This window comes from Paenalcaligenes hermetiae, from assembly GCF_039543645.1.
In the GTDB taxonomy this organism is placed as follows: domain Bacteria; phylum Pseudomonadota; class Gammaproteobacteria; order Burkholderiales; family Burkholderiaceae_B; genus Paenalcaligenes; species Paenalcaligenes hermetiae.
Map to the genome: position 1 here is coordinate 283,175 of NZ_BAABKD010000011.1, position 56,355 is coordinate 339,529.

The 56,355-nt window shown below is 47.7% G+C and carries 58 protein-coding genes, 3 tRNA genes and 1 pseudogene (2 of these 62 only partly in view); 24 read left to right on the forward strand and 38 right to left on the reverse strand.

Annotated elements, in window-relative coordinates; all coding sequences use genetic code 11:
- On the reverse strand, nt 1-864 hold the start of the coding sequence (locus ABD980_RS10540; protein WP_345371579.1) for a SurA N-terminal domain-containing protein. 1,083 nt of this gene lie to the left of the window's left edge; 864 of the gene's 1,947 nt are visible here — the first part of the coding sequence; the start codon lies at nt 862-864; the stop codon falls past the left edge of the window.
- Nucleotides 865-1,019: 155 nt separating this feature from the next.
- Between ABD980_RS10540 and ugpQ the strand changes: the two genes are divergently transcribed.
- The gene (gene ugpQ, locus ABD980_RS10545) at nt 1,020-1,778 is read left to right on the forward strand and encodes a glycerophosphodiester phosphodiesterase (protein WP_260648660.1); all 759 of its coding nucleotides are present in this window, start codon (nt 1,020-1,022) and stop codon (nt 1,776-1,778) included.
- Between the two features lie 62 nt (nt 1,779-1,840).
- On the opposite strand, the gene ABD980_RS10550 is transcribed toward ugpQ, so the two are convergent.
- On the reverse strand, nt 1,841-2,572 hold the full coding sequence (locus ABD980_RS10550; protein ID WP_260648659.1) for a pseudouridine synthase: 732 nt from the start codon (nt 2,570-2,572) through the stop codon (nt 1,841-1,843).
- A gap of 137 nt (nt 2,573-2,709) precedes the next feature.
- On the opposite strand from ABD980_RS10550, the gene ABD980_RS10555 reads away from it, so the two are divergent.
- Nucleotides 2,710-3,927 carry an MFS transporter gene (locus ABD980_RS10555; RefSeq protein ID WP_345371582.1) on the forward strand — a complete coding sequence of 406 codons (1,218 nt, stop codon included), beginning with the start codon at nt 2,710-2,712 and terminating at the stop codon, nt 3,925-3,927.
- A 16-nt stretch (nt 3,928-3,943) separates the two neighbouring features.
- Here the strand turns inward: ABD980_RS10555 and ABD980_RS10560 are convergent, their stop codons facing one another.
- Together ABD980_RS10560 and ABD980_RS10565 are read right to left on the reverse strand one after the other, a co-directional pair.
- Nucleotides 3,944-4,282 carry a P-II family nitrogen regulator gene (locus tag ABD980_RS10560; protein ID WP_260648657.1) on the reverse strand — a complete coding sequence of 113 codons (339 nt, stop codon included), beginning with the start codon at nt 4,280-4,282 and terminating at the stop codon, nt 3,944-3,946.
- A 40-nt stretch (nt 4,283-4,322) separates the two neighbouring features.
- Nucleotides 4,323-5,624 (reverse strand): mechanosensitive ion channel family protein, encoded by a 1,302-nt coding sequence (locus ABD980_RS10565; protein WP_345371584.1) that lies wholly within the window; start codon nt 5,622-5,624, stop codon nt 4,323-4,325.
- A 137-nt stretch (nt 5,625-5,761) separates the two neighbouring features.
- Here ABD980_RS10565 and argH point away from each other — a divergent pair, with 137 nt between their 5' ends.
- Nucleotides 5,762-7,171: an argininosuccinate lyase gene (argH, locus tag ABD980_RS10570; protein ID WP_345371586.1), complete on the forward strand. Its 1,410-nt coding sequence runs from the start codon at nt 5,762-5,764 to the stop codon at nt 7,169-7,171.
- A 66-nt stretch (nt 7,172-7,237) separates the two neighbouring features.
- Here the strand turns inward: argH and sucD are convergent, their stop codons facing one another.
- From sucD to metE, 4 genes are all read right to left on the reverse strand, one after another.
- Nucleotides 7,238-8,119 (reverse strand): succinate--CoA ligase subunit alpha, encoded by an 882-nt coding sequence (gene sucD, locus ABD980_RS10575; RefSeq protein ID WP_260649768.1) that lies wholly within the window; start codon nt 8,117-8,119, stop codon nt 7,238-7,240.
- Nucleotides 8,120-8,137: 18 nt separating this feature from the next.
- Nucleotides 8,138-9,298 carry an ADP-forming succinate--CoA ligase subunit beta gene (gene sucC, locus ABD980_RS10580; protein WP_260649767.1) on the reverse strand — a complete coding sequence of 387 codons (1,161 nt, stop codon included), beginning with the start codon at nt 9,296-9,298 and terminating at the stop codon, nt 8,138-8,140.
- Nucleotides 9,299-9,371: 73 nt separating this feature from the next.
- Nucleotides 9,372-9,932 carry a DUF2889 domain-containing protein gene (locus ABD980_RS10585; protein WP_345371589.1) on the reverse strand — a complete coding sequence of 187 codons (561 nt, stop codon included), beginning with the start codon at nt 9,930-9,932 and terminating at the stop codon, nt 9,372-9,374.
- A 192-nt stretch (nt 9,933-10,124) separates the two neighbouring features.
- Nucleotides 10,125-12,422: a 5-methyltetrahydropteroyltriglutamate--homocysteine S-methyltransferase gene (gene metE / locus ABD980_RS10590; protein ID WP_345371591.1), complete on the reverse strand. Its 2,298-nt coding sequence runs from the start codon at nt 12,420-12,422 to the stop codon at nt 10,125-10,127.
- 129 nt (nt 12,423-12,551) lie between these two features.
- On the opposite strand from metE, the gene ABD980_RS10595 reads away from it, so the two are divergent.
- Entirely contained in the window at nt 12,552-13,469 is a 918-nt protein-coding gene (locus ABD980_RS10595; RefSeq protein WP_260649763.1) for a LysR family transcriptional regulator, read from the forward strand.
- On the opposite strand, the gene recX is transcribed toward ABD980_RS10595, so the two are convergent.
- Nucleotides 13,443-13,976 (reverse strand): recombination regulator RecX, encoded by a 534-nt coding sequence (gene recX, locus ABD980_RS10600; RefSeq protein WP_345371593.1) that lies wholly within the window; start codon nt 13,974-13,976, stop codon nt 13,443-13,445. The two genes, ABD980_RS10595 and recX, sit on opposite strands and share 27 nt — an antisense overlap.
- 3 nt (nt 13,977-13,979) lie before the next feature.
- Entirely contained in the window at nt 13,980-15,062 is a 1,083-nt protein-coding gene (gene recA, locus ABD980_RS10605; RefSeq protein WP_260649761.1) for a recombinase RecA, read from the reverse strand.
- A 253-nt stretch (nt 15,063-15,315) separates the two neighbouring features.
- Here recA and ABD980_RS10610 point away from each other — a divergent pair, with 253 nt between their 5' ends.
- On the forward strand, nt 15,316-16,212 hold the full coding sequence (locus ABD980_RS10610; RefSeq protein ID WP_345371595.1) for a recombination-associated protein RdgC: 897 nt from the start codon (nt 15,316-15,318) through the stop codon (nt 16,210-16,212).
- Here ABD980_RS10610 and ABD980_RS10615 read toward each other — a convergent pair.
- Nucleotides 16,209-16,898 carry a Crp/Fnr family transcriptional regulator gene (locus ABD980_RS10615; protein ID WP_345371597.1) on the reverse strand — a complete coding sequence of 230 codons (690 nt, stop codon included), beginning with the start codon at nt 16,896-16,898 and terminating at the stop codon, nt 16,209-16,211. The genes ABD980_RS10610 and ABD980_RS10615 overlap by 4 nt on opposite strands.
- A gap of 12 nt (nt 16,899-16,910) precedes the next feature.
- Nucleotides 16,911-18,314 carry an oxygen-independent coproporphyrinogen III oxidase gene (gene hemN / locus ABD980_RS10620; RefSeq protein WP_345371599.1) on the reverse strand — a complete coding sequence of 468 codons (1,404 nt, stop codon included), beginning with the start codon at nt 18,312-18,314 and terminating at the stop codon, nt 16,911-16,913.
- Nucleotides 18,315-18,499: 185 nt separating this feature from the next.
- On the opposite strand from hemN, the gene ABD980_RS10625 reads away from it, so the two are divergent.
- The 7 genes from ABD980_RS10625 to ABD980_RS10655 all read left to right on the forward strand — a co-directional run bounded on the left by ABD980_RS10625 (nt 18,500) and on the right by ABD980_RS10655 (nt 25,039).
- Entirely contained in the window at nt 18,500-21,418 is a 2,919-nt protein-coding gene (locus ABD980_RS10625; RefSeq protein ID WP_345371601.1) for a monovalent cation/H+ antiporter subunit A, read from the forward strand.
- Entirely contained in the window at nt 21,418-21,762 is a 345-nt protein-coding gene (locus ABD980_RS10630; RefSeq protein WP_260649753.1) for a Na+/H+ antiporter subunit C, read from the forward strand. Before ABD980_RS10625 ends, ABD980_RS10630 begins: the two co-directional genes overlap by 1 nt.
- Nucleotides 21,762-23,381, forward strand: a complete 1,620-nt coding sequence (locus tag ABD980_RS10635; RefSeq protein ID WP_260649751.1) for a monovalent cation/H+ antiporter subunit D — start codon at nt 21,762-21,764, stop codon at nt 23,379-23,381. Before ABD980_RS10630 ends, ABD980_RS10635 begins: the two co-directional genes overlap by 1 nt.
- Entirely contained in the window at nt 23,378-23,860 is a 483-nt protein-coding gene (locus tag ABD980_RS10640) for a Na+/H+ antiporter subunit E (RefSeq protein WP_345371604.1), read from the forward strand. Before ABD980_RS10635 ends, ABD980_RS10640 begins: the two co-directional genes overlap by 4 nt.
- Nucleotides 23,857-24,138 (forward strand): K+/H+ antiporter subunit F, encoded by a 282-nt coding sequence (locus ABD980_RS10645; RefSeq protein WP_260649747.1) that lies wholly within the window; start codon nt 23,857-23,859, stop codon nt 24,136-24,138. The genes ABD980_RS10640 and ABD980_RS10645 overlap by 4 nt, the downstream gene beginning before the upstream one ends.
- Entirely contained in the window at nt 24,135-24,524 is a 390-nt protein-coding gene (mnhG, locus tag ABD980_RS10650; RefSeq protein WP_260649745.1) for a monovalent cation/H(+) antiporter subunit G, read from the forward strand. The genes ABD980_RS10645 and mnhG overlap by 4 nt, the downstream gene beginning before the upstream one ends.
- Nucleotides 24,525-24,598: 74 nt before the next feature.
- Complete coding sequence (locus tag ABD980_RS10655) at nt 24,599-25,039, forward strand: hypothetical protein (RefSeq protein WP_345371608.1); 441 nt, start codon at nt 24,599-24,601, stop codon at nt 25,037-25,039.
- Here ABD980_RS10655 and ABD980_RS10660 read toward each other — a convergent pair.
- The 14 genes from ABD980_RS10660 to rnr all read right to left on the reverse strand — a co-directional run bounded on the left by ABD980_RS10660 (nt 25,002) and on the right by rnr (nt 37,685).
- Nucleotides 25,002-26,126, reverse strand: a complete 1,125-nt coding sequence (locus ABD980_RS10660) for a sensor histidine kinase (protein WP_345371610.1) — start codon at nt 26,124-26,126, stop codon at nt 25,002-25,004. The two genes, ABD980_RS10655 and ABD980_RS10660, sit on opposite strands and share 38 nt — an antisense overlap.
- A gap of 5 nt (nt 26,127-26,131) precedes the next feature.
- On the reverse strand, nt 26,132-26,803 hold the full coding sequence (locus ABD980_RS10665; RefSeq protein WP_345371612.1) for a response regulator transcription factor: 672 nt from the start codon (nt 26,801-26,803) through the stop codon (nt 26,132-26,134).
- Nucleotides 26,804-26,831: 28 nt separating this feature from the next.
- Entirely contained in the window at nt 26,832-27,260 is a 429-nt protein-coding gene (locus tag ABD980_RS10670) for an ExbD/TolR family protein (protein WP_260649739.1), read from the reverse strand.
- An 8-nt stretch (nt 27,261-27,268) separates the two neighbouring features.
- A complete protein-coding gene (locus ABD980_RS10675; RefSeq protein ID WP_345371615.1) occupies nt 27,269-28,120 on the reverse strand; it encodes a MotA/TolQ/ExbB proton channel family protein in 852 nt (283 codons plus the stop codon).
- Between the two features lie 9 nt (nt 28,121-28,129).
- The gene (locus ABD980_RS10680; protein ID WP_345371617.1) at nt 28,130-28,996 is read right to left on the reverse strand and encodes an energy transducer TonB; all 867 of its coding nucleotides are present in this window, start codon (nt 28,994-28,996) and stop codon (nt 28,130-28,132) included.
- A 104-nt stretch (nt 28,997-29,100) separates the two neighbouring features.
- The gene (locus tag ABD980_RS10685; protein ID WP_345371619.1) at nt 29,101-30,102 is read right to left on the reverse strand and encodes an ArsA family ATPase; all 1,002 of its coding nucleotides are present in this window, start codon (nt 30,100-30,102) and stop codon (nt 29,101-29,103) included.
- Nucleotides 30,102-30,380, reverse strand: a complete 279-nt coding sequence (locus tag ABD980_RS10690) for a cory-CC-star protein (protein WP_300647021.1) — start codon at nt 30,378-30,380, stop codon at nt 30,102-30,104. Before ABD980_RS10690 ends, ABD980_RS10685 begins: the two co-directional genes overlap by 1 nt.
- 9 nt (nt 30,381-30,389) lie before the next feature.
- Nucleotides 30,390-32,063 carry a carbon starvation CstA family protein gene (locus ABD980_RS10695; protein ID WP_345371621.1) on the reverse strand — a complete coding sequence of 558 codons (1,674 nt, stop codon included), beginning with the start codon at nt 32,061-32,063 and terminating at the stop codon, nt 30,390-30,392.
- A 197-nt stretch (nt 32,064-32,260) separates the two neighbouring features.
- Nucleotides 32,261-32,336: transfer RNA gene (locus ABD980_RS10700), tRNA-Val, on the reverse strand.
- 67 nt (nt 32,337-32,403) lie between these two features.
- A tRNA-Val gene (locus ABD980_RS10705) sits at nt 32,404-32,479 on the reverse strand.
- A 107-nt stretch (nt 32,480-32,586) separates the two neighbouring features.
- Nucleotides 32,587-32,862: an HU family DNA-binding protein gene (locus ABD980_RS10710; RefSeq protein WP_260649732.1), complete on the reverse strand. Its 276-nt coding sequence runs from the start codon at nt 32,860-32,862 to the stop codon at nt 32,587-32,589.
- A gap of 248 nt (nt 32,863-33,110) precedes the next feature.
- The gene (locus ABD980_RS10715; RefSeq protein ID WP_300647023.1) at nt 33,111-34,352 is read right to left on the reverse strand and encodes a cystathionine gamma-synthase family protein; all 1,242 of its coding nucleotides are present in this window, start codon (nt 34,350-34,352) and stop codon (nt 33,111-33,113) included.
- A 129-nt stretch (nt 34,353-34,481) separates the two neighbouring features.
- On the reverse strand, nt 34,482-35,228 hold the full coding sequence (gene rlmB, locus ABD980_RS10720) for a 23S rRNA (guanosine(2251)-2'-O)-methyltransferase RlmB (RefSeq protein WP_260649730.1): 747 nt from the start codon (nt 35,226-35,228) through the stop codon (nt 34,482-34,484).
- 21 nt (nt 35,229-35,249) lie between these two features.
- Nucleotides 35,250-37,685, reverse strand: a complete 2,436-nt coding sequence (rnr, locus tag ABD980_RS10725) for a ribonuclease R (protein WP_345371624.1) — start codon at nt 37,683-37,685, stop codon at nt 35,250-35,252.
- A gap of 63 nt (nt 37,686-37,748) precedes the next feature.
- Between rnr and ABD980_RS10730 the strand changes: the two genes are divergently transcribed.
- Nucleotides 37,749-37,833 (forward strand) — tRNA-Leu (locus ABD980_RS10730).
- Here the strand turns inward: ABD980_RS10730 and ABD980_RS10735 are convergent.
- Nucleotides 37,812-37,961: a hypothetical protein gene (locus ABD980_RS10735; protein ID WP_260649728.1), complete on the reverse strand. Its 150-nt coding sequence runs from the start codon at nt 37,959-37,961 to the stop codon at nt 37,812-37,814. The two genes, ABD980_RS10730 and ABD980_RS10735, sit on opposite strands and share 22 nt — an antisense overlap.
- A gap of 706 nt (nt 37,962-38,667) precedes the next feature.
- The gene (locus ABD980_RS11200; RefSeq protein WP_377536249.1) at nt 38,668-39,012 is read right to left on the reverse strand and encodes an antA/AntB antirepressor family protein; all 345 of its coding nucleotides are present in this window, start codon (nt 39,010-39,012) and stop codon (nt 38,668-38,670) included.
- A gap of 137 nt (nt 39,013-39,149) precedes the next feature.
- Between ABD980_RS11200 and ABD980_RS10745 the strand changes: the two genes are divergently transcribed.
- The 3 genes from ABD980_RS10745 (at nt 39,150) to ABD980_RS10755 (ending at nt 40,189) form a co-directional block, all read left to right on the forward strand.
- The gene (locus ABD980_RS10745) at nt 39,150-39,482 is read left to right on the forward strand and encodes a hypothetical protein (protein WP_260649725.1); all 333 of its coding nucleotides are present in this window, start codon (nt 39,150-39,152) and stop codon (nt 39,480-39,482) included.
- Between the two features lie 115 nt (nt 39,483-39,597).
- On the forward strand, nt 39,598-39,894 hold the full coding sequence (locus tag ABD980_RS10750; RefSeq protein WP_260649724.1) for a type II toxin-antitoxin system RelE/ParE family toxin: 297 nt from the start codon (nt 39,598-39,600) through the stop codon (nt 39,892-39,894).
- Nucleotides 39,895-39,904: 10 nt separating this feature from the next.
- The gene (locus ABD980_RS10755) at nt 39,905-40,189 is read left to right on the forward strand and encodes a HigA family addiction module antitoxin (RefSeq protein WP_260649723.1); all 285 of its coding nucleotides are present in this window, start codon (nt 39,905-39,907) and stop codon (nt 40,187-40,189) included.
- Between the two features lie 34 nt (nt 40,190-40,223).
- On the opposite strand, the gene ABD980_RS10760 is transcribed toward ABD980_RS10755, so the two are convergent.
- The 6 genes from ABD980_RS10760 to ABD980_RS10780 form a co-directional block, all read right to left on the reverse strand.
- Entirely contained in the window at nt 40,224-41,021 is a 798-nt protein-coding gene (locus ABD980_RS10760; RefSeq protein ID WP_345371631.1) for a hypothetical protein, read from the reverse strand.
- Between the two features lie 91 nt (nt 41,022-41,112).
- Nucleotides 41,113-41,289: a hypothetical protein gene (locus ABD980_RS10765; protein ID WP_345371633.1), complete on the reverse strand. Its 177-nt coding sequence runs from the start codon at nt 41,287-41,289 to the stop codon at nt 41,113-41,115.
- Between the two features lie 453 nt (nt 41,290-41,742).
- Complete coding sequence (locus ABD980_RS10770) at nt 41,743-41,925, reverse strand: hypothetical protein (RefSeq protein ID WP_345371635.1); 183 nt, start codon at nt 41,923-41,925, stop codon at nt 41,743-41,745.
- Complete coding sequence (locus ABD980_RS10775) at nt 41,894-42,337, reverse strand: phage tail tube protein (RefSeq protein ID WP_345371637.1); 444 nt, start codon at nt 42,335-42,337, stop codon at nt 41,894-41,896. Before ABD980_RS10775 ends, ABD980_RS10770 begins: the two co-directional genes overlap by 32 nt.
- A 22-nt stretch (nt 42,338-42,359) precedes the next feature.
- Complete coding sequence (locus tag ABD980_RS11205; protein ID WP_377536262.1) at nt 42,360-42,818, reverse strand: SLATT domain-containing protein; 459 nt, start codon at nt 42,816-42,818, stop codon at nt 42,360-42,362.
- Nucleotides 42,819-42,926: 108 nt separating this feature from the next.
- On the reverse strand, nt 42,927-43,250 hold the full coding sequence (locus ABD980_RS10780; protein WP_345371639.1) for a hypothetical protein: 324 nt from the start codon (nt 43,248-43,250) through the stop codon (nt 42,927-42,929).
- Nucleotides 43,251-44,422: 1,172 nt separating this feature from the next.
- On the opposite strand from ABD980_RS10780, the gene ABD980_RS10785 reads away from it, so the two are divergent.
- The gene (locus ABD980_RS10785; protein WP_345371641.1) at nt 44,423-45,970 is read left to right on the forward strand and encodes a Re/Si-specific NAD(P)(+) transhydrogenase subunit alpha; all 1,548 of its coding nucleotides are present in this window, start codon (nt 44,423-44,425) and stop codon (nt 45,968-45,970) included.
- A gap of 19 nt (nt 45,971-45,989) precedes the next feature.
- On the forward strand, nt 45,990-47,366 hold the full coding sequence (gene pntB, locus ABD980_RS10790) for a Re/Si-specific NAD(P)(+) transhydrogenase subunit beta (RefSeq protein WP_345371643.1): 1,377 nt from the start codon (nt 45,990-45,992) through the stop codon (nt 47,364-47,366).
- Between the two features lie 47 nt (nt 47,367-47,413).
- Here the strand turns inward: pntB and ABD980_RS10795 are convergent, their stop codons facing one another.
- Entirely contained in the window at nt 47,414-47,884 is a 471-nt protein-coding gene (locus tag ABD980_RS10795) for a HugZ family pyridoxamine 5'-phosphate oxidase (protein ID WP_260649714.1), read from the reverse strand.
- Nucleotides 47,885-47,947: 63 nt separating this feature from the next.
- On the opposite strand from ABD980_RS10795, the pseudogene bioF reads away from it, so the two are divergent.
- The 5 genes and pseudogenes from bioF to ABD980_RS10820 all read left to right on the forward strand — a co-directional run bounded on the left by bioF (nt 47,948) and on the right by ABD980_RS10820 (nt 51,521).
- Nucleotides 47,948-49,108, forward strand: a pseudogene (bioF, locus tag ABD980_RS10800) (8-amino-7-oxononanoate synthase).
- Nucleotides 49,105-49,764 carry an alpha/beta fold hydrolase gene (locus tag ABD980_RS10805; RefSeq protein WP_345371646.1) on the forward strand — a complete coding sequence of 220 codons (660 nt, stop codon included), beginning with the start codon at nt 49,105-49,107 and terminating at the stop codon, nt 49,762-49,764. The pseudogene bioF and the gene ABD980_RS10805 overlap by 4 nt, the downstream one beginning before the upstream one ends.
- Entirely contained in the window at nt 49,761-50,453 is a 693-nt protein-coding gene (bioD, locus tag ABD980_RS10810; protein ID WP_345371648.1) for a dethiobiotin synthase, read from the forward strand. Before ABD980_RS10805 ends, bioD begins: the two co-directional genes overlap by 4 nt.
- Complete coding sequence (locus tag ABD980_RS10815; protein WP_345371650.1) at nt 50,450-51,094, forward strand: aminotransferase class III-fold pyridoxal phosphate-dependent enzyme; 645 nt, start codon at nt 50,450-50,452, stop codon at nt 51,092-51,094. Before bioD ends, ABD980_RS10815 begins: the two co-directional genes overlap by 4 nt.
- Complete coding sequence (locus ABD980_RS10820) at nt 51,009-51,521, forward strand: aminotransferase class III-fold pyridoxal phosphate-dependent enzyme (RefSeq protein WP_345371652.1); 513 nt, start codon at nt 51,009-51,011, stop codon at nt 51,519-51,521. The genes ABD980_RS10815 and ABD980_RS10820 overlap by 86 nt, the downstream gene beginning before the upstream one ends.
- A gap of 27 nt (nt 51,522-51,548) precedes the next feature.
- On the opposite strand, the gene dbpA is transcribed toward ABD980_RS10820, so the two are convergent.
- Nucleotides 51,549-52,934 (reverse strand): ATP-dependent RNA helicase DbpA, encoded by a 1,386-nt coding sequence (dbpA, locus tag ABD980_RS10825; protein ID WP_345371654.1) that lies wholly within the window; start codon nt 52,932-52,934, stop codon nt 51,549-51,551.
- Nucleotides 52,935-53,053: 119 nt separating this feature from the next.
- Between dbpA and ABD980_RS10830 the strand changes: the two genes are divergently transcribed.
- A complete protein-coding gene (locus tag ABD980_RS10830; protein ID WP_345371656.1) occupies nt 53,054-54,079 on the forward strand; it encodes a PTS sugar transporter subunit IIC in 1,026 nt (341 codons plus the stop codon).
- A gap of 24 nt (nt 54,080-54,103) precedes the next feature.
- On the opposite strand, the gene tssF is transcribed toward ABD980_RS10830, so the two are convergent.
- Complete coding sequence (gene tssF, locus ABD980_RS10835; protein ID WP_345371658.1) at nt 54,104-56,047, reverse strand: type VI secretion system baseplate subunit TssF; 1,944 nt, start codon at nt 56,045-56,047, stop codon at nt 54,104-54,106.
- A gap of 21 nt (nt 56,048-56,068) precedes the next feature.
- Nucleotides 56,069-56,355 carry the final stretch of a DUF3540 domain-containing protein gene (locus ABD980_RS10840; protein ID WP_300646670.1) on the reverse strand. The gene runs 301 nt beyond the window's last position, so the window shows 287 of its 588 coding nt (coding positions 302-588); its start codon lies beyond the right edge, outside the window; it ends in the stop codon at nt 56,069-56,071.

A 56,355-nucleotide genomic window follows, 5' to 3' on the forward strand; every position in this document is an offset into this window, starting at 1 on the left:
CGCCTCTTGATGTGCGTTGTCTGTAGCACCAGGCTGAATTAAGATATGACTCAAGTGAATACGCGCGGGTGTAACAAAGCGTGCTTTGTTCTGCTCGTAATACGACTGTAGATCTTCGTCTTTTAAGGCAGGTACGCTCTTTACGGCTGCTTGCTCATCCAGCAACACATAATCCACATTAACGTAATCAGGTAGACGTAGCTGCTCCTGATTGGCTTGGTACCATTCCTGTATTTCCTCATCGGTAATGCTCTGCTCCGCGACTTTATCAGCAGCCTGAAGCACATGCATCTGAATCGTACGGCTATCAAGCAGGACTTTTTGTAGCTCGTCCTGAATGACTTGAGGTAACACTGCGGTCTGAGTCACAGGGGTGATCACTCGCGCCAAAGCGAGTTCCGCACGCTGAGACTGCTCAAACTGTTTTGAAGTTAAGCCTGCACCAGCCAATAACTGGTTATATCGCTGTGGAGAAAAAACCCCGTCCTCTTGCATTTCGGGCATCGCGGCAATGGCTTGACGCAAAGCCGTATCCGATACACTAAAACGCTCTTTGGTTGCAATCTCAATTAACACACGACGGTCTACCAAAGAATCCAGTAGCTGTTGTTTAACCTCTGGTGTTTCCACCACCGCCGGATCAAATGCATTGCCCATAGAACGCTGTAGCTCATGCAGCTGATTACGGCGTGCTTGATCAAACTCTTGAGCAGTGACAGCACTATCCCCTACGCTCACTAGATCCTCATCTCCGGAAACGTAATTGGTATAGCCACTAACGCCAATCAATACAAATGACGGCAAAATCAAGATAAGCAACACCAACTGCATTAAGCGTTGATGTCTACGAATAAAATTGAACATGAATCACCTATTTGGGTTTGCGCACCCATATCGCCATAGATTAGTTACATAGCCAAAGAGTTTACCACTTTGCTTGCAAAGTGCCGCCCCAAAATGCAGGCTAAGGCGTAAAATGGAAGTATTTTACTGCAATCTTTTTTATTTTTTGCCTTTTTATGCCTAGTTCTCCTTTTATTTGGAATTATCCTACGCTCATTGCTCATCGTGGCGCAGGCAAACATGCTCCCGAAAATACCCTTAGTGCGGCTCGTCTTGGCGCCACACATGGGTTTAAAATGATGGAATATGATGTCAAGCTCAGTCGTGATGGCGTGGCTATTTTATTACATGACGACACCATTGATCGTACGTCAAATGCCAAGGGCCCAGCCAGTCAGTATAATCTAGACGAGCTTTTACACTTTGATTTTGGGGGCTGGCTCAACCCAAAATACACCGGTGAGCCCATTTTAACCTTGGCAACCATGGCGCAATTTACTATTGCTCAAGGTATTTGCAGTAATATTGAAATCAAACCGGAAACCGGCTTAGAGGCCGAAACAGGGGCTCGTGTCGCACGTATTGCACAAAAACTCTGGCAGCATGCCAGCATTCCACCTTTGCTTTCATCTTTTTCCGAAACGGCTCTGGAGGCAGCCAAGCTTGCTGCGCCTGAGCTTCCGCGTGCTTTATTAATTGAAAATCATGTACCTGATGACTACCTAACACGTTTACAGCGTTTAGGCTGCGTTGCCCTAAACTTAGATACAACGCTAACCACACAAGCACTGGTTGAACAAACACGCCAAGCAGGCTATGAAATGTGTATCTGGACAGTGAATGATAAACAACGCGCTCTGGAACTACTAAGCTGGGGCTGCAAAGGTATTGTCACAGATAACATCGACACGATGGCACCACATTGCTTTGATTAACACCCATACCAGCGCGGTGCAAATACTCACTGTTTTTGCACCGCCCCTTGAGAACACCATGCTCAAAAAAATCGCTCATTAGGGCGTACATAACGCCATTGCCCTTCTGGCAAATCCCCTAACACCACGTTACCCATGCGTACACGCTTTAGTCCGACGACTTTTAAGCCCACCATTTCACACATACGGCGGATCTGTCGCTTTTTTCCTTCACGTAAAATAAATCGTAACTGATCCTCGTTCAACCAGCTCACCTTAGCGGGGCGCAAAGCCTCACCATCTAAACTTAAGCCATGATTTAATAAGGCTAGACCTCTTTCATCCAAATGACCCGTGACGCGGACCAAGTATTCTTTTTCTATGGGAGAGTCCTCTCCAATCAATTGACGCGCTATCCTCCCATCCTGAGTTAATACCAATAACCCTTGGGAATCGATATCCAAGCGCCCAGCGGGCGCTAAACCACGTAAGTGAGATGCGTCAAAACGCGGCGCATTTTTATTACGACCCCGAAACTGATTCTGCGCCTGAATCAATGACACCGCATTTTTATACCCCTTTTCTGCCTGCCCAGAGACATAACCAACAGGTTTGTTTAGAATAATCGTAACCCGCTGCGTTTGTTTTTCTCTTGCTGTGCGATGCAGAGTGATTTTGGCAGTTGGCGAGGCTTTTTGACCCAAAACGGCTTTTTGCCCATTGACATAAACCCAGCCACGCTCAATAAACGCGTCTGCTTCACGCCGTGAACACATGCCTCGATCGGCCATTATTTTTGAAATTCGTATTTCCATAACGTTTTGTTAAAGGTTGCTTAATAGGTTGCTATCGCCTCATATCCCTATAGGATGGCGAGAAATGCTTGGCTAAATAACAAATAGCGATTAACTTATTGCTAATTGTTTTAATCTATTGATCCATATCGGTTCTTATGACGCAATCCACTTTTTCTGGCGCTGGTCGCCGCAATGCCGGACTTCTGTCTGGACTACAAGCCTTAGGCGGCGCTAACCCTGCGTTGGTTGTGGCGCTAGGGGGACTGGTTGGGCAGCAGCTGGCGAGCAATCCCGAGTACGCCACGCTGCCGGTTAGTCTATTTAATCTAGGGATGGCGATTGGTATTTTACCTGCTGCCTTTTTTATGCGTCGCCTAGGTCGACGCAATGCCTATTTTCTAGGCGCTCTATTAGGGATCTGTGGTGGGCTAACTGCCTATTTGGGCATCACGATCAGTTCTTTTGTCATTTTTAGCCTTGGCACCATTTTAGCCGGTTTTTACTCCTCGTATGTACAAAATTATCGTTTTGCTGCTGCCGATAGTGTCAGCCCGGAATGGCGCCCCAAAGCCATTTCTTGGGTCATGCTTGGGGGGTTAGCGGCTGCCATTGTTGGTACACAAATCATTTTATTTACCCGCGACCTATGGCCTGCTACGCCATTTGCAGCTACCTTTTTAGCCCAAGCTGGCTTGGCAGCCCTTGCTATCCCACTCATTAGCCTTTTGCGCAGTGATGCCATTCAATCTGCCTCTGTGCATACTTCTACTAGCACCGGCCGCTCCTTATGGGAAATCAGCAAAAATCCACGCTTTATCATAGCCGTGGTAACGGGCATGGTGTCTTATAGTCTTATGAGCTTTATGATGACGGCCTCGCCGTTAGCCATGATTGGTTGTGGTCATAGTGTGCGCGATTCTACATTAGGCGTGCAATGGCATATTTTATCTATGTTTGCGCCGAGTTTTGTCACCTCAATGCTGATTAACCGCTTTGGTAAAATTAGCATCACCCTATTGGGAATTGTATTAATTGGCGCAGCCAGTTTTGCTGCCTTAGCTGGGCTGTCTGTAACGCACTTTTGGACCAGTTTAATTCTATTAGGCGTAGGCTGGAACTTTAGTTTTATTGGTGCCACTACACTCGTGACCGATTGCTATCGCCCAGAAGAAACCAGCCGTGTACAAGCTTTTAATGATTTTTTAATTTTTGGCTCTGTGGCGCTGTCTTCTTTTTCCTCTGGAAAACTACTCGCCAAACAAGGCTGGAACGGCATTAATGTCTGGACCTTCCCTATTGTTGGGGTAGTGAGTCTTGCATTAATTTGGTTGGCCTGGCATGAGCGCCAGCACAAAAATACCCCAGCGGCCTAGGCTGGGGTTGGGGGAGTTATAGTGCTGCTAAGCCTGTTTCCCCAGTACGAATCCGAATAACTTGTTCAACGGGGGTGACAAAAATTTTGCCATCCCCGATTTTTCCTGTTTGTGCCGCACGCATAATGGCTTCGATGATTTCATCACAGCGTTCCGCTGGCACAACAATATCAATACGAATTTTAGGCAAAAAATCCACCACATATTCAGCACCACGATATAGCTCGGTATGCCCTTTTTGGCGACCAAAACCTTTTACTTCGGTGATGGTCAGCCCGGTAATATCTAATTCCCCTAATGCCTCTCGTACCTCTTCGAGCTTAAAAGGCTTAATCATAGCGGTAATTTGTTTCATTGTTCACGTCATATAAAACAAGCAATGGCATATAGTAGCATTAAGCCCGAGCATCTATTGGCGCCAGATCCGTTTTTGCTACGTTTTGTGGATGAAAAGCACCAGCTAAATCCGCTCCAGCCGGCGCTTGATACAAGCGTAAACCCATTTCTGGCAAAATCGCAATCAGATGATCGAAGATATCCCCTTGTAAAGCTTCGTAATTTACCCAAGCGGTATCACTACTAAAACAATAAACTTCCATAGGGATGCCCTCGGCAGTCGGCTCCATCATACGCACCATCATCGTCATATCTGGGTGAACCCCCTCTTTATTTTTGATGTACTCATTCGCATAGGCCCGAAACGTACCAAGATTAGTCAGACGACGACAGTTAACCGGATCTTTGGCACCCCCTGTCTCATCATAATTTGCCTGCTTTAACAGGGTTTCTTTTTGCTCCAAATAATCCTTGAGTAAGCTAAAGCGGCGTAATGCTTGAATTTCATCCTCACGTAAAAAACGAACGGTACGCGCATCAATACGTAAGCTACGTTTGATACGCCGCCCCCCTGATTCAAACATTTGACGCCAGTTACGATAGCTTTCAGAAAAGAGCTTATACGTAGGGATAGTGGTTACCGTTTTATCCCAATTCTGAACTTTAACGGTGTGTAAAGCAATGTCGATGACATACCCATCGGCCCCCGCTTGCGGCATCTCGATCCAATCGCCAATGCGCAACATATCATTGGTGCTCATTTGCGCACTGGCTACTAAAGACAATAGCGTATCTTTAAATACCAAAAGCAAAACAGCAGAAAGAGCCCCCAAACCAGAAATCATCAACAAGGGAGATTTATTGGTTAATACCGACACCAATATAATGAAGGCAATACACCAAAAAGCAATGCGAATAAGTTGCAAATAGCCTTTAATCGATCTTGTCTGATCCTGCTTTTTACTCTCGTAAACATCTTGTGCTGTTAACAATAACGCACTAATCCCACGAAACAAAAAAAACAAGGATACCGCCAAGACAAGGCGTGCAATGACCTCTAGTGTCTGCTGCCCGACGGGAATCATCCCCAACCCCGTAGCCGTAATAAAAAGTGGGATGGAAGCACTTAAATGTTCCCGCACACGACGTTGCTGCAAAGCAGTTAACCATTCACTTTTACCAATAGTGAGTAAAAACCGCCCTAAAACAATACGCATTGCTACCGAGGTACCCCAGTGCAACAACGCATAGACCGTCACTAAAATAATGACGGCAGCCGTAATTTGCATCCACGTTTCAGGTAAATGCTGATACAGCCATTCCTCTACATGCCAATCACTCACTTGTAGTGTGTTTTCCATCCTAACAGCCTAATAAATTCACAAACCATTAAAAACCCTGGCGCCTAGTGCTATGATTCTTATAAAAGTGGCGCTCTTTGTCACCAAAAAGGGTAACATATATTGTCTACCCTCTATCGCTTATTTTATCTGTAATTATGTCTACCCAACAAAACAACCAAAACCAATTCGATAACAAGGCCCATGCTTGGTCAGCCCGTTTTTCTGAGCCCGTTTCAGAGCTAGTAAAACGTTATACCGCTTCTGTCGATTTTGATAAGCGTTTAGCTTTATTCGATATTCAGGGTTCCCTGGCGCACGCTCAAATGCTCACTCAAGCTGGTGTGATCAGTCAGCAGGATCTCACTGATATCCAGCGCGGCATGGAACAAATCATTACTGAGATTCAAAACAACCAGTTTGAGTGGCTGCTTGACTTAGAAGATGTGCATCTTAACATTGAAAAACGCTTGGTTGAGCTAATTGGTGATGCGGGCAAACGCTTGCACACAGGGCGTTCGCGTAATGACCAAGTCGCCACCGATATCCGTTTGTGGCTACGTGCTGAAATCGATCAGAGCGTCGATCTACTTAAGCAGCTTCAAAAAGCACTTGCTCAACTGGCTCTTGAGCATGCCGATACCATTTTGCCCGGGTTTACGCATTTACAAGTGGCTCAGCCTGTTACCTTTGGGCATCATTTACTGGCATATGCCGAAATGTTTGGTCGCGACATCGAACGCCTACAAGACTGTAGAAAACGCGTTAATCGCTTGCCACTGGGGGCTGCGGCTTTAGCAGGGACCACTTTCCCTATTGATCGCGAATACACGGCAACCCTATTAGGTTTTGAGGGAGTGTGCCGCAATTCCTTAGATGCTGTCTCCGATCGTGACTTTGCCATCGAGTTTTGTGCCGCCGCCGCTTTGATTATGACGCATATCTCGCGCTTTTCCGAAGAACTCATCATTTGGATGAGCCCTCGCGTAGGTTTTATTGAGCTTGCAGACCGCTTTTGCACAGGCAGCTCTATTATGCCCCAAAAGAAAAACCCAGATGTTCCTGAGCTTGCACGTGGTAAAACTGGTCGTGTAACGGGGCACCTGATGGCGTTATTAACCCTTATGAAAGCGCAGCCTTTGGCCTACAACAAAGACAACCAAGAGGACAAAGAGGGTCTATTTGATGCCGCGGACACCATTCGCGATACGCTCACTATTTTTGTCGATATGATTGCAGGCATTCAAGTCAAAGCCGAAGCAATGCGGGCTGCAGCGCTACAAGGCTTTGCTACGGCCACCGATCTAGCAGATTATTTGGTCAAAAAAGGCCTGCCATTTCGTGATGCTCACGAAACCGTTGCCCTGGCTGTGCGCGAGTGCGAACAAAAAGGCTGCGATTTAGCCGATTTAAGCCTAGAAGCATTACAAGCTTTTCACCCTTCTATTGAAAATGATGTTTTTGATGTGCTTACCCTAGAGGGTTCAGTAGCAGCACGCAACCACATCGGGGGCACGGCGCCAGAACGGGTTCGTATCGAAGCACAACGCTTGTTAGAGCAAAACTAACTTTCTTGTCATCCAAACCAAAAAAGCCCAGCGTGTATACGCTGGGCTTTTTACTAGCTCGTCAAATTACAAAATAGATTTAAGTAATTTGCCCATTTCAGATGGATCACGTGTGGTTTTAATACCGCACTCTTCCATCACTGCTAATTTCGCATCGGCCGTATCTTCGCCACCAGAAATCAACGCACCCGCATGACCCATACGCTTTCCTGCTGGAGCGGTCACACCCGCAATAAAGCCCACAATCGGTTTAGTCATGTTGTCTTTGGCCCAACGAGCTGCATTTACCTCATCTGGACCACCGATTTCACCAATCATGATGACCGCATCCGTATCTGGATCGTCATTAAACATTTTCAGCACATCAATATGCTTCAAACCATTAATGGGGTCGCCACCAATACCAACCGCAGCGGACTGGCCCAAGCCAAGCTCTGTCAGTTGAGCAACAGCCTCATAAGTTAATGTACCAGAGCGGCTCACCACACCAATACGACCCTTACGATGGATATGACCCGGCATAATCCCGATTTTCAACTCATCAGGAACAATCAAACCAGGGCAGTTTGGTCCAAGCAGTAACGTTTTCTTGTTCTCTGCACGCATGCGATTGCGTACTTCGAGCATGTCGCGCACCGGAATCCCTTCAGTAATACAAATTACTAAATCCAAATCCGCGTCCACGGCTTCCCAGATAGCATCCGCAGCACCAGCAGGAGGAACATAAATGACCGAAACGGTCGCACCGGTTTCTGCTTTGGCTTCTTTAACGGTGGCGTAAATAGGTACCCCTTCAAAGTCTTCACCAGCACGACGAGGGTTTACGCCCGCTACAAAAGCTTCCATCCCGTTACCGTACTCACGGCACATACGTGTATGGAACTGACCGGTTTTACCTGTAATACCTTGTGTAATGACCTTGGTATCTTTATTAATTAGAATTGACATGAAATAAATCCTTTCCGGTTATTTGGCAGCCGCCACAACTTTGGTTGCTGCTTCGGCCATGGTGTCAGCACTAATGATAGGTAAACCAGACTCGGCCAACATTTTCTTACCTTGCTCTTCGTTGGTTCCTTTCATACGTACCACAAGAGGTACATCTAAGTTCACCGCCTTGCACGCTGCGATTACCCCTTCGGCAATCACATCACAGCGCATAATACCGCCAAAAATATTCACTAAAATGGCTTTTACATCATCGTTTTTCAACATGATTTTAAAAGCTTCAGTCACTTTTTCTGCGGTAGCACCACCACCAACGTCCAAGAAGTTTGCAGGCTCACCACCAAATAGCTTAATGGTATCCATGGTAGCCATCGCCAAACCAGCGCCGTTCACCAAACAACCGATATTGCCATCCAGTTGGATATAAGCTAAATCAAATTTGCTGGCCTCTACTTCTGCAGGATCTTCTTCGTCTAAGTCACGGTACTCAAGGATTTCAGGCTGACGGAACAGTGCGTTCGTATCAAAGTTGAATTTTGCATCCAACGCCATGATGTCGCCCGAGCCAGTCAAAATCAATGGGTTGATTTCAGCCAACGAAGCATCGGTATCCCAGTAAGCCTGATACAGTTTTTTGAACTGATCGGCTGCTTGTGCTTGCGAAGCCTCAGGAATACCAATTCCTGCTGCAAGCCCCATAGCTTCTTCGGTAGTTAGGCCCGTAGCTGGATCCACAAAAACCTTGAGAATTTTCTCAGGATGAGTGGCCGCTACCTCTTCGATTTCCATACCACCTTCGGCAGAGGCCATCACGCATACGCGCTGCGACTCACGATCCGTCACAATACCTACGTAGTATTCTTTTTTAATATCCGCGCCGTCTTCAATAAGCAAACGACGTACTTTTTGTCCCTCGGGACCGGTTTGGTGTGTGACCAGCTGCATCCCAAGAATTTCGTTAGCGAGTTGCTTAACCTCGTCCATTGAGCGAGCTAATTTCACCCCGCCACCCATACCACGACCGCCGGCATGAATTTGCGCTTTAACAACCCAAACTGGGCCCCCTAGCTTTTCGGCCGCAGCAACTGCTTCATCGACGGAAAATGCAGGAATGCCTTCTGGCACCGCTACACCGTACTTTCTTAACAGTGCTTTGCCCTGATATTCATGAATTTTCATTTAGTACCTGTCAGTCTAAGAACACATTAAAAAAATTGCTCATTTGCTGCGTTGCAACAAACAAGCAAAAACACTACGTATCGGGCTTCTCGTACCACTTAGGATAGTAAACCCGAACAATATCACCATCTGCACGTAAGGCATGACACCCATCAATATGAAAGGGGCGTTTATCCTGCTGCTGTGTTGTTGCCTTGATTCGATTCAAGCGAGTAGCAATCCCCTGCACCGCAGCAGTAGGCAAGACGTTCGTAAGTTCTGTCATATGCGTACAACCATATCGCCCCGCCAAGCGCGCACGCACATCGTGCCTAAATCCACGTAAGAGATTTAGACCGATCAATTGTCGATAGTCATCAGCGATAGTGGCACAGACTTTATAAGGCGCCGCTTCGTATTGAACCGCGGCATCTACAATGGTGTAACTGTCGTCGATAGTAATACGCAACAGCATATGGTGAACCGGCTGCCCTGCGGGATGTACCCCACCTTCGAATAGGGGAAAATCATACGATTTGGTGTCAACCAAGACAGCATCTAGATCCCACAGACCATCCTCTCGCTCAAATACCTCTACGGTCACAGCCCGTTTATGTAAAGGCGAGCGTTTCACTGATGTGGTTGGCAGAGACATACAGAAAACACCTAAGCAAAGACAAACAACAAAAACCAGTTAAGTATAACGCACCTACCCCCTAAGGCTGCAATTTTCCTCACTTTTGTCAGCAATATGTCAGCCTATAGGGTGAATTCCACAAAAAAGCCCCTTTTCCATGACCATATCATGGCTAAGGGGCATAATAAGCTTTAACCCTATAGCTTTAGGCTATAAGTGTTGGCGTAAATAACGTGCAGCGGCAACCATTTCTAGCAAAGCCGCCTGGGTTTCAGGCCAACCTCGCGTTTTTAAGCCGCAATCAGGATTCACCCATAATCGCTCTGCAGGGAGCTTTTGTGCAGCTTTTTGCATTAAGCTAACCATCCACTCTTGCTGTGGAATATTAGGCGAGTGAATATCATACACGCCAGGGCCAATGTCATTCGGGTAATGAAAGTCTTCAAACGCCTCTAACAACTCCATATTAGAGCGTGAGGTTTCAATCGTAATGACATCCGCATCCATGGCCGCAATGGCTTGCATGATGTCATTAAACTCGGAATAACACATATGAGTGTGAATCTGCGTACTATCTTTTACTCCACTAGTGCTAAGGCGGAAGCAATCCACTGCCCATTGCAAATAGGCCTCCCAGTCAGCACGGCGCAGCGGCAGCCCTTCTCGAATTGCAGGCTCATCAATTTGAATAACTTGTATCCCCGCTGCCTCTAAATCTAATACCTCATCACGCAAAGCCAACGCTAACTGCTGGCATGTCTCTTTGCGAGGCTGATCATCACGCACAAAAGACCATTGCAGCATTGTCACCGGACCAGTCAACATCCCTTTTACTGGCAGCGTTGTTAGAGATTGTGCATAAGCCGACCAAGCCACCGTCATAGGCGCGGGACGTAACACATCACCAAAAATAATCGGAGGTTTGACACAGCGCGAACCATAGCTTTGCACCCAACCATTTTGAGTAAAAGCAAAACCAGCAAGCAGTTCACCAAAATACTCAACCATGTCATTACGTTCTGCCTCGCCATGCACCAACACATCGATGCCTATTTCCTCTTGGAAGCGAATGACGCGCTCAATCTCTGCTTGGATGGCTTTTTCATACGCCGCATCGCTCACATTCCCCTCTCGCCAATCGCGTCGTAACTGACGTATTTCTTTGGTTTGTGGAAAAGACCCAATAGTTGTAGTGGGAAAAGCCGGCAAATTTAAATGTTTTCGTTGCACGTGAATACGCTCAGCAAAAGGCGTACGAGTACGTGAGATCTGATCTATTTTTTTCAGCTTCGCTCGCAGCTCAGGGTTATGCGTACGTGCTGAATGTGCGCGACTTTGCAAAGCAGATCTCTGTGCAAGCAGATATTTCTGATCTGCGTCCGAAACCGTCCCCTCTAAAAGCGCGATCAATAAGCGCAACTCTTCCAGTTTCTGCACAGCAAAAGACAGCCAGCTTTTTAATTCTTCATCTAGACCCGTTTCACTGCTTACATCCACCGGCACATGCAACAACGAACAAGAAGGAGCGATCCAAAGTCGCGATCCGAGCTGCGCACGCACCACTTGTAATTGGCGACTTAACGCATCCAGGTCTGAACGCCAAATATTACGCCCATCAATCGCCCCTACTGACAGCACCTGATCTGCCCCTAAGGCTTCTACTACAGCGTTTAGCTGTTGAGGTGCGCGCACAATATCAATATGCCAACCAGCGACAGGAAGCTGTTTTACCGTATCAATATGATGCGCAATACTTTCAAAATAAGTCGCCACCAGTAATTTAACAGGGCTTTGTGCTAGCTGCTCATAAGCAGTCGCATAGGCTTGTAACCAAGCAGGAGGTAAGTCCAGTACTAAAGCCGGCTCATCCACTTGCACCCACTCCACTCCCTGGGCTGCTAAGCGTTCGAGTATTTCTATATACACCGTAAGCAAAGCAGGTAATAGCTGTAATTTAGCCACATCCCCCGCCCCCTCACTAAAACTATCCCCTTTTGATAACCACAACCATGTTAATGGTCCTGGAATCACAGGTTTAACCTCAAACCCGGCTTGCTGAGCTTCAGCCACCTGATCAAATAAACTTTCGCGTGCAAGATAAAAAGACTGATTCGCCTCTAACTCTGGCACAATGTAGTGATAATTCGTATCAAACCACTTCGTCATCTCGCAAGCGGCTGCAGGCTGCCCTTGAGGGGCTCGACCACGCGCCATCCGAAATAACGTATCCAAATCCACACTGCTTCCGACTGGATGCTGAAACCGTGCCGGCACCACCCCTAAGGTTGTGGTCCACTCTAAAATGTGGTCATACCAGGCAAAATCACCCACTGGTACCCATTTAACCCCAGCCTCGTGTTGCAGCTGCCAATGTGCTTGGCGTAGTCGTGCGCCTTCTTGTTGCAAAGCTTCTTGCGACAGCTCTTGATTCCAATATGCCTCTACCGCTTTTTTTAGTTCGCGCTGTTTACCAATGCGCGGAAAACCCAGATTATGAAAAACAGTCATATACCTAAACCCCATAAGCAAATAAGGAAAATGCAATTAAGCAACCCATACTTACTATTGTCTAGGATATATGCCAAAATAAAAAATCAAATCCCACAAACATTATATGAATAAAACTCAACTAAAATCATGCTTGAAATTCGTCATCTTGAAACGCTGAGCGCTATTCGTGCCACCGGAAGCCTCCAAGAGGCGGCTGAAACCTTGCACGTCACCCAATCCGCTTTATCACATCAGCTACGCGACCTAGAGGTCCGACTCAAATTACAACTGTTAAACCGACGCACACGCCCAGCGCGCCTAACAACAGCAGCTTTGCGCATTTTGGCCCTTGCCGACGAGGTACTACCTAAAATTCGGGCAACAGAACGCGAACTACAACGCTTAGCGGCTGGTCGTACAGGTCGGCTTTATTTAGCCATAGATTGCCACTCTTGTTTCCAATGGCTCATGCCCACCTTGGATCAGTTTCGTGCCGATTGGCCTGACGTTAGCCTAGATCTTTCTGCCGCTTTTTCTTTTGCACCATTGCCCGCGCTATTACGCGGTGACTTAGACATGGTGATCACCTCTGACCCTCAACCTCTGGCTGGAATCGACTACACCCCTTTATTTCGCTACGAGCTCGTGTTGGTGATGGCTGCCAAACACCCTTTAGCCACGTATGCTTATATTGAACCGGAGCAGTTGGCAGATCAAACACTTATTACTTATCCCGTAGAAAAACAACGCTTAGATATTTTCACCCAGTTTTTAGATCCCGCCGACATCGAACCCGCGGAAATCCGCAAAGCAGAACTAACTCCCATCATTATGCAACTGGTCGCCAGTTTACGAGGTGTTGCCAGCCTTCCTAATTGGGCTTTAGCTGAATATCAACAAAACCCGTGGCTACGCACGGCCAAATTGGGAGAAAATGGGATTTGGCGCACACTCTATGCAGCCAAACGGAGTGAAGATAGCGATGCAGACTATATGGTGGCGTTTTTAGAACAAGCCCAACAGACATGTTTTCAGCACTTAAAAGGAATCGTTAAAGCGCTCTAAGATACGGCGTAACACCCCCGATCCAAATCCACGGTTTGCCATAAAACGGTATTGTTTTGCATAGGCTTTTTGATCGGTGGGCGCTTGGCCAAATTTCCGTTCCCAGATGTCATAAGCTCGCTCAAACTCCGTTTCTTTTAGGTCAGTCTGTGCCGCTTGAATATGGTTTTCATCTACACCATGTTGACGCAATTCTTGCAATAAGCGATACGTGCCAAATTTATTGGCGCGTCGATTAAGATGACTACGCACAAAGCGCTCATCGGATTGCCAATTTTGTTGCGCAAGCTCATCGAGCAAGCTATCTACCTGATCTGGATCCTCGGCGTGGCGTAATAGCTTGCGCCGTAACTCCACACGAGAATGCTCGCGCCTAGAAAGCAGGTCGATCGCACGGGCTTTCAGTGAGGGACCTGCTTTTTTCGGTGCAGGTGACGGAGTTTGAGCAGAGGTGATTTCCAGCTGCTCAAAGTTCTCGTCATCCTGAAAAAACTCCCAATTAGACATATATTATTTTTCGTCTTCCGCCGCCTTTGTTTCAGGGGTAGAAGCTACTGGAGCTTCTACGGGCTCCAGCAATGTAATGCCATGATGGGCTCGTACTTTGTTTTCAATATCACGCGCCATATGAGGATGCTCTTTAAGGTATTCGCGTGCATTGTCTTTGCCTTGGCCAATGCGTGTGCCCTCGTAGCTATACCAAGCACCTGCTTTGTCCACAATACCCGCCTGTACCCCTAGGTCAATGATCTCGCCTTCACGTGAGATGCCGCCCCCATACATAATATCGAATTCAGCCTGTTTAAAAGGTGGAGCCACTTTGTTTTTAACGACTTTAACCCGCGTTTCGTTACCAACCACCTCATCGCCACGCTTAATTGAACCAATACGGCGAATATCCAAGCGCACAGAAGAGTAAAATTTTAGCGCGTTTCCACCAGTAGTGGTTTCAGGGCTGCCAAACATCACCCCAATTTTCATGCGAATTTGGTTGATAAATATCACCATGCAATTAGCACGTTTAATTGTTGCAGTAAGCTTACGCAATGCTTGGCTCATGAGGCGAGCTTGCAAGCCCGGTAGCGAATCACCCATATCACCTTCGATTTCGGCTTTGGGGGTTAAAGCGGCTACCGAGTCTACGACAATTAAGTCCACCGAACCGGAACGCACCAGTGCATCTGTAATCTCTAGCGCTTGCTCGCCCGTATCGGGTTGGGAAATAAGCAAATCATTTAAATTTACACCAAGCTTGGCGGCATACTGAACATCTAACGCATGCTCAGCATCCACAAAAGCACATGTACCACCTAGCTTTTGCATCTCTGCGATGACTTCAAGCGTCAGGGTGGTTTTACCTGAGGATTCGGGGCCATAGATTTCAATGACCCGACCCCGAGGTAGACCTCCCACCCCTAAAGCGATGTCTAAACCTAAAGAGCCAGTGGAACAAACTTGAATATCATGCTCAACTTGATTGTCCCCGTAGCGCATGACGGAGCCTTTGCCAAACTGTTTTTCAATTTGAGACAGTGCAGCAGCTAAGGCTTTTTCGCGTTCGGCAGCAATGGCTTTATTGCGCTTATCATCCATGTAAATGTCCTTTAGAGTTAGGGGCATGCCCCATTCCAGTAAAAACCTATTATACTGTATAAATATACAGATATCTACTTTCTATGCCTACATGTTGGCATAGATACGATTCATTTTGCACCCTAAGCTTAGCGCATTTACATTATTTTATCTGTACGCATTATTCACCATAGGTAAAAAGTACCACCCCTTACCCGTCACTTAGCATTTATGCGTACAATGCTTTTTTATTCTTAAATTTTCTTGCAGCATTATGTGGTTTAAAAATTTACGCTTTTTTCGCCTCCATCCTGACTGGGATGCCGAGCACATTGACGACGCTATTGCTAGCCAAGCCTTTACTCCCGGTAGTAGCCAAGACCCTGTCAGCATAGGTTGGGCACCCGTACAAGAAAACGCAGATTTAGTACATCGCGTTAATGGGCAAATCCTTCTTTGTGTTAAAGCAGAAAAAAAACTGCTGCCAACCACTGTAGTTAATCAAATTGCTCGTGCCCGCGCCAAAGATAAAGAGGCAGAACAAGGCTATAAAGTAGGCCGCAAGCAAATGAAAGAACTCAAAGAGGATCTTATTACTGAGCTTCTGCCACGTGCTTTCAGCATAGAAAGGCTAACTCACATCTGGATCGATCCTGAAAACCGCTGGTTGGCTGTGGATGCTGCCGCTGCTGCGACTGCCGATGAGGTTATGGGCTTATTAGCCAAAACATTTACCCTTTTTCCTGCTTTACCCGTTTATACCGAACTAGCCCCTACCACAGCCATGACTGGCTGGCTCGCTCAAGCCGAGGCTCCCTATCCATTTAGCATTGATCAAGATGCAGAGCTGCGCGCCAGCGGAGACAGCAGAGCGGTGATTCGTTATGCCCGTCACAGTCTAGACAACGAGGAAATCCGACATCATATTTCTCAAGGTAAACAGTGCACCCGTCTTGCACTGACGTGGGCCGACAAAATCTCTTTTGTACTTAGCGATGGCTTAGAGATCAAACGCTTAGCAGCAACGGATTTATTAACTTCAACACAAGACCCCCATTACGAGGACGAAGCGCAAGCCTTTGATGCGGCCTTTTTCCTCATGTGCAGTGAGCTAAATCATTTATTACAAGAACTACTAAATGCCCTGGGTGGCGAAAAGGCTGAAGCCTAACGATGATATTCGCAGAGGCCATCGACATCTAAAAACATAATATGACGCCCGTCCACCGCTATAAAACCGCGGCTGGACAGGTCATGCAATATACGCGAAAAATGCTCAGGGGTTAAATTTAGTGCTGCCGCAATTTGCGCTTTAGAACAATGCAGCGTCGTTTTCACCCCATTTTTCAAAGGCAAATCCCCAAGCAAGTAACAAATAACGCGCTGAGTGCCTGAATGCAAATTCGCTGTTAACACATCCCCCAACAGCTGATGCAAACGCTCACTCAGTGTCGCCAATAAATGTCGCATTAAAGCCGGCTGTTGCGCTAAATAACCAAAAAATGCCTCAGCAGTAATCTTTAGCACTCGCACCGAATCCAGTGCTATGGCATCTACGCGATAAACACTGTTCATTAATAGGTAAGCGTCTCCGGCACTCTCACCTGCTTTAAGGCAATTGAACACCTTTACCTTGCCTGCTGGTGAGCGCATTTGTAACTGCACCTGACCACTATCTATAACATAAAAAGCGTCACAGTGACCCCCACGCTTAAACAAAAACTGCCCTGACTCAAATTGCAAAAATTCCGACTGAGCAAAAAGCTGTTTTAACGCATCTGGGCTCCAACCTTGAAATAAAGGATGTGCCGCCAACCGTTTAGGTGAAAGTAAAAGCGCTTCAGACATCAAGGACATGATGACCCCTAGTTAAATCAAACGTGAATAGGTAGCTGCTGTCGCCTGAGTCAGGTAGGCATCAAATACCATACTAATGGCGCGTACAAATAATCGCCCCTTAGCAGTGATCTGAATATGATGTGCGTCGGCCTGTATTAAACCCGCTTCCTGATAGGGAGCTAAAACGGCACGTTCTGCGGCAAAATGCTCAGCCACATCCAACTGATAGCGTTGGCTAAGCGAGGCAAAATCCACACGCATGCTACACATTAAAGTCATGATAATTTCGGCGCGAAGCTCATCCTCAGCACTCATCACCAACCCTCTAAATGTTGCCAACTGGCCAGCCTCAATGGCTGAGCGATAAGATTTGAGCGAGCGCTGATTCTGTACATGCGTACCACCGACCTTGCCAATTGCCGATACCCCTAGACCAATCAAATCACTTTGTGCTCGTGTCGTATAACCTTGGAAGTTACGATGTAAACTTCCATCTAAGCGAGCTTGGCTCAACTCGTCTTCAGGTAAAGCAAAATGATCTAAACCAATGTACTCATAGCCCGCGTCCAATAAACGCTGGGCCGCCATCAAAAAAATCGCCAATCGTTCATCAGCTGAAGGTAATAAGTCAGCATTAATCAAACGCTGTGCTTTAAAACGCTGTGGTAAATGGGCATAGTTATAAAGAGCAATACGGTCTGGTCGCAAAGATAATAGCGCTTCAACTGTTTGTGCAAACGTCTCTTGTGTTTGATTGGGTAACCCGTAAATCAAGTCCGTATTAATTGACTCAAACCCTGCAGCTCGACTTGCCGCCATGGCCATTTCTACCATTTCTAAGGGTTGAACGCGATTAATCGCTTGCTGAACCTGAGGATGAAAATCTTGCACCCCAAAGCTCGTACGATTAAACCCCAGCTCTGCTAGGTAAGAAAGAGTCTCAGCATTTACCGTACGCGGGTCAATCTCGATACCTAGCTCTGCGCTAGGTTCGAAATGAAACTGCTGCTGAATCCCCTGCATTAGCCGTTTAAGCTCTTCAGCGGGTAAAAAAGTCGGTGTGCCTCCACCCAAGTGCAGCTGCCCTGTTAAACGCTGCTCACCCAAATAAGGCGCTAGCAGCTGTAATTCCTGTAAAACCGTATCAACATAATGGCGCGAACGACTTTGATCCTGAGTAATTATTTTATTACAGGCACAAAAATAACAAAGTGAAGCACAAAAAGGCAGGTGAACATATACCGAATACGGGGGCGGGCTGACAAATTGCTGACGATGAGTTAAAGCCGTTATATAATGATCCGAGCTAAAGTCGTCTTGAAAGCGATCTGCGGTAGGGTACGAAGTATAACGTGGTCCCGAACGATCAAAACGTCGAATCAACTCCTCTGAAATCTGTACCGTATCAAGAGGTTCGGCTATTTCACCCATCATAAAACTCCAAATGCCTATAAAAAACGATTTTCTGTTTCCTATTATGACGTTTTTTAACTTTCCGCCTCTTGATATAGGTCAAGCCCACTTTTGCTGCCAGCCTCCGCTTTACGCTTTTTTTGTCATCACTCATGACAAACACCGTATGATTGACGTCTAAACTCCACTTTCTTACCGAGAGCCTGATGTACTTGCTCATAATTTTGGCCTTACCCTTTGTTGGCAGCCTAATTTCCTCACTACTTCCCGCCTCTCAACGAAAACTTCACGCCCTGTTGGCGGGTGGGGTCGCCTCTGTCTGCGCTGCCATTACCCTGGCTTACGCCCCTGCGATTTTTCAAGGGCAGATCATTCAATTTTCCTCAGCGTGGATCCCTGCTCATGGCATCGATTTCACCCTGCGTATGGATGGCTTTGCTTGGCTATTTAGCCTAATTGTGAGCGTAATGGGCGCATTGATTGCACTGTATGCCCATTATTATTTATCCCCGCAAGACCCTGCTCGACGCTTTTTTGCTTTTTTACAAGCCTTTATGGGCTCCATGTTAGGGGTGGTCATATCCGGCAACCTGATCCAACTTGTGGTATTTTGGGAGCTAACCAGCCTTTCCTCGTTTATGCTCATCGCCTATTGGTACCATCGCCGTGATGCGCGTCGTGGTGCCAGAATGTCTCTGGTAATCACCGGAGGCGGCGGGTTGTGTTTACTTGCTGGGGTGCTTATGCTGGGTCAAGTAGCAGGTAGCTATGATTTAAGCACTGTGCTGGCCACACGCGATGTGGTGCAAGCGCACCCATGGTATCCCATTTTGCTGGCGCTAATTGCGCTGGGTGCACTAACCAAAAGCGCACAATTCCCCTTTCATGTCTGGTTACCACGCGCCATGGCCGCCCCCACTCCGGTCTCAGCCTATTTACACTCTGCCACAATGGTAAAAATGGGGGTGTTTTTACTAGCACGGTTCTGGCCTATTATGGCTGGCACAGCCGCGTGGACGTGGGTAATTGGCGGTGCTGGTCTAATCTCTTTAACTTTAGGCGCTTACGTTGCCACCTTTCAGCGGGATATGAAAGGCGTTTTGGCCTACTCCACAATTAGCCATTTGGGCTTAATTACTCTGTTGCTGGGGCTAAGCACACCAATGGCCTTAGTCGCCGCCATTTTCCATATAATTAACCACGCTACTTTTAAAGCTTCTTTATTTATGGCGGCTGGTATTGTGGATCATGAAAGCGGTACACGTAACTTAAACCGCCTTTCTGGCTTACGCCACTATATGCCTATCACGGCTACCCTCGCTGCTGTAGCCGCAGCGTCAATGGCAGGCGTTCCGTTGCTTAACGGATTTATTTCTAAAGAAATGTTCTTTACCGAAACCATGTTTGCCGGCACTGGCAACTGGTTTAGTCAAGCACTTCCTATCGTAGCCGTGATAGCAAGTACCTTTAGTGTGGCTTACTCTTTGCGCTTTATCAGCCAAGTCTTTTTTGGCCCCCCAGCCAAAAACTTGCCTCGCACTCCTCATGAGCCCCCCCGTCTCATGCTCATTCCCAGCGCACTGCTGGTCTTTATCTGTTTAATTGTGGGGATTTTTCCAGCATATACCGTTGGTCCGCTGTTACATACGGCGGTGTACTCAATACTAGGAGTACAAACCCCAAACTACAGCCTACATGTTTGGCACGGCTTTAATCTACCCTTACTCATGAGTGTGATCGCCACCCTAGGCGGCATTGGGCTCATTTGGCTCTTAAATCGTTATCGCAAAGGTCGCTCAGACCGAGCCCCCTTTATTTACCAAATTAACGGGCGCCGTATTTTTGAATGGCTGATGGGTTGGATTGAAGCCGGAGCAGATGCGGTTATCCACTACACCTATTCCGATCGCTTGCAGCGACAAGTGCTTCTTATCATTCTAGCCACGGTGGGCGTAAGCATATGGGCATTACGTTCAGGCAATTGGTTTAATGTGCAGCAGCTCACTACACCCGACCCACTTTTTGCTTTGATGTGGGTAGCAGGAGCCGCCTGTGCAATCGGAGCAGCGTACTATGCCAAATTCCACCGCCCCGCAGCCCTCCTGTTATCTGGTGGCGCTGGCTTAGTCACCAGTCTTAGCTACGCCTGGCTATCCGCCCCTGACCTGGCCTTAACCCAGCTTGCTGTAGAGGTAGTAACCGTTGTCTTAATTTTATTGGGATTGCGCTGGTTACCTAAACGTGTACCACTACCAGATGGTCTAGGTATTTCTAAGGCGCGAGCTCGCTTTAGGCGCTCCAGAGACGCGGTGGTTGCCGTTCTTGGCGGCAGTGGGATTGCCGCACTGGTGTTTGCATTACTGAGCCGTCCGCATCCCGAGGGCGTGGCCCCCTTTTTGGTGGAAAAAGCCTTGCCTTTAGGAGGTGGAGCAAACGTCGTTAACGTAATCCTTGTGGATTTCAGGGGCTTTGATACCTTTGGGGAAATTACCGTTCTTGGTGTGGTCGCCCTAAGCGTGTATGCCCTCTTACGACGCTTCCGCCCACCGGTAGAAACAGTCGCCGCCCCTCTTGCGCGTCGTCAAAATCAAAGCGACGCCTTGCAAACAACCTTCGAAGAGCCTGATCCCAACGCCATTTTGCCCGAGGGCATTATGAAACTTCCCGCTGTGCTAGTGCGTTTGCTTTTACCTATTGCTGCTCTAATATCAGTCTACTTTTTATTACGCGGCCATAATTTACCCGGTGGTGGCTTTGTGGGCGGCCTGATCATGGCCACAGCGATTATTTTGCAATATATGGTAGGCGGTGTCGTGTGGGTTGAATCTCGCCCCTTAATCCAACCCCAAACATGGATTGCATTAGGTATGCTTACCGCCGGCTCTGCCGCTATGCTAGTTTGGCTTTATGCTAAGCCTTTTTTATCCGCTCAAAGCTGGAACCTAACCTTACCGCTTATAGGTACGATTCACACCTCCAGCGCGCTATTATTTGATATTGGCGTCTATATGCTAGTTGTGGGTTCAACCGTCTTAATGCTCGTTGCGATTGCTCACCAGTCTTTACGCTTTTATCGCAAGCTTCCTTCCATCCAAAAAGCCTTACAACAAAAGCAGGAGTCCTGATGGAAATTATCTTATCGTTAGCCATCGGTATTTTAGCCGGATCAGGAATTTGGCTCGTATTACGACCCCGTACTTTTCAATTCATTATGGGCTTGTCATTACTGTCCTATGCCGTCAACCTGTTCATTTTCGCCATGGGGCGTATTCATCTTGGTACCCCTCCCGTGATTTCTACGGAGCTAGGAGCAGATCCTAGCTTATATGCAGACCCTTTACCCCAAGCGTTGGTGTTGACTGCTATTGTTATTGGCTTTGCAACAACCGCTTTATTTTTAGTGGTGCTTTTAGCTAACCGCGGCTTTACTGGCACTGACCATGTGGATGGACGCGAGGAACAAGCTTAATGTGGCAGCAACATCTTCCTATTTTTCCTATCGCCATTCCACTGATGACCGCAGCACTTATGCTGCTGCTCAAAGACAAACACCGCCCTTTTAAATTAGCTTTAGGGACCCTGTCTTTAGCCTTGCAGTTTTATGTGGCAATTACCCTGTTAGGCATGGCTGATGGCTCGATTGCGACCAGTTGGCTACATGGCGTAGGAGTCTACCTATTGGGGGACTGGCCTGCTCCTTTTGGTATTGTCGTCGTCGTTGACCGGCTTGCCGCCATGATGCTTGTTCTCACGAACTTACTCGCTGCGGCAACCTGGTGGTATGCAACGGCTCGTTGGGATCGTGCTGGGGTACACTTCCACCCACTTTTTCAACTGCTTATTATGGGGCTAAATGGCGCCTTTTTGACCGGGGATCTTTTTAACCTCTTTGTCTTTTTTGAAGTCTTTTTAGCCGCCTCTTATGGACTAATGTTGCATGGCTCAGGTCGCGACCGCGTGCGCGCCGGTCTACATTATATTGCGGTCAATTTAATTTCCTCATTTTTATTACTTATTGCTATCGCATTAATTTACGGTATTACCGGTACCTTAAACATGGCTGATCTCGCCGTCAAAGCTGGCTATCTGTCCGGTGCTGACCGTTTGGTTTTTGAGGCAGCCGCAGCCATACTAGGTGTTGCTTTTCTGATTAAAGCTGCCGCTTGGCCTTTGAACTATTGGTTAATCGATACCTACGCGAATACCAGCGCACCAGTAGCTGGCATGTTTTCCATCATGACCAAAGTCGGTATTTATGCTTTGCTGCGGATTGGCTCGTTACTATTACCTACCGGCGCGCCGGCTGCTTTTGGTGGAGAATGGATGTTCCCTGTCGGGATTGCTACCTTAGCTTTTGGCTCCTTAGGTATGCTCGCCGCACACCAGCCTGAGCGCATGGCAAGCTATTGCATTATTATTTCCTCCGGTACGCTACTAGCCGCTTTAGGAATGCCTGGGGTGATTTTAACCGGGCCCGCTTTATATTACTTACTAAGCTCCGTTCTAGCTCTGGGCGCATTTTTTATGCTGCTAGAAATGATTGGACGCGTACAGCATTTTGGTTCTGACTTATTAGCTGTAAGTCAAGAGGCCTTTGATCTGGCCGATCCTGAAAGCGAAGATAGCTCCGACGATGTAGTTGGTATTGCCATTCCAGCCGCTATGGTGTTTCTTGGCATGTCTTTTATTGCTTGCGCACTGCTTATTATCGGCCTTCCGCCGCTATCTGGCTTTGTTGCTAAGCTCTCGCTATTATCTGCTGCATTAAAGTCCTCTGGAGCCACCAGTAACGCATGGATTCTTACTGCTACAGTATTGCTGTCCGGCTTTATCGGTATTATGGCATTGTCGCGCACGGGGATTCGACTCTTTTGGAGCTTTAGTGATCTCAATATTCCTCGGCTCCGTTTGAGTGAAGCCTTGCCCGTAGCAGGCCTTATCGTACTTTGCGGTCTTTTAGCCATGCGCGCAGGCCCCATCACCAACTACCTAGAACAAACCGCCGCCTATTTGGATCAACCCAATCAATATATTTCTGCTGTACTGGCGCGTGATCCTATCCGTTCTGTGGGAGTAGAGGCTCCATGAAATACTTACGCTTTACCTTTTTACCCCTACTTTTATTTTTCTTATGGCTCTTGCTTAACGGGTTTTCTACCGCCCACGTCGCGCTCGGTGCAGTTTTAGCCATCGCCTTAAGCGTAGCGGCAATTCCTTTCCGCCCTATACGTGCCACCCTATCGCATCCTTTTCTAGCCCTGCGTTTATGTTGGCATGTCGCCGTCGATATCGTGAAATCCAACTATGATGTGGGTCGTATTGTCCTCTTTACCCAACGCGCCGAGCCCACCCCTGGTTTTTTACCCATTCCATTAACCTTACGCGATCCACATGGGCTAGCCGCTTTAGCTTGTATTATTACTTATACCCCTGGGACCGTTTGGGCGGGTTTTGATGAAAGCACCCATACATTAACCTTGCATATTCTTGATTTAAAAGACGAGCAGTTTTGGCTGGATACGATTCAGAAACGTTACCAAGGACCTTTAATAGAGATTTTCGAATGAGCATCTATATTTACTGGGCGAGCTTATTTGCACTACTATGCTACACCCTAGGCATGGGAATATCCGCTTACCGCTTACTCACAGGACCAACGGCTGCAGATCGTGTCTTAGCATTAGATACAATGTATAGCAATGGGCTAATGGCGCTACTTGCTCTAGGCTTGCGCTTTGACTCCACCCTCTATTTTGATATTGCTCTTTTAATTGCTTTATTTGGCTTTGTTGGCTCTGCCGCGATGGCTAAATTTTTACTTCGGGCCGAGGTCATCGAACCATGACAACCTTTCCTCTTTGGCTTAACCTGCTTATCGCTTTACTGATCGCACTCAGTGGAATAATCACCTTAGTAGGCACTCTGGGTTTAGTTAAGCTGCGTCATTTTTACTCTCGGATGCACGCCCCCACTCTGGGTAATACCTTAGGCGTTTTCTGTATGCTTGTGGCCTGTGCTCTAGTTGCCAGCTTCAGTACGCAAAAACTCTTAATTTACCCATTAATCATTACAGTGCTTTTAGTCATTACCTCTCCTGTAACGGCCATTTTGCTAATGCGCGCCGCAATTAAGCGCGAGCTTCGACAACGCATGGCTGACTATGCTCCTGATGAGCCAGGTCATATGGATATGCCTTTAAAATCCAAAGGGGAGCCCCCATCTCATACATAACTGACTGCAAGTGCTTACTTTAGGTTACGCGTAGCCTTGTTACACTTTAATGATGTTCAACCAGATGGAGTTTTATGATGAAAAAAATTGCTATGGCACTCAGTGCTGCCACACTCGCTTTTGGTTTTGCGACATCCAGTCACGCTCAGCCTATTGATCCTCAGCAAGCCTACCAAGAGGCCATGGCTCAATGTGAGATGCTCAGCGGTGATGCAAAAACGAACTGCCGACGGGATGCGGGTGCAGCGCTGCAACAAGCAAAACGCAATCCAAAGCAGCACGTCGATGAACAAACTTTAGCTCGTCATCGCACAGCGCGATGTCAAGCCCTACCAGAGCATTTACGCGAAGACTGCTTGGCGCAAATGACAGGTCAGCATGAAACTCAAGTCTATGGGTCCGTAGAAGGTGGCGGTATTTTACGCCAAACAACAATTACCATACCGGGTGAACCCTATCAGCCAGCACAACCTGCTGTTATTGAGTCCTCTCCGACTCCATCCCCGGTTCAATAACAGGAAAACGTCGTCTAAACCCTGTGCCCCTACGGGGGCCTGGAAAGACCACGCTAATACGTGTTCCCCTAAAATGCGGGCGGCTAATTAAATTCCAACCTGCTCCGTGTGCCAAAGCGATTTCTCGTACAATAGCTAAACCAAGCCCCGAACCATCGCTTTGTGAGCTATCCGTCCCACGATAAAATGCCTCGAATAACTGGCTTGCTTGATTTAAGCCTATTCCCACTCCGTCATCCTCTACACTTAAAGTAGGGGGATTCGCACTAACCCGTAACGTAATCCTCTCTTGCGCTTGAGCATAACGTAACGCATTATCAATTAAATTGCCTAAGAGCTCATCTAAAAGCAACGGATCCGCATCAACCCATACTGGCTGCTCAGGAGCAGATAGCTCCAGTCGTAAATCATGCTGATACGTAGCAGCTAGCCATTCGGCCCCACTAGTGCGTGCCCACTCACATAAATCCAAACGAACAAAGCAATCTTGAGGGCTCGCCGCAGAGTCCGCACGTGCTAACACAAGTAACTGTTGCCCTAATCGAATCATACGCTCGGTGCTTTGCTTAATGCGTTGAGCCTGTTCACGCAGATCCTCTGGTAACGGTTTGGTGAGCATCAGCTCAGACTCTAAGCGTAAAGCGCTTAGTGGTGTACGTAGCTGATGCGCGGCATGCGCAATAAAGCGCTTTTGCGCGGCAACGCTTTGATCCAGACGCACTAATAACTGGTTAAACTGATCAACCAAAGGCCGTAACTCTGCGGGTAAATCTGCTGCGCTCAATGGTTGGAGCGACTCTGGATCCTGCGTTTGAATATCCTGCCCTAAACGCTCTACGGCTCGTAGACCGGATTTCAGCCCAGCGATTAACACCCAGCCAAAAAGTGCCACCCAAAGCAACTGGCTCAACAACATAGTCCAAAAAATATCACGTAAGAGCCAGTCCTCTAAGTGCATACGACTAGTAAGCACCCATGTCACCGCCAAATCTAACAATACTAATAAGGCGATGGGTGGAAACAAGCGTATCATCAAGTGCCGCGCTAAGCTGTTTTTACGTAAAGAGTTACGAATCTGTTTAACCATAGCGTTTAACGCTGGGGGACTTCGAGCGCATAACCAAAACCACGCACCGTCTGAATCAACACCCCAGTATGCTCTAAGCGCTTACGCAATCGATACACATAAACCTCAACGGCGTTATCACTAAAGTCCGTTGAGCGGTCGGATAAGGATTGAATGATTTGCTGTTTCGTGACGACTTTACCGGCACGCTGCATCAGCAGTTCTAATAAAGAGAACTCGCGCACCGATACATTGAGGCGCTGCCCCTCGAACAGTAGCTCTTTATTTTGTGTATCTAAACGCAAAGGCCCTGCCTCAAGAATATGTTGTAACTGGGCGTGATGACGCCGCCCTAAAGCACGGACCCGTGCAGCTAACTCTGCCAGCTCAAAAGGCTTAGTCACATAATCATCGGCGCCCGCATCTAAGCCTGCCACACGATCCTCGAGGGCATCCCGCGCTGTTAAAATCAATACAGGAACCGTATGCCCCGCTGCACGTAATTGGCGCAACGCTTCTAACCCACTTAGCTGTGGCAGATTTAAATCCAAAACCAATAAATCAAAACGCTGTTGCTCACATTGCAAAAGCAGCTGATCACCTTGGGTAATCAGCTGCGCTTCATGGCCTTGGGCTTGCATAAAGTCACGCAAAGCGGGACCTAGGACCCGGTCATCTTCAATAATTAGTACTCGCATACTGCGATTTTATACCGAGTCGCTCATTTTAGGGAGCTGGCGTATCAGGACGTGTCACAAAACCCAAGCGTGTTAGTCCCGAGGCTTTGGTTCGACTCATAACCTGTGCTAATAGCTCATAGCGGGTTTCCTGGTCAGCTCGAATCCTTACCTCCGGCTGCGGCGTATCTTGGGCAAAGGGTTGCAACGTCGTCGTTAGGTCTTCTAAGGCAACCTCTTCATTGTCCAAATATAAAAGCCCCTCGGGCGTAATCGCCAAATCCAGGTATTTTTTTTCATTTTCAACAGGTTGTGCGCTGGCCTGTGGCAGCTGTACCGAAATAGAATGCGTCAGCAAGGGGGCGGTGATCAAAAAAATCACTAATAACACCAGCATCACATCAATCAACGGCACCATGTTGATTTCTGCGTTGGTATGACTCTGTGAGCCCCCCCGATCAAAACTTCCAAACGACATAATGGCCTCTATTTTGTATTGGGTTTACCGTTTCCATCCGACACTTGCTGGCCCGTGGTCAAAAAGGTAAATAAGTCATGGGCGAAAGCATCCAGCTGAGCTAAATACACACGGTTGGTACGCACAAAAGCGTTGTAAGCTAATACGGCTGGAATCGCGACGGCCAAGCCAAGTCCGGTCATGATCAATGCCTCGCCCACTGGGCCGGCAATACTATTGAGTGCTACCTCGCTAGACAGACCAATATTAATCAACGCGTGATAAACCCCCCACACAGTACCAAACAAACCGACAAAGGGCGCCGTCGACCCAACCGAAGCCAACAAGGTTAACCCATTTTCTAAACGTGCGGTTTCCTCATCGATCACTTTACGCATGATGCGGGTAATAAACGATTCGGTTGAACCTTTTTCCTCTAAGCGCAAAGCTCCATATTTCGCATGATGACTTTGAGCATGAATCGCATGACTAGCCAAATGAGAAAACGGTTCGTTGGCCCCATGTGTTGCGATTTCATTTTTTACCTGCTCTAAGGAGCTAGCGGCCCAAAACTCACGCAAAAACTTTTTAGAGCGACGTTTTAAGCGGAAAGAAATAAAGCCTTTTACTAAAATCAAATACCAGCTTGCGATAGACATGATGACTAACACCGCAAAAAGGCTTTTACCAACCCAATCACTTTGAGCGATAAAATGTAGCATGCCCCCCTCTTGTGCTTGCGCTTGTGAAAGCGCCATGGGCGCCGAGCTGGTCTCGGTCAGTTGTTGAGTGGCCTGCTGTAAAGGCTGTTGTAAGTCAGTCGTTGCATCATTGATTTGGGCTAATCCTAACAATAACGCATCAAATAGCTCCTGCATCATGCCTGAGTCCTATAAAACAAAATCAAAAGGAATATCTGCCATGGCTTTATACGCAATGCCATTTTCGGTATAGGGTTTAAATTTTACTTTGCGCACCGCGGTTAAAGCGGCTTGATCCAAACGCTCATGTCCTGATGAGCTTTTTACCCAAACATCCATCACCGTGCCTTGGGGAGAAATCAAAACACGCACGATGACCTTGCCCTGCTCATTTCGACGCTGCGAAGCACGTGGATAAACAGGCCGTGGCGGCGCCCCCAAGTAATTCACTTGCCCAACCACCCGTGGACGATCTGGGTCAACGGCTTTAGCCTGCTGCCCACCTACTGCTTTATCCATTTGGCTACGCTCTGGCGCGGTGGCTGGCTGCGCTTTTTCTGCCACAGGGACATTTGGTTTAGGTTGCGGCTTAGGCGCAGGCTGAGGTTTAGGTTTAGGCTCGGGTTTGGGCTTAGGTTCCGGTTTGGGCTTAGGTTCCGGCTTGGGCTTAGGTTTTTCTACCACTGGCTCAGGAATAACCGGATCCTCTACGACCGGCTCGGGCTCGGGCTCTGGCTCTGGCTCGGGTTCAGGTTCAAATTCGGGCTCTGGCTCTGGCTCTGGCTCCGATTCAAATTCAGGCTCAATCTCCTCTTGAGTAGCTTCTTGAATTTGCTCTGCTAGTTGTTCCGCCGCCACATGCTCTTCGAATTCATTTAAATCAAATAGACTAACGCCTATTACCTCTTCCTGAGCAGGCTCCCCTACCATTTTTGGTGCGGACTGATGCAACATAAATGCAAACACCCCAGCATGCAGACTAACTGCTGCCGTTAAGCCAGTGATTTTTAACCAAAGACGAGAGCGTTCCAACGAATGATGAGAGGGGTGTGGCATACCTACGCCTACAAATAGTCATATTTACAGGCGCACTAAAGCACGCCAACCAAAGCGCCATCTTAGCAGTAATGATAATAGTTATCAATACCATTTAATAAATACTAAGTACTAAGCTGGTCACCAAGAGCGTGCAATGCATCTAAGCCAACAATTTCCTGATCTTGTAGCGGAAGCTGGCGTAAAGGGTATCCAGCAAACCGCTGCTGAATATCGGCTAAATAGGTTTGTTGTCGCTGCAAATGAGACTGCCAAAAAGCCTCGCCCAGCGTAGAAGGTAATACCCGATTAATCACTAGCCCTGCCACTTGCACCCCAATATCCGTTAGCGCCTGTACGGCCCGATCTGTTTCCAGTACAGGCAATCGCTCGGGGGTAAGAACAAAAACAAAAGCGCTTTGTGTAGCATCATGCAAAATACGGCGGGCTCGATGAAATAAGCGTTGACGCGCTAATAAGGTAGAAGCCAACTCTTGGCTTTTTGAATCTAAACCAGAGTCGGTGTTTTGGTGCGGATCTGAAAGCACGTGTGCTACATCACGCTGTGGAGTCAAATGAGAAAGCACCTTCGCTAACTGCTCTGAGCGCTGATTGTGTTTTAATAATCCATCCGTCCAAGCGGCGATAATTTCGGGTAAGCTCAATAAGCGTAAGGTATGTCCTGTGGGCGCTGTATCAAAAATAATCAGATCATATTCGTCTAACCCGGTATCCAATAAGTTTGCCATCCGCTCCAAGAGCGCTGCCTCCTGCGCTCCGGGCGATAGGCGGGACAAACGTAAATGACGTTGTAATTCATGGATTTGATCAGGCCCTGCAAAACGACGCATTTGAGCCAGCACCCGATCCAAATACGCATCGACCTCTTTTTCTGGGTCTAATTCTAAAGCGTAAAGATTAGGAGTCAAATGTACAATGGCCGCCCCAATAGAGCGACCAAACACATCCGCTAAACTATGAGCCGGATCGGTAGAAACCAGTAAAACCCGCTGTGTCTGCGAGGCGCGTAGTGCTAGTGCCGCCGCCACCGTTGTTTTACCGACGCCACCTTTACCGCCAATGAGTAAAACCCGCTGTTGAAATAATGATGATATGTTTAATGACATCAACAGCACCTGAAGTGATCTAATGGCGAACGCTCCATACCCATTCGAAGATGCCAATCATGGAACCGCTGCAATAAAATCGGTTGTAGTTCCAAGGTATACCACGAAGCGGGATTCGGTACGCCCATCATTTCAGAAAAAACCAATAACATAAATAGGTCGTCCTCCTCGCGTTTTGCCCGCGCAATCGCGGCACGATAAGGAGCATTATAGTATTGCGTACCCAGTGTATTGGCTTGCTCACACCAATGTTTAAGCCGTGACCAAATCCCGTCCATGATGCTTCCTTAATTCGAAGCGATGAGTTTACGCTTTTCTGAGCGCAGTGCACTCACGCACTCTAATGTCACCAAAATAGCCGCTACCAATACGATCAGATCTAGCCCAAATAAGAACCAGTCTTCTTTAAGATAAAAACCGTGAAGCTGTATAAGCAGCGCCGCCAAAGTCATCAGCAATAAAAAAGCCAAAGGCACAATAACGTAGGTTGCGGTCACACGCTTACGTACTAGCATGACAGCAATAACTAATAAGGTTAAGCCGGCTAACAGCTGGTTGGTTGTACCAAATAATGGCCAAATCAGTAAACCACCAGAACCATCAGCGCCCCCAGCACCAAAAGCCAGTATCAAGCAGCTCCCAACCGCCAAGAAAGTGGCCGGTAACGGTTTCCCTAACCATTTAATATTGTAGATTTCACCCCACTCTTGGAAAATATAACGCTGTAGGCGTAGACCTGTATCCATAGTGGTGCCAGCAAACAACGCCGCCATCACAGTAAGCATCGTAGCTGCAATCTCTGCGTTAAACCCTAAACCTGCACTCAAAATGGTTGCTCCACCATTAACAAATGCACCCACCCCGCCTTTACCGAAAGCATCATAAACGGCTTGCCAGTCTGCCAATGTAGCAAAACCTGCCGTGGCCGCTACAATCGCCGCCAAAGCAAGAGCGCCCTCGCCCACGGCACCAAAGTAGCCAACCAAACGAGCATCGGATTCTTTGTTGAGCTGTTTAGATGTGGTGCCCGAGGCCACTAAACCGTGAAAACCAGAAATCGCGCCACACGCAATCGTTACAAATAACAACGGAATCATAGATGGTGTGCCGGCAGGAACCTCGGCATTAATTGCCGGAGCGACAACAGTTGGGTTTGCAATAAACACCGCAACATATAACAACCCAAGCCCAACAAATAACTGCAAGCCATTAATGTAATCCCGTGGTTGCAGGAGCATCCACACCGGCAGCAAAGAGGCAACCGCCGCATAGAAAAACAATAATAAAATCCAGGTGGCGTTAGCGGATAATCCCATCACCTGATCAGGCAGGCTCAAAGGAACGGCAGGACCGATGTAGATTAGAGCATATAAAACAGCCACCCCTACAAAAGACACCAAGCCTAGGCTAGCTTTGGCGCGGTAGATAAGCTGTCCAATAACCAAAGCAACGGCGATGGCCCCCCACACGGGGATAACGGAGCCGGGATTATTAATAAGTAACCCAGCAATCACGACACCAAACACCGCGTTGACCATGAGCAAAACCAGAAAGATCACGATCATAAACACAGAGCGTGCCCGTTTACCCACCACATCACCAGTGAGCGCCCCAACGGATTTGGCATTATTACGGATACTGGCCCAAATAGCACCAAAGTCGTGCATACCAGCAAAAAACACAGTCCCGAGGGTTACCCATAAAAATGCCGGTAACCATCCCCAAATAACAGCGATAGCGGGCCCTACAATAGGTGCCGCCCCTGCTACTGAAGTAAAATGATGCCCCCACAACACGTATTTATTGGTCGGCACAAAATCAATACCGTCTTCAAATTCGTGGGCAGGTGTTGGACGAGAGTCGTCAAGTTGGAAGATTTTTTCGGCGATAAAACGCGAATAGAAGATATAGCCTAGAGCCATACCACCCAGCCCTAGTACAACCAATAGGATGGCACTCATGTGTGTCCCCCTTTGTACGTTGTTGAAAGGTGCAGCAGGATGTATTAACGTTAGCTACTTGCTAATTAACGCTACCTTATCTTTATAACAAAGAGGCTGTTGGGTTGAACCTGTGATTATCCCTAAGATCACACATAAAACCACTAGGCAAAAAAAAAGAACTCAGCGTGATGCTGTCGTTCTTTTTTAGACGAAGATGGTGGGTGTTGACGGGATCGAACCGCCGACCTACGCCTTGTAAGGGCGCCGCTCTACCAGCTGAGCTAAACACCCATCTTTAGTCTGAGGTTGTCACAAAATAAAAAAGGACTTGTATTAAGCCCTGATATACAACAAGTGCTGGTGGGTGTTGACGGGATCGAACCGCCGACCTACGCCTTGTAAGGGCGCCGCTCTACCAGCTGAGCTAAACACCCATTTGGTCTTGCTGCATGTCGTTTGCTGCGACAACAAAAATAATTATAGGGCGTATAAAAAATAAATGCAAGCGTTTTTTGCATTTATTTCTACGCCCTAACTTACATTAACCGTTTACGGCGTCACGCAAGGCTTTTCCAGGACGGAACTTGGGCACAATAGCCTCTTTGATTTCAATGGTTTCACCTGTACGAGGGTTACGACCTGTACGCGCCGCACGCTCAGAAACAGCAAACGTACCAAAACCAACCAGAGTCACGGATTCTTTTTCTTTGAGTGTGGTGGTAACCGCATCAATAAAAGCGTCTAGCGCACGACCTGCCTCGGCTTTAGATAAGTCAGCTTTGTTGGAAATGAAGTCGATTAGTTCGGTTTTATTCATTTAAGAATTACCCCTGAATAATGAATAACAGCACAAAAAACTGTGCTGTGATGAAAAGAAATGGAAACGGCGATCAGGTAGCGGTTTCACCCCCAAACGCAACCATGCGGTATTAAGCCTAGATTTGTGAACGCTGTCAAGACAAAACATGCTGAAAGCCGCATCAATACAGTGTTTTTAACACTTAACGCGCAGAATGTGAACACCCTTGGGCACAAAAGCGGCTCAACTACAATAAATCTATGCTTTTACACCGAAAAAGCGCTAAGGGCTTGACTGAAATCATGAATCAAATCCTCGGTATCCTCTATCCCTACAGAAACACGCAACAACCCATCCGCAATCCCCATCAGCGCCCGCTGCTTAGGACCCATTTCGTAATAGATGGTATGAGCCACGGGTAAGACCAAACTTCGGTTGTCGCCCAAATGGGTCGATAAAGCCAAAACACGCAGCCGGTTTAAAAAAGCAAAAACATCAATATGAGGCTGCAGCTCCACACTTAGCAAAGCCCCATAACGACCAGAAAAATAATCTGTTGCGCGCTTATGCTGCGCATGGCTTGCCAAACCAGGGTAATGAACCTGCACAACCTGTGGATGCGCGGCTAAAAACCGTGCTAGGCTCAGCGCATTATGACAGGCTTTGGCCATGCGCAAGGATAAGGTTTCAGCGCCTATCATTAGCCGGTGTGCCGTATCGGACGACATCGCTGCCCCCATGTCGCGCAAGCCTTTTTTCTTAATTTGTGTTAAGCCCCAATTAGCTCGGTTGCCTTGACGATACGCTTCAAAAATATTCGGGTAATGCTGCCAATCAAATAACCCCGTGTCCGTCACGGTGCCGCCAAGAGCATGCCCATGCCCGCCAATTGCTTTAGATAGAGAATTAATCGCCAACCCGGCTTTAAATTTTTTGGCAGGCGCTAACCAAGGTGTGCTTAATGTATTGTCAATCACAAACAATAAACCTTTTTGTTCACACCATCCCCCTATTTCAGCCAAATCCGCCAACTGAGTGCCAGGATTAGCAATGGTTTCACTAAAAACCATACGTGTGTTTGGTTGATAAGCGGCTTTTACCTGCTCCACATCGGTGGCATCCACCAAGGTCACCTCGACCCCAAACTGCTGTAAGGTGCCTAAAACACTATTGGTATTTCCAAAAATATATTTACTGCAAATAAGATGATCGCCTTGGCGCAACAAAGTAAAAAAAACAGCCGTAATGGCGGCCATGCCTGACGCAAAGCTCACGCTCCCCACCCCTTGCTCCATTTGGGTGATTTTACGTTCTAAAGCCGCCGTGGTTGGTGTACCTTGGCGCGCATAGCTAAAACCGGGTTTACCTTGAAAAACAGCCGCTAGCTCATGGGCGTCTTCAAAAGCGTACTCAGACGATGGATGCAAAGGCTGATGCACCGCACCATATTCTGTGCCCGCACGCCGATCCGCATGTAATAAAGTCGTGGTAAAACCATTTTCACTCATGATGCTATCCAAAAAAGGCCGCGATCAGGCGGCCTAGTTAATGCTAAATTTGATAAACCGATGGATTTATTATGCGGCGAGAAACCGCGATTCTAAAATTCAGGCTTAGACAAATTGGTTATAAGTTTTTTACTTTGCTTGTCGTTGACGTAAACTTTCATAGAGACAAACAGCGCTGGCTACGCTGACATTTAAACTTTCTACTGAACCCAACATGGGGATACGCACCAACTCATCACAAGTCTCACGGGTTAAACGACGCATACCCTCGCCCTCGGCTCCCATTACCCACGCCATGCCTCGGCAAGCATCGACATCGTGCATGCTGGCCGCGGCCTCGTCATCGGTACCTACAAGCCAAATATCTCGCTGTCGCAACTGACGCATCGTGCGCGCTAAATTCGTCACCGTGATATAGGGTAACGTTTCAGCCGCCCCGCAAGCCACGCGTCGTACTGTTGGGTTTAGCCCCACCGCACGATCTTTGGGGGCGATCACCGCATGGGCACCAGCCGCATCAGCAGTACGTAAACATGCCCCTAAATTATGGGGGTCCGTCACACTATCTAAAATCAATAGCAATGGTTTGATGCCTTGATCTTCTAGCTCATCTAACAATTGGTCTACATCCAACGTCAAATTCAGCTCTGTCGCTAACGCTACCACCCCTTGATGACGTACGCCTTTGGCCATGGCATCTAGACGCTGCTTATCCACAAAGATCAAACGCAAACCTGCGCGCTCTGCTTGCGCAATAAAATTTTGCATGCGCTTATCACGACGTGCCTGCTCAACATACAGTTCCTTAATGGTTTCTTGCGCATGGCGAATACGGGCTTGCACTGCATGAAAACCCGCCAGCATTTGTAATGACATACTACTTTTTTCCTTGAGAGATTAACGTCGTGTTCGTTTTAGTTTTGCTTTACGTGCTGCCGCCCGCTCTGCTGCCGCGGCTTTACGCGCTGCGGCACGGCGCTCGCTCGCGGTTCCCTTTAAGTCTTTAGGCTTAGCTGGCGCCGCTTTTTTCTGCGGTCTGGGCCGACGCTCTGTTGCACCAGTAGTCAGTGTTTTATAAGCACTGCCCTCAATGAGACGAAAATCGATTTTCCGTGTTTCAAGGTTAACTCGAGCTACCTGAACCTGAACCGAATCCGTCAGCTTATAACGAATCCCCGTACGCTCACCACGCAAATCGTGTGTGGCTTCATTAAAGACAAAATAATCCGAGCCCAGCTCAGAGACATGCACCATGCCTTCAACGTAAAGCTTATCTAGTGTGATAAAAATACCAAAAGCGGCAACGCCGGTAATTTTACCGCTAAATACCTCGCCAATGTGATCTTGCATGAAGTAACACTTGAGCCAAGCCTGCACATCATAAGAAGCCTCATCAGCACGGCGCTCACGAGCAGAAAGCATCACCCCTAAACGCTCCCATACTGATTGCTCGCGCTGCCTTGCGCTCAACTGCTCATCCCCTGGCTCCGCCCCAATATCGGGCACATAGCGTTTTTTCGCTAAGATAGATTTAATGACACGATGGGTAAGCAAATCAGGGTAACGTCGAATTGGCGAAGTAAAATGTGTATAAAGCGGATAGGACAAACCAAAGTGCCCACCATTTTCTGGGCTATAAATTGCTTGCTGCATAGAGCGCAAACACATGGTTTGAATGATCTCGAAATCCGTACGCCCACGTGCCTGATCAATCAACCGCGCATAATCGGCGGTTGTTGGCTCATCGCCCCCATCAAGATGTAGGCCTAGCGTACGCAAATAGTCCCGAAACAATTGCAGCTTTTCTGTTGTAGGGCTTTCGTGCACCCGATAAAGGCCGCTGCGTTTGTGCCGCGTCATAAAGTCTGCCGCACAGGTGTTCGCCGCTAACATAAACTCTTCGATAAGCTTATGCGCATCATTTCGTACCAACGGCTCAATGCGCTCAATGCGCCCGAGCTCGTTACTGATGATTTTGGTTTCTACCGTATCAAAATCAATCGCTCCTCGGTCTTTGCGCTGAGCCAACAGCATCTGAAAAAGCTCGTAACTACTTTGCACCATGGGTAATAACGTGCCAAGCGATTGAGCAATAGGACCTGTCGGCTGTTGGATAGCTTCCCAAATTTGCGTATACGTAGTGCGTGCATGCGAATGAATGACCGCAGGATAAAACTGATAGGCGGTAATCCGGCCAGCGCGTGCGCCCTCGCCTGGAATCACCATATCGCACACCAGAACCAAACGATCCTCTCCTGGGTTCAAGGAGCAGATTCCATTGGATAACGACTCTGGCAACATAGGGATCACCCGTCGTGGAAAATACACGCTCGTGCCCCGTTCAATGGCATCTTGATCAATCGCATCATTAGGGCGCACATAATGGCTAACATCTGCAATAGCGACCAATAAACGCCAGCCCTTACGATAAGTCTTCCCCCGTCCTACATTGATTTGCTCACAATACACCGCATCATCAAAATCTCGTGCATCTTCGCCATCAATGGTAATAAATGCCAAGTCACGTAAATCAATGCGGTTTTTGTAGTCTGCGGGGCGTAGTTGCTGCGGGATTTTCGCTGCTTGTGCCAGGGTCTGCTCGGAAAAATCCACCGGAACATCAAATTTGCGTACCGCAATTTCAATTTCCATACCAGGGTCATCAATTTCCCCTAGCACCTCGATAATTTTACCTTGGGGTTGCAAGTGACGCGCCGGCTGCCGTGTGATTTCCACCGTCACAACTTGTCCTGGTTTAGCCCCGTTAATATCAGCAGGGGCGATAAAAATATCGTGTTTAATGCGTTGGTCTTCTGGGGCAACCGTATAGATACCCTGTTCTTTATGCAAACGCCCTACCAAGCGATTTGTTGCACGCTCTAAGACCTCTACAATAATGGCCTCGGGCTTGCCACGATACACCCCATTTGCGCGCACCAGCACCCGGTCGCCATGAAGCACCCGCATCATTTCACGGGGAGATAAAAATAAATCCGGCGTTTGCCCGTCATCACGGATTAAAAAACCAAAGCCATCACGATGGCCTTGGACCCGCCCAGAGATAAAAGCTGATTTCTGATTCAAACGAATACGCTCTTGTGCGTCAATGTCAATTTGCTCATCTCGCTGCATGGCGGCTAAGCGGCGCTCAGCACCCACCGATATCGGATAAGCAATGCGCAATTGCTGCGCGAGTTGTTCTAAGGTAAGCGGCTGCGTTTGCTCACGCAAGCACGCTAAAATGTCCTCACGGCTGGGGACATAAGGATCAAAGTCGGGGGGTAATTCATACCGGTCCGCACCTTCGTCCATATTCTGTTTAGATGTCGTCATTTTTTTGGTCAAAGGGGACTTCCATTTTTAAAAGACTAAGTTTATAATTTTTTAGTTGCATTTGCCCAGATGGCGGAATTGGTAGACGCGCATGGTTCAGGTCCATGTACCGCAAGGTGTGGAGGTTCAAGTCCTCTTCTGGGCACCACCTTTCTTTCTCTTGTTTTCCTCATAAAGAAAAAATCCTAAAGAAACAAGGGTTTCGGGTTTTTCTGTTTCGCTTTTTTGCGCAATAATAAAAGTAATCCAAAGCAAAAAGCCCCATAGATGCCCCATGCTTTGCCCCATAACGTCTTTTTTTAGATCTGAGGCCCCACAGCCCCATACTATATCGACATGGCTAGCATTCAAAAACACCCTAAAGGATACAGAGCGCAAATAAAGCTCACAGTTCAAAAAGGGCAACCTCCTGTTCGCGATAGTCGTATCTTCTCAACCAAAAGAGAAGCCCAGATTTGGGCATCATTACGAGAGCAGGAAATTAGAGATTCCTTTTCAAAAGAACCTAAATCACAGTATACATTACTTGATGCACTGAGAAAGTACGCAGAAGAAATTTCCCCCAACAAAAAAGGTCATCGTTGGGAAAGCGTACGACTGCAAGCGTTTGAAAATTACAACTTGCCACTAGAGAAGGCTCTAGGTGAAATCACGCCTAGCGACATAGCCATCTTTCGAGACTCTCGATTAAAAAAAATAACCTCAAGCTCAGTTCGCCGGGAAATCTCTCTTCTCTCTTCTGTTTTTGAAGCAGCCAGGGTTGATTGGGGCTGGACTGACTCAAACCCTTGCAAAGAAATCAGACGCCCCGCTGAACACAGGCATAGGGAGCGAGTGCTTGAATGGTGGGAGATAAAGCGCATGCTTCGAGCCATGGGTCATGACCCTCAAGGGAAAAGACCACATTCAAGCATAGAGGTTATTGCTATTTGTATGCTATTTGCTCTACGCACAGGCATGAGAGCCGGCGAGCTTACATCGCTCACATGGGATAAAAGCTATACTGCTCTATGCGATCAGCCAACCAAGTATGGAAATCTCTACCAACCTCCAAAAATGCATGCAATTCACGCGCATCTACCGTTTGGATTAGCTCGCCACCAATTTCACGTGGGCTTAAATTTAATAACGCGCCCATTTGATTACCCCTCGCTCTTGAGCCAACAAACCCGCCATCTTGTTTAATCAAACTAGACATTTTGCGCCTCCCGATTTGCTGTCTTTGGGGCTGGGGCGCCGTGTCAGCAAGCCACACTCCTTTAGGTAAAAGACGTTCAAAACACTGTTTGTTTTGCGTACTCTCGACGCGTATAGTAAAATTAGTCATTATCTGACTCCATATTAAGACTGTGGGTTTTGGATATCGACGTCTCAGAGCCCTCACCTTCTGGGGCGTTTTCTTTTTTGCGCTCGCCGTTGATCTCTTTCTCGATAATCATCACTATCTGAGCGCTAAACTTTCAAATGCAGGCCGAAAAGTCTACGCGGCAAGACTCTGAAAACGCCAGAGTCCGCGAAAAAGAGTTAGAGGAGGTCGCTGCTAGGGCCGCAGAAAAAGCACTCAAGAAAAGCCAAAGACACGAACTCCACCTGCAGAACCAAATGCTCGAAAAGATGTTTCGAGAGATGATAGCTATCAACCCTGACTACAGGCCTCTAGCCAACCATCCTTTGTTTGAGGATTTTTACAAACGCATTGACACCCAAGTAGAGCAGCCCAAATCTAAGACCACATCAATTCCTGGCGTAAATGCACCTAGAAAAGGCTTAGGCTCCTCTCCAAAAAACAAAAAATAACCACCCACAAAAAAGTCCCTCGATTGAGGGGCTGAAACTATAGCCAACGATTAAAGCCCGCGCAATGGCGGGCATACTTCTTGCCTAACGTATAGCGATACTATACACTATACGTATGATTAAGAGCTTCCGACATAAAGGGCTTCAAGCTTTCTTCGAAAAGGGATCTAAGTCAGGCATACAGGCTCAGCATGCAGCGAAACTACAAATCCAACTTACTGCATTACACGCCGCAACCCAGCCAGAGGATATGAATGCTCCTGGCTGGAAGCTGCATAAACTCAAGGGGAGCAACCCAAAGGGTCAGTCAGTCGAAGAGCATTGGGCTATATCAGTTAGCGGCAATTGGCGGCTAACCTTTTACTTTGAGGGCGAGGACGCCATTTTGGTGGACTACCAAGACTATCACTAGGAGAAATACCATGCGTATGAATAATCCAGCACACCCAGGTCTCGTGCTACGCGAGTACCTAGGCGATCTAAGCGTTACTGAGGCAGCATCACGACTAAACGTGACTCGTGCGGCACTATCTAGAATCCTCAATGGCTCAGCGGGTATCTCTGCTGATATGGCTCTGCGCTTAAAAGACGCTCTAGGCACAAGCGCTGAAATGTGGATTCGGATGCAAGGCCAGTACGACTTATGGCAGGCTGAGCAAAAAGAACGGCCAGCTGTAAGATCATTTCATGAGCCTGCCCACGCTTAGACTACAAAAAAGCCCCTTCACGGGGCTTGTTGCATCAATCTAATTCTGAGCGATCCATAATTTCCTTTAGTGCTGTTACCTTATATAGCACTGGCCTATTCCCATCTACCGTTTGTACATCAACATCAACTATAAATACTTTTTGAAATGGGTGGGGCTGATCAATAAGCATTCTAATCCTAATGTCCTCATCATCAAAAATCACCTTTACTGGCTTATGATAAATGCTATCAATCGTTGCTCGCTCCACTGCTTTGCTTTTTTCACTATTAGCTGCAACAGTCCAATACAACGCCACATTTTCATGTAAACCAGATACTGTCTGATCCTCTAGCCTTAGTTCTCTTTTAGCATTATTTTGAATTGCGTTAGCTTCTGTGCTATTTAAATGAATAACATTAACAGTTCCATGGTTAGTAAATTCGGCAATATTTAATTGTGCTGCAGCATCATTAGCCACTGGAGCTACCAGTTTATTAAGATTGCGCAAAGTGGTTTTATCCATTGCCGGCTTTTCACCCTTTTTATACGCTAACCAATGCAATGTTGTTTTCAAGTGTGAGGCAAAGGAATGTATGGTATTAAATTGATCAAAGAGGGGTACAGCAATAGGCAATATTACGCCCAAGGTGGCAATAATACTTCCCGGTCGGATCTCTTTAATATAAAGCTTGGTGTCGGTAACAGAACCACTTAAACCCTCTTTGTTTAAATAATGGGCGTACTCATTCCCAGCACCAATCATACTATTAGCAAAATCTAATAGCTCTACCGGCTCTCCGTTCTTTAGCTCAATAACTAATTGCATATCATCGCCAATAACCTTGGTCACACTTTCCTCCTCTTTTCTCAAGAAAGATACATTATGTGACACTTAACCCATTCAAGGAACTGTAATTATATACAGTTTTAGACGCTTATGGTTATTCATGTCGCCCCAACACCACCCCATCCAACCCAAACACCGCTACATCAAGCAGTCTACGCGGCAATGGTGAACCATACGCCCGCACAGCTGCTTCTATTTCCTCTGGCCCTAATGCCATCGGCACGCTACCCATACCGTTCGATACATAGCGTCTAGACCGAGATGCCATCATAAAGATAAATATAATGTGCTCCGTAACAGGATCTGTCTCGGGCTCTTCAGGCGGCGTGATGTTTAGCTTTTGGCAAATCAGTGCACGCTTTTCGGCTTGACCGCCCCATTCCCTTTCCCACTGGAAACGCTTGAGGACTTTCCCACGATATCCTCCTGCTCTTTAGCTAAGTCTGCGGCCACCTCGGCTGCTCTCAAGATAACCCACGAGATAAGGCTAGGCTCTGAAAACAAAAGCGCCTGCGCATTATCTGGCGTGTATGGGACTTGATTACCCTCGCTATCAAAGATCTCTCCCTTCCAATCTTTGATGAGATAGCGGCCAGCAAGCTCAGACTGAATACCGATCTCTGATCGATCACTAGAGTCGACCCCAAGCTTATGCAGATCAAGACGGCTTTCTTTGCGATCGATAAGCCGCTACAAGCGGCAAGCTCAATCAACCGGCCTAATTTTAAGGCTCAGGAGTAATGGCAGCCTTACGTGTAATGATCGGTGCTTCTTTTGCTACGGTGTAATTCAGTGTGACCTCAAGCAAGTCCGTTTTACTGCCATTAGGCAGCTCCCCATCAACTTCGACCGCAGGTAGGCTAAAGACGTACTCATTACCTAAAACTGTCTCGGATCGGGAACTCAAGCGCAATCGGTTTGCGCGTCATCTGATTTTTCCAGATTTCCCACGAGCGCTTAGACCACGCCATCGTCACTGTGCCAGTAATATCCGCGGTGGTTTCAATTAAAGCGCCTGGGCCTAACTTGCCGCTCCCTAAGCACCGCTGCGTTTGCAGGTTGTTGTCGATATTTAGCGTTAAACCTGAAATGCATGCCTGCCCCTCTAGGCTTTCACCATCGACCAAGATCGTGCCCACGCTAATCGATGAAACAAAAGGCGTATCGCTAACAGGCTTGGTTGACGTAACAAAAGGGGTCGAGGCATCCTCGTAGTCCATGCAAGACATGCCGAGCGAAATCGTGACTTTGCCTTCACTAGGGATATCAATCGCCATTGTGCGGACGTGAGCACCTTTAAAAAGCGCATAGACGTTCACGTCTCGATAACCTTTAGCAATACTAAAAGTGGTGCGCTGCTCTCCAATCGTTAGTTTTTCTCCAACCCATTCTTAGGTAATCGGCTTGAGAATGGTTTTCAGATATAGCTAATCTCCTGTTGTATCTATGTATAAAATCTTCCATCTTTTTCGTACATACTTCACCATTATTTTGATATTGTTTAATAAATAAAGAGAGTTTGCCGAGCTTCAGAGCGCAATCATGAAAACGCTCAGCTCTAACTGAAAAATTAGACATCCCTAACAATAGTGAGTAGGTCAATACTAAGACACTAAAAAATATAGCAGCAAAATTAATGTAAAAACTCCCAAACCTAGTGCTTTCCAAATTAAGAGCAGTAACCAGCCCTATTACTATCTGCCCTACAGCCAGTAAAGCTAAAGTCCACTGCGAGGCCCAACTATGTAAAGCAAGCCTTCCCGCTGCTGAGTGCTTTCGAGTACTAAAGCCGAATGGCACTCCGGTTTTCAAATGGAATGAGACACATTGGGTGATTTTTATGAACCCCGGCTAGCTACAATGGCAGATAGGGCACGGGCGGATATATAACTGTATGTTTTCTTCTGCTTACCCCTGATCTAAACGCCACCTCATGCTCTTCGGTAGAATGTCAAACTCTTCCTCTAGCTGGTATATCACAGGTCTTCCTCCAAGACCAAAAACATCTGATTTATGCATCTGAATACCAAAAGGTTTATATTTCCCCTTCTTCAGATGAAAAACATCAAGTGGCGCCTCGGTAAAACATACGCAAATGTATTGACCTTTTATAAACCCATTTCCCCCCTTTACTGCATCAGTAACAATTATTTGAAGCAAAATTTCAGCGGCCTCTTCATAGCAGTCCCCTTTAGTCCAATGAACCAAATAATCTGAAATATCATCTCTCACTAAACACACCTCCTTACTAGTTGTAACTTATAAGGATGATACCCCACGTCTAAAGGTGTCGAAATAGCCAACACAAACCAAAATCTAAACAACCCAAAAAACGGAATCCAGCCAACTATCAAGGATTCCTTGACAACTCAAACGGCAGCGAAACCAACCTGGCGTAGCCGAAGCTGTAGCTTGTGGTAAGTGCGGTTAGACGATCGATAATCGGCCAGAGTGCGGCTTATGGGGAGCCGACCTTGGGTGCGATAAGCAAGATCATTTTCCCTGAGACAAGAAAAGGTCAATCAATCTATCTCTACCTGTAGAGACAAAGGAGACTCAGGCGCTTCTACAGTCGTACTTAGATGGCCTTGATGGCTGGAACTACCCCTAACGAGGAAATACTTTAAAAGGCTTTTCCTGAGAGGTTTTATATAGATGACATATCAAAAAACGATCTAATAGAACGCTACCAGGCTATGCAAGTAGAAGCCCTCTGGGCTCACTGAGGACAGCAATGAATAAACTGAAGCGCTACACAATGGGTCGTGTTACCCTACTGAAAGGGCACCACTACAAGGCGCTGATATTGTCGAATGCCCAAATGGCAAATTTTTACGCTATGAGGATATGGAAAGCTTCACGAGAAAAACATGATGAATAGAAGTGAGAAAATTGGTTCTCGTCCTTAGTCTCGTCTTCAACATATCGAACCGAGCAATTTTTATCCTGAATATGAGCTAGACCCGAGTGGTACATTTTCTCATGACGGGAAAACACAACAAACGTACGGACGGATTATCGAACGTACGATTAAATCTTATCTGCCCCTTTCCTAAGAAGAAAACCTACTACCTCAAACCTTTGCATAATCATCCTGCTCCCAAATTTTCTTCAAGATGTCACCTTTTTGCAAGTCACAGCATCCATGCAAGCTTCTTTGTTCCAGACAAAGGATTTAACCATAATCCGGTTAAAAGCTCTCTTTCTTCCTGTTCACTTTTACGCTCTTTGTACAATATGTTGTGCATTCTCTGCATTTTTGCGACAAGAGCTGTGGTTTTTGGTAAAAAACTAACCCTTAGTAGAAAAACATGCTTTTATTGGTTTTGTCCCTATAAATAGACTATTCTAGTTACAACTAAATCACACTAATCGGTATATTTATTTTTATTTAGAGGCACATCATGAGGATAGGAATCCCCAAGGAGACACTACCCGGTGAGACACGTGTTGCAGCGACGCCTAAAACGGTTGAGCAACTCGTTAAGCTCGGCTATGAAGTTTTAGTAGAGCATGAAGCGGGTAAAACAGCACATCTAGAAGACCACGCCTACGCCGAAGCTGGCGCCAGGTTAGTGGATCGGAATGACGCATGGGCATGCCCCATCATATTCAAAGTCAATCCACCCAGTGATGCTGCGGTAGATTTGCTGCAACCTAATACCATTTTAATTAGCTTTTTTTGGCCCGCATTAAATGAGAAGCTTCTCCAAAAGCTTCAAGATAAGCGCATTACTGTACTTGCGATGGATATGGTGCCACGCATGTCCCGCGCCCAAGCGATGGACGCCTTATCTTCTATGGCAAATATTAGCGGGTATCGGGCTGTGGTAGAAGCTGCTAGCGAGTTTGGACGCTTTTTTACTGGCCAAATCACTGCCGCCGGACGCGTGCCCCCTGCTGAAGTTTTAGTCATCGGAGCAGGTGTTGCTGGCTTATCAGCGATTGGCGCGGCTATGCAATTGGGTGCGATCGTTAAGGCTTTTGATACACGCCTAGAAGTCGCTGAGCAAATTGAATCCATGGGGGGCGAGTTTCTTAAGCTGGACTTCCCTATCCAAGACAGCGGTAGCGGAGACGGCTATGCCAGTACCATGAGCGATGAGTTTATCGCTGCCGAAATGAAGCTTTTTGCCGAGCAAGCTAAGCAAGTCGATATTATTATTACGACAGCGGCTATCCCTGGCAAAGCCGCACCGGTTTTAATCACCAAAGAAATGGTCGACAGCATGAAACCTGGTTCGGTCATTGTTGACTTAGCGGCGCCCACGGGTGGGAACTGTGAGTACACCGTGGCAGACAAAATGATTGTCACTGACAATGGCGTAAAGGTGATCGGTTATACCGACCTAGTGAACCGCCTACCGGGTCAATCGTCTCAACTCTACTCCACCAACTTGGCTAACCTTGCCAAGCTCATGACCCCTAATAAAGATGGGGAAATGAAACTGGATTTTGAAGACCCTATCGTGCGTAACATGACGCTAACCCATGATGGTGAGCTCATGTACCCCCCGCCACCCATTCAGGTGTCAGCCGCTCCCGCAGCACCTAAAGCCAAACCTGCTGCAGCCATCAAAAAAGAACCACCTAAACCCACGCCTCTTTGGAAAAAGCTGGTGCCGCTTGGGGTGGCAGCCCTCTTTTTCTTATGGTTAGGTGCTAATGCGCCAGCCGCTTTCTTAAACCACATGATTGTTTTTGTGCTCTCATGTGTAGTGGGTTATTACGTGGTGTGGAACGTTACTCACTCTCTGCATACGCCGCTTATGTCCGTTACTAATGCCATTTCAGGCATCATTGTAGTCGGTGCGCTCTTACAAATTGGTCAGGGTAATTGGTTTATATCCATTCTGGCTTTTATCGCGATCCTCATTGCCAGCATCAATATTTTTGGCGGTTTTTACGTCACACGCCGCATGCTGAAAATGTTCCGCAAAGACAACAACTAAGCGCAGGAGTTAAACAACTATGTCTCAAGGTTTAGTCACTGCAGCTTATATTGTTGCAGCCGTCCTTTTTATACTGAGCTTGGCGGGTCTATCGCGCCAAGAGTCCGCTAAAAACGGGAATTACTTTGGTATCGCCGGTATGGCAATTGCTTTAATTGCCACCATCTTCAGTGATAGCGCTTCCGGCTTTGCTTGGATTATCATTGCCATGGCCATCGGTGCCGTCATTGGTATCTATAAAGCGCAACGCGTAGAAATGACGCAAATGCCCGAATTGATCGCGCTGCTGCATAGCTTTGTGGGTATGGCAGCCGTTTTAGTTGGGTATAACAGCTATTTGGATGCCCATAATGTGCCAGCCGATATGCATACCATTCACTTGGTCGAGGTCTTTATCGGTGTCTTTATTGGTGCCGTCACGTTTACGGGATCCATTGTGGCCTTTGGTAAACTCAATGGCAAAATTCCCAGCAAACCCCTTGCTTTGCCAAACAAGCACTTGTTGAACCTTGCTGCAATTGTGGTATCCGTACTGCTTTTAGTTTGGTTCATGAAAGTAGATGGCTCAATCTTCCCATTACTGCTCATGACCCTTATTGCTTTTGCTTTTGGCTGGCATTTGGTCGCAGCGATTGGGGGAGCCGACATGCCAGTCGTGGTTTCTATGCTGAACTCCTACTCTGGCTGGGCTGCGGCTGCCGCGGGCTTTATGCTAGAAAATGATTTGCTTATCGTTACCGGTGCTTTGGTAGGATCTTCGGGCGCGATTTTATCCTACATCATGTGTAAAGCAATGAACCGCTCCTTTATTTCTGTAATCGCAGGCGGTTTTGGTAGTGATGGCAGCGCTAGCCAAGCAGAAGAAACCGAAGGGGAGCACCGTGAAATCCAACCAGCAGAGGTCGCCGACCTACTCAAAAATGCTTCATCCGTGATTATCACCCCCGGTTACGGCATGGCCGTTGCTCATGCACAAAACGCCGTGGCTGAAATCACCAGCATTTTGCGTCGTGATGGTATCAATGTCCGCTTTGGTATCCACCCCGTTGCGGGACGTTTACCTGGGCATATGAACGTACTCTTAGCCGAGGCCAAAGTCCCCTACGATATTGTGTTAGAGATGGACGAAATCAACGAGGACTTTGCGGATACCGATGTGGTATTAGTGATAGGGGCAAATGATACCGTTAACCCCGCTGCTGCCACAGACCCTCATAGTCCGATTGCAGGCATGCCCGTTTTACATGTCTGGGAAGCCAAAAACGTAGTGGTATTTAAACGCTCGATGAGCTCAGGCTATGCGGGTGTTCAAAACCCCTTGTTCTTTAATGACAATACTTTTATGTGCTTTGGCGATGCGAAAGAAACCGTAGAACAAATCCAAAAGGCCCTATAAGTCCTGCTATGTTCAGCCTTAGCCCCTTGGTCTCCAAGGGGCTTTTTTTATCCTAGTAGTTGATTCTGGGGCAAATGGCGTGCCTGACCAAAGCCCGCGACCAATCGTCCTTGTGTGGGCGAGAGCGCCACTAAATTAAAATCCTTAAAATCAAACAAAAAAGCCATATCGGGAAAGCGCTGAATATACACGCTTTGTGCTGGCTCCCACTCAGGCGATGATTTGGATAAAAACCGAGCTTGCACCTGATAGCTGACGCGAGCCAAATCATGGACTGGCTCACCTACACGCTCCGCGGCACAGACTCCAATCGAGGCCAAGGGACGAGCTTGTAAATGCTGTGTATGTGCAGCTAAAGCACTAATATGGATCAACAATGTATGCGTTTGCTTACACACTGCAAACGGTACCGTTGAAATAAACGGGTGTCCTTGTTCATCCAGAGTAGCTAAACTAGCAATACGCTGCTGCGTTAACAAATGCGCTAATACGACCTGCCAGCTCGATGAATCTGTCATGTTTTTACCTTTATGCTATGGTTGCTTGAGTTAAACTTATTTGCTTTGATTACTGTTTTGCTCATGCAACATCGTATCCAACAACGTCTGCAACAACAACACGCGCACCAGCGCTATCGCCAACGTCCGCTCTTAACCGGACCTCAAAGCACACAAACCACCTTGGGGCAGCAAGCGGTGGTTAATTTCAGCGCTAATGATTATTTAGGTTTGGCCAACCACCCCAAGGTCATTCATGCTCTACAGCAAGGGGCAGAAAAATGGGGCGTAGGCGCCGGTGCAGCGCATTTAGTATCTGGGCACTTGTCACCCCACGAAGACCTAGAGCAAGCTTTAGCCTCTCTGACAAACCGTCCTCGCGCCCTACTGTTTTCGACTGGCTATATGGCCAACCTTGCAGTTATCAGTAGCCTTATGGAAAAAACGGATACAGCGCTGCATGACCGTCTTAACCATGCGTCTTTACTTGATGGTGGGCGCTTGGCGGGCTGCCGTTTCTTACGCTATCAACATGTGGATATGGATCACCTGCAATAGCGCCTACAACGCGCAAAAGGTAAAACGCTGATTGTTAGCGACGGGGTATTTAGCATGGATGGTGATATCGCCCCCCTGCACGAACTGGTTCATATTGCCCAGCAACATCAAAGCTTATTGATGATTGACGACGCCCATGGCTTCGGCGTACTCGGTCAAAAAGGTGCGGGTAGCATAGAAGAAGCCGCCTTAACCACAGACAAGGTTCCCATTTTAATGGGGACCCTAGGTAAAGCGCTAGGGACCTCTGGGGCTTTTGTCGCTGGTGATACCGCACTGATTGAGTACCTGATCCAGTTTGCACGGCCTTATATTTATACTACCGCCTCTTCGCCCGCACTAGCTTGTGCCAGCTTAGCGGCATTAGAGCTGTTAGAGCAAGAAGCCTGGCGACGCCAGCATTTGCACGCACTAATCCAGTATTTTCAATCTCGGGCACAACACTATGCGCTTCCCGTTATGCCTAGTCGCACTCCAATTCAGCCTATTGTGATTGGGGATAACGCACAAACGATGCGGCTCGCTCAAGCACTGCAGGTGCATGGTTTTTTAGTGGGGGCGATTCGTCCGCCCACCGTGCCCGAGGGCTCGGCCCGCTTACGTATTACCTTAAGCGCGGCTCACCAGCCTGAACACATTGACGCGCTGTTAATGACCTTACAACGCTTATGGAAACCTCAGTCATGACCCCGATTTATTTACTTAACGGTTGGGGCATGAATCAACATGTGTTGACGCCCTTACAACAAGCACTCGAACTCCCTGAGCAACAGCTACTTTGCATGCGGGATTATATCGCTAAAGATCTAGCTCATAGCCTACAGCATTTGCGCGCACGCATCCCCCCACAGTCCATTGTTATTGGTTGGTCGCTAGGGGTCATGCTAGCCCTGCAATTGGCTTTATCGCACCCCCTACGTGCTGTCATCACCCTAGGTAATGAGTGTGCACGCATTTTACGCCCAGGAGGGTATTTTTTATTCAGTAGTGTGCTTGAGGGCAGCCTCTACGAGCTCAAAAACAGCTGGGCTCAAGTCGACGATGCGCAACATGTAAATCATTTTCGAACGGCATCGGCCTATACCCAACTTTGCCAAGCCAGTCCCCTTGTCATACAACACTTACATGCCCAAGAGTATGTGTATTTTTATGATCATTTACGGCAATTGCGCCATGAGCTAAAACAACTCGGAGCCAATCACCTGCATGCAGGACGACGCCCTCACTTGGCCGCCAAAGACCGTTTACAACGATTACAAGCCGCGTATGATACCTATAGAAGACCACAAGGCTTACCTGCCACGTGGCATATTATTCACTTATTACTTAGAAAACCATCATGAGCAACCCGGCTTTTTTTATAACTGGCACTGATACCGACGCCGGTAAAACCACCATTGCCGGCGGTTTGTTATACGCCGCCCAGCAACAGGGGCTAAGCACGCTTGCCACCAAACCAGTGGCCTCTGGCTGTTCGCTAAGCCCTGAAGGCTTACGTAATGCTGATGCGCTGCATCTGCAGGCTTACTCCACCGTCTCTGCCGCCTATGAGGAAATCAACCCTTTTGCCTTTGAGCCTCCGATTGCCCCACATATCGCAGCCGCCAAAGAAAATCGCTTGCTTAACACGGCCAGCCTACTGCCTAAGGTTCAAGCAATCTTAGCCAAAGGGGCGGATTTTACTTTAGTAGAAGGTGCCGGCGGGTGGCATGTGCCTTTAAATCAAACGGAAAGACTGTCCGATCTCGCCTTGCAACTCCAGCTTCCTGTAATTTTAGTCGTAGGAATTCGTTTAGGCTGCATTAACCATGCCTTATTGACCATGGATGCTATCCAACACGCCGGATTACCTTTAGCCGGGTGGGTAGCGAATCAAATCGAACCGCATACCGAAGCCGCCCAAGAAAACATTGATTGTTTAAAAATAAGCATGCGTGCCCCGTGTTTAGGGGTAATTCCTCATCAGCCACATCTAACAGCGGCGGATGTCGCACAACATATCGATTTATCTCCTTTATTGTCAAAAGCATGAACAACGATCTTAACGCTCAATGGATGCAACGTGACTTAGCTGTGCTCTGGCACCCTTGTACCCAAATGAAGGATCACGAGTGTATCCCCTTAATCCCGATTCAACGCGCCCAAGGCCTTTATTTAGAAGACTTTAATGGAAATCGTTATCTAGATGCGATTAGCTCTTGGTGGACGACTTTGTTTGGGCATTGTCACCCCTACATTAATGAGCGCATCAAAGCTCAGGTCGACACTTTAGAGCATGTTATGTTAGCGGGCTTTAGTCATCAGCCGGTTATTGAGCTTTCCGAGCGCTTAGTCCACATCACGCCCACGGGCTTAAATCGTGTTTTTTATGCTGACAATGGCTCCTCAAGTATTGAGGTGGCGCTAAAAATGAGTCTGCATTATTGGCGCAATCAGGGCCAAAGCTGGGAGGACTATAGCCGCCATATGTTTACCCATATGGAAAAAGCGCTTGCTGAGCATCACCATCATATTGCTGCGGTTATCCTTGAGCCTTTAGTGCAAGGGGCTGCAGGCATGTGTATGTATCACCCTCACCCCCGATTTCATGGTGCTTTCCAAAGGGCTTACCGGTGGCTACTTGCCTTTAGCAGCCGTACTTACCACCGACACCGTCTACGAAGCGTTTTATGACGATTATGAAAAACTCAATGGTTTTTTGCATTCGCACACGCACACAGGCAACCCCTTAGCTTGTGCCGCTGCCCTAGCGACCTTAGACTTAATTGAGCAAGAAAACATCATCCAAAAAAACCAACAAACAGCGCAATATATGGCACAAGCCACGGCACACCTTCATGATCACCCACATGTTGCCGAGGTACGCCAAACTGGCATGATTCTTGCTATTGAAATGGTCAAGGACAAAGCAAGTAAAACCCCATTTGACTGGCGAGAACGCCGCGGGCTACGTGTTTTTAATCACGCTCTTAGCCAAGGCGTATTATTACGTCCCCTAGGAAATGTGATTTATTTTATGCCCCCGTATATTATCGAGAAATCACATATCGATCTTCTCGCTCAGGTCGCCAGCGACGGTATTGATCTAGCCGTACGCTAACCCAAAGCTGGCTCCATGCCAGCTTGTTTAGCTATTACGCACAAAATGCGCTTTAAAACGTTTACCTTTGATGCCATGACGCAATAAGCGATCTAAGGCTAACGCTGCCACTTCTGTTGCGATGGCGACATGACTCACCACCATCCCGACCTGTATTTTGCCGACATGATCTTTATCTAAGCCGGCATCACCAGTTAGGGCTCCCAAAATATCACCGGGGCGTAATTTATCCCGCTTCCCCCCAATGATGACAACCGTTTTCATGGGAGCGCTATGAGGGCGCGCTTGGCGGCTTGCTGGCGGCAACACACCCACCCCAGTATCAATCCCAGCTTGCTGTAATAACTGAAGCAACGGCTTATCTTTTGCCTCAAAAAAGCTTAAGGCAACCCCCGTTTGATCGGCTCTTCCGGTACGACCAATGCGGTGGATATAACTTTCCACTTGATGTGGTAGCTCCACATTGATGACTACCGGCAGCCCCTGAATATCTAGGCCTCGTGCAGCCACATCCGTAGCCACTAAAATTGAGCAGCTATGATTCGCAAACTGGATTAAGACCTCATCCCGTTGCCGCTGATCTAAATCCCCATGTAAAGCCAGAGCGCTAAAACCTAGACTACGCAAATAATCGCACAGCTGATCGCTCACCAGTTTGGTATTACAAAACAATAAAGCAGAAGTAGGCTGATGGTGCAACAGTAAACGAACCACGGCATCAAAGCGCTCCTCTGCCGCAACAGCATAAAAATAATGTTGCACTGGCACGCTTGTTAATTCGGTTTGCACTTGTACATGGATCGCATCCCTTACAAAACGCGTGGCGTCCTTATCCACATGATCGGGATACGTCGCAGAAAATAAAAGCGTTTGCCGTTGACGCGGGCATAGCGCCTCGATGTGAGACATCTCGTCGTAAAAGCCCATGTCAATCATACGATCGGCTTCATCAAGCACTAACATCGACACCGCGGACACATCCAGGCTTTGTCTTTCTAGATGATCCAGCACACGACCTGGCGTTCCCACCACAATATGAACCCCGTGGGCTAAAGAGTCGGCCTGGCGTTGCACTGGCGTGCCACCCGTTAGTGTCATAATTTTACAGTTAGGCATAGCACGCGCCAGCTGGCGCATTTCCTCGGCTACCTGCGCTGCGAGCTCTCGCGTAGGGCACAGCACCAAAGCCTGAGGCTGTCGTAGCGTGGTATCCAGCTGTTGTAAAACCCCCAACGCAAACGCAGCGGTTTTACCACTCCCTGTTTTGGCTTGAGCAATCACATCACGGCCTTCTAGAATAGGCGGCAAACTTTGTGCCTGTACCGGTGTCATCTGTTGCCACCCCAATTGTGTCACCGTATCTAATAATGCTGGCTGTAAAGCCAAGGTTGAAAACAACGTTTGTGCGGTCATGCCTGTTCCCAAAAAAATAATGCTTTCATTGTATCGCGCTCGCTACATTTCATAAGAACTAAATCTTTTTTGCTAAAGAAAACGCTACAATGTGAATTCTATTTTATTTTATGCTCACTTTGAGTCTAAATCATATGCGCGACTTCCTTGCTCGTAAAAACATTGAGTTCTCAATACGCCGCTATGGCATAGAAACCATGAACTACATGACCTTGGGTCTGTTTGGTTCATTAATTATTGGCTTAATTTTAAAAACCACGGGAAACTGGTTAGGCTGGGATTGGCTCGTTGATATTGGGGGTCTGGCGCAAGCTGGCTTGGGTGCTGCCATTGGGGTGGGCGTAGCCTATGGTTTACAAGCGCCCCCAATGGTCATTTTTAGTAGCGCCATGGTTGGCTCGCTTGCTATTAGTGTGGGCGGTGGGCCGGTAGGCGCTTTTGTCGCTGTCGCGCTTAGCAGTGAGCTGAGTAAACTTGTCCATAAAACTACGCCCATTGATATTATTGTCACTCCTGCTACCGCTCTGATCACTGGTATGTTAACAGCACAGTGGGTAGCCTCCTATTTAGGCGAGCTGATGCGTGCTACAGGACAAACCATTGAATGGGCAATGACTTTACAGCCCTTTTTTATGAGTATAGTGATCGCTGTGATTATGGGTATGGTACTCACTGGCCCTACTTCCAGCGCTGCCGTGGCCATTTCTTTAGACCTTAGCGGGCTTGCGGCTGGTGCTGCCACCGTCGGCTGCTGTGCCCAAATGATCGGCTTTGCCGCCATGAGCTATAAAGAAAACGGCACCTCTGGTTTACTTGGTATAGGTCTAGGCACAAGCATGCTACAGCTTCCTAACATTATCCGTAACCCATGGATTTGGCTACCCCCAATTATGACGGCCGCACTCTTAGCCCCGATCGGCACACTGGTGTTTCAGATGAAAAACATACCCAGTGGCGCCGGCATGGGAACCAGCGGCCTTGTTGGCCAAGTGGGCACGCTCGCCGCTATGGGGCAAACAAGCGAGGTTTGGCTAGCTATCGCGCTGATGCATTTTATTTTACCCGCCTTGGTTTGTCTGAGCATCAGTTATGGCCTCAAACGCTGTGGAAAAATCCATCCTGGCGACTTAACACTGCAAGCCTAAGCATCGGTTGACGCCATTGCCATGTTAAAACTGGGGGCGAGAGCCCCCACGCACGGGCCATTGTTTAATCCGTCCCCGTTGAACCGAATGCAGCTCACATTGCACCAACATATTGATCCCTACACTACGGCTCAGGTAGTACTCCAACACCGCCCCGAGCAGATAAGCACTATCCCCCGCTAAAGCACGCTCATCTACAGTAATGCTTATCCTGACCCCTCTCCCATACACAATCGGCCCAGGTATAGCCAACCGCTGATGTATCACCTCTGTACGCACATCTTGAATCGCTTGCGACAATAAAGCAAAATGACTCGGCGCATGATGCGCATGTAACTGGAGCAAGCTGCGCAAATAAGCCACGCTTTGCTGTGCACTTAATGTCTCTAAGCCTATGTACTGTTGTTCTAGCTGCCCAATTAACCGCCAAGCGTATTCGCCTTGTGCTAATGCCGGCTGGGGAGCTGTTGGTGCACATAAAATGCGTATGCTGGTTACGGGAGCCGAAATGGTTTTTAAAACAAAATCCTGCTCACTACCATATGGCATTAACAAAGGAAGATCCCGATTACTACACCACACCATCGCCGCCAAGTGGCGTAGCTCAGGCGCAAAAGGCGCCTGCGACTGATCCACCAGTTGCAGATATACTTCGCTGCCTACATACCGGCTCCGTTCACCTTGTTGCTGGGAGCTGTGCGCAGATGGTAGGCGGTCTTGACGTTGAATACTAAAATAACGCCCCCCATTTCCTATATCACTTGCCCTATTTTGATAAAAAGGACGAAACACCTGCTCGCGCACCCCATCTTGAAGAGCATAAGCATGTAAATGCTCAATACTATAAACTTCAAAGTCCAAAGGGCGTGTTTTATCAACCACTAAATGATAACGATGCGCATCCGACTGCATCACGATACGATCGGCTTGGCGCCGCACTAAATTAATGGCCGGCGTGCAATGCAAAGCAAACTGCTCTGGTTGCAAGCGGCTTTCAATTTCTGGAGCCGCTTGCGCTAATAAAAAACTGATGCAAAATTGACGGGGCTGTTGCTCTCGTAGCAAAGGATCATCAAGGTTTGCCAGAGCGGGAGGTAAACGTAATGCCTGCGCCAACCCGTTCACACTAAAGAATAAAAACCGTTCAGGTAGCGCAAAATACTCCTGCAGCACACGGTGCCCCTGAAATTGACGCATCTCAACAGGCAGCAATGCTTGGTTTTCTTGAAAGCCCTCTTGCTGTAAAGCACTAGGCGCTAAGGCATGAGCCCAGCGCAGCGGCCGTTCGGCATCATGGCAGATAAGGCCCACCGTTTGGGTCATAATCCAAGCCAATAACGCCTGCATGGCGTGGCTTTGCCCATGCAAATACATCATTAATTGAGGCAAACGCAACTCTTTAAGCAACACACCGCCTTGCAATGAAAAACGTAAGGTCAGCACACGTTGAATCGAGGTTACCGGGGCATCACGCCCATGCTTACTTTGTGCCCAAACCTGTTTTAGCCCGTCATCCAGCACACTTGTGTTAACCGCCTCCACGTGCAATGGCGTTAACTGCACATCTTGGGCCGTGGTAAATTCTGGTGCAGTCTGTTCGCCTTTAGGTACACGCCCACGTAAGACCGTACCACGCGGCACATTTACCCCTTTAGCTAAATTACCATGGGTAAAGCTAGGGGTGCATTGCACTACAGTCATAGAAGGCAAGGGTGCTGTGTAGCTAGGCGATAACACATCCAACAAGCTCTGCGTCAGCTGCGGGTACTGTGCATCCATTTTCATTTGAATGCGCGCAGTTAAAAAACTAAAGCCCTCTAGTAGCCGCTCTACATATGGGTCAGCGACCTCTATGCCCTGCATCCCTAAACGGCCGGCAATTTTAGGATGTTGTTGCGCAAACTCTTGCCCCATCTCGCGCATAAAGGCGAGCTCATTATTATAATAATCTAAAAATGACGGTTTCACCCTACACCACCCTATCTGTATTTAACCCATATGGATTTGTTTGCCATCCACTTTCACGATTTCTTTGGCTGTCATTGACGTGAACTCTGCATGTAGGCGTAATGCTTGTTCGGCTTGCATATCCACTGTGCCCGCACGACTTTTTTCTACCTCTTTGGTCACGCGCACACTTCGTCGACTCAAACTACGTAATCGATCACACGTTCGTTCATAGACACGGGCAAACAGCTGCGTCCAACCTACATGAGCTGTAATTTTTTCCCCCACATACTGCAACTGCTCTACCTGCCAGTTGGCTTGCTGCGTGC

Bases quoted from the DNA above. Each gene is read 5' to 3' on its own strand.
- ugpQ (WP_260648660.1), top strand. From the start codon at position 1,020: ATGCCTAGTTCTCCTTTTATTTGGAATTATCCTACGCTCATTGCTCAT.
- ABD980_RS10550 (WP_260648659.1), bottom strand. From the start codon at position 2,572: ATGGAAATACGAATTTCAAAAATAATGGCCGATCGAGGCATGTGTTCA.
- ABD980_RS10555 (WP_345371582.1), top strand. From the start codon at position 2,710: ATGACGCAATCCACTTTTTCTGGCGCTGGTCGCCGCAATGCCGGACTT.
- ABD980_RS10560 (WP_260648657.1), bottom strand. From the start codon at position 4,282: ATGAAACAAATTACCGCTATGATTAAGCCTTTTAAGCTCGAAGAGGTA.
- ABD980_RS10565 (WP_345371584.1), bottom strand. From the start codon at position 5,624: ATGGAAAACACACTACAAGTGAGTGATTGGCATGTAGAGGAATGGCTG.
- argH (WP_345371586.1), top strand. From the start codon at position 5,762: ATGTCTACCCAACAAAACAACCAAAACCAATTCGATAACAAGGCCCAT.
- sucD (WP_260649768.1), bottom strand. From the start codon at position 8,119: ATGTCAATTCTAATTAATAAAGATACCAAGGTCATTACACAAGGTATT.
- sucC (WP_260649767.1), bottom strand. From the start codon at position 9,298: ATGAAAATTCATGAATATCAGGGCAAAGCACTGTTAAGAAAGTACGGT.
- ABD980_RS10585 (WP_345371589.1), bottom strand. From the start codon at position 9,932: ATGTCTCTGCCAACCACATCAGTGAAACGCTCGCCTTTACATAAACGG.
- metE (WP_345371591.1), bottom strand. From the start codon at position 12,422: ATGACTGTTTTTCATAATCTGGGTTTTCCGCGCATTGGTAAACAGCGC.
- ABD980_RS10595 (WP_260649763.1), top strand. From the start codon at position 12,552: ATGCTTGAAATTCGTCATCTTGAAACGCTGAGCGCTATTCGTGCCACC.
- recX (WP_345371593.1), bottom strand. From the start codon at position 13,976: ATGTCTAATTGGGAGTTTTTTCAGGATGACGAGAACTTTGAGCAGCTG.
- recA (WP_260649761.1), bottom strand. From the start codon at position 15,062: ATGGATGATAAGCGCAATAAAGCCATTGCTGCCGAACGCGAAAAAGCC.
- ABD980_RS10610 (WP_345371595.1), top strand. From the start codon at position 15,316: ATGTGGTTTAAAAATTTACGCTTTTTTCGCCTCCATCCTGACTGGGAT.
- ABD980_RS10615 (WP_345371597.1), bottom strand. From the start codon at position 16,898: ATGTCCTTGATGTCTGAAGCGCTTTTACTTTCACCTAAACGGTTGGCG.
- hemN (WP_345371599.1), bottom strand. From the start codon at position 18,314: ATGATGGGTGAAATAGCCGAACCTCTTGATACGGTACAGATTTCAGAG.
- ABD980_RS10625 (WP_345371601.1), top strand. From the start codon at position 18,500: ATGTACTTGCTCATAATTTTGGCCTTACCCTTTGTTGGCAGCCTAATT.
- ABD980_RS10630 (WP_260649753.1), top strand. From the start codon at position 21,418: ATGGAAATTATCTTATCGTTAGCCATCGGTATTTTAGCCGGATCAGGA.
- ABD980_RS10635 (WP_260649751.1), top strand. From the start codon at position 21,762: ATGTGGCAGCAACATCTTCCTATTTTTCCTATCGCCATTCCACTGATG.
- ABD980_RS10640 (WP_345371604.1), top strand. From the start codon at position 23,378: ATGAAATACTTACGCTTTACCTTTTTACCCCTACTTTTATTTTTCTTA.
- ABD980_RS10645 (WP_260649747.1), top strand. From the start codon at position 23,857: ATGAGCATCTATATTTACTGGGCGAGCTTATTTGCACTACTATGCTAC.
- mnhG (WP_260649745.1), top strand. From the start codon at position 24,135: ATGACAACCTTTCCTCTTTGGCTTAACCTGCTTATCGCTTTACTGATC.
- ABD980_RS10655 (WP_345371608.1), top strand. From the start codon at position 24,599: ATGATGAAAAAAATTGCTATGGCACTCAGTGCTGCCACACTCGCTTTT.
- ABD980_RS10660 (WP_345371610.1), bottom strand. From the start codon at position 26,126: ATGGTTAAACAGATTCGTAACTCTTTACGTAAAAACAGCTTAGCGCGG.
- ABD980_RS10665 (WP_345371612.1), bottom strand. From the start codon at position 26,803: ATGCGAGTACTAATTATTGAAGATGACCGGGTCCTAGGTCCCGCTTTG.
- ABD980_RS10670 (WP_260649739.1), bottom strand. From the start codon at position 27,260: ATGTCGTTTGGAAGTTTTGATCGGGGGGGCTCACAGAGTCATACCAAC.
- ABD980_RS10675 (WP_345371615.1), bottom strand. From the start codon at position 28,120: ATGATGCAGGAGCTATTTGATGCGTTATTGTTAGGATTAGCCCAAATC.
- ABD980_RS10680 (WP_345371617.1), bottom strand. From the start codon at position 28,996: ATGCCACACCCCTCTCATCATTCGTTGGAACGCTCTCGTCTTTGGTTA.
- ABD980_RS10685 (WP_345371619.1), bottom strand. From the start codon at position 30,102: ATGTCATTAAACATATCATCATTATTTCAACAGCGGGTTTTACTCATT.
- ABD980_RS10690 (WP_300647021.1), bottom strand. From the start codon at position 30,380: ATGGACGGGATTTGGTCACGGCTTAAACATTGGTGTGAGCAAGCCAAT.
- ABD980_RS10695 (WP_345371621.1), bottom strand. From the start codon at position 32,063: ATGAGTGCCATCCTATTGGTTGTACTAGGGCTGGGTGGTATGGCTCTA.
- ABD980_RS10710 (WP_260649732.1), bottom strand. From the start codon at position 32,862: ATGAATAAAACCGAACTAATCGACTTCATTTCCAACAAAGCTGACTTA.
- ABD980_RS10715 (WP_300647023.1), bottom strand. From the start codon at position 34,352: ATGAGTGAAAATGGTTTTACCACGACTTTATTACATGCGGATCGGCGT.
- rlmB (WP_260649730.1), bottom strand. From the start codon at position 35,228: ATGTCATTACAAATGCTGGCGGGTTTTCATGCAGTGCAAGCCCGTATT.
- rnr (WP_345371624.1), bottom strand. From the start codon at position 37,685: ATGACGACATCTAAACAGAATATGGACGAAGGTGCGGACCGGTATGAA.
- ABD980_RS10735 (WP_260649728.1), bottom strand. From the start codon at position 37,961: ATGGGGCATCTATGGGGCTTTTTGCTTTGGATTACTTTTATTATTGCG.
- ABD980_RS11200 (WP_377536249.1), bottom strand. From the start codon at position 39,012: ATGACTAATTTTACTATACGCGTCGAGAGTACGCAAAACAAACAGTGT.
- ABD980_RS10745 (WP_260649725.1), top strand. From the start codon at position 39,150: ATGCAGGCCGAAAAGTCTACGCGGCAAGACTCTGAAAACGCCAGAGTC.
- ABD980_RS10750 (WP_260649724.1), top strand. From the start codon at position 39,598: ATGATTAAGAGCTTCCGACATAAAGGGCTTCAAGCTTTCTTCGAAAAG.
- ABD980_RS10755 (WP_260649723.1), top strand. From the start codon at position 39,905: ATGCGTATGAATAATCCAGCACACCCAGGTCTCGTGCTACGCGAGTAC.
- ABD980_RS10765 (WP_345371633.1), bottom strand. From the start codon at position 41,289: ATGATGGCATCTCGGTCTAGACGCTATGTATCGAACGGTATGGGTAGC.
- ABD980_RS10785 (WP_345371641.1), top strand. From the start codon at position 44,423: ATGAGGATAGGAATCCCCAAGGAGACACTACCCGGTGAGACACGTGTT.
- pntB (WP_345371643.1), top strand. From the start codon at position 45,990: ATGTCTCAAGGTTTAGTCACTGCAGCTTATATTGTTGCAGCCGTCCTT.
- ABD980_RS10795 (WP_260649714.1), bottom strand. From the start codon at position 47,884: ATGACAGATTCATCGAGCTGGCAGGTCGTATTAGCGCATTTGTTAACG.
- ABD980_RS10805 (WP_345371646.1), top strand. From the start codon at position 49,105: ATGACCCCGATTTATTTACTTAACGGTTGGGGCATGAATCAACATGTG.
- bioD (WP_345371648.1), top strand. From the start codon at position 49,761: ATGAGCAACCCGGCTTTTTTTATAACTGGCACTGATACCGACGCCGGT.
- ABD980_RS10815 (WP_345371650.1), top strand. From the start codon at position 50,450: ATGAACAACGATCTTAACGCTCAATGGATGCAACGTGACTTAGCTGTG.
- ABD980_RS10820 (WP_345371652.1), top strand. From the start codon at position 51,009: ATGGTGCTTTCCAAAGGGCTTACCGGTGGCTACTTGCCTTTAGCAGCC.
- dbpA (WP_345371654.1), bottom strand. From the start codon at position 52,934: ATGACCGCACAAACGTTGTTTTCAACCTTGGCTTTACAGCCAGCATTA.